Genomic DNA, 57671 nt, shown 5'->3' on the forward strand with positions numbered 1-57671 from the left:
TCTATCGGATTGCAGCCTGATATATTGATTTGCCGCTCTGATCACCACATCTCGCCAGACAACCGTCGCAAAATAGCGCTGTTCACTAATGTGGAAGAGCGTGCGGTTATTATGTGTGAGGACGCCCAAAGTATTTATCAAATACCACGTACGCTTCATGAACAGGATCTTGATGATTTGATCTGTGAGCGTTTTGGTTTAGATGTACCAGAAGCAGATTTAAGTGATTGGGATAAAGTGGTTGAAGCTCAGCTTAATCCTGAAATGACTCTCACGGTGGCGATGGTTGGTAAATACGTCGAGTTACCTGATGCTTATAAGTCGATCAACGAAGCACTGCTGCATGCTGGCATCACTCATAAAGCTGATGTCAAGATTGACTATGTTGATGCTGAGCGTCTAGAAGACGATGACAGCTTATTGGCGCAGTTACACAATGCTGATGCCATCCTAGTACCAGGTGGTTTTGGTGAGCGCGGTACGATGGGTAAAATAAAAGCCATCACTTATGCTCGTGAAAACAACGTTCCATATTTAGGTATTTGCCTTGGTATGCAGCTAGCAGTGATTGAATACGCGCGTAATGTACTCAAAATTGATGCCAACTCTTCTGAGTTTGATCGCAAAACGGCAGAGCCTATCATTGGTCTTATCACTGAGTGGTTAGATGAGCGCGGCGAATTACAGATTCGTAGTGATGACTCGGACCTTGGTGGTACCATGCGTTTGGGCGCGCAGCAAGCCGAATTGGTTGCTGGTAGTAAGCTGAGCCAAATCTATGGCGCCAAAAATATCACTGAGCGTCATCGCCATCGTTATGAGATGAACAATCGCTATATCGAGCCATTAGAGCAAGCAGGCATGACCATATCTGGTTATTCTGCCAAGCAGCACCTAGTAGAATCGGTCGAGATTGCTGATCATCCTTGGTTTGTCGCCGTACAGTTTCATCCTGAATTTACCAGCTCGCCACGCGGTGGTCATCCACTGTTCAACAGCTTTGTAAAAGCGGCTAAGAACTATAACGAAAACAAATAATCGTTAACGTATGAAAATTTGCATGTATAAAAAAGACTGATCTTCGGATTGGTCTTTTTTTTGAGTTTAATTTGATTACTTTGGTCATGAATGAAGTTGTTTTTCAGCAATACGCATGACAATTTTTCTAATGGTTGGTAAGCAATTACGCTTAACCCCTTTTTTTACTGAGCCTATCGGTTACAATATGGGACAGAAATATTGATAACAATAAAGAGGGCAACGACTTCATGGAACATTTATCAACGGCTCAATCACATATCAAACTTACTACGCCAAATGGCAATACTATTAATATCGGTAACGATCAGCCGTTTGTGTTGTTCGGTGGTATGAATGTTTTGGAATCAAAGGAATTGGCATTCGAGATTGCGGAGCAATATGTCGAAATATGTCAGCGTTTGGGTATTGGCTATGTCTTCAAAGCCAGTTTTGATAAAGCCAACCGTTCAAGCCTGCACTCGTATCGAGGTCCTGGGTTAGAGCAGGGTATCGATTGGCTGGGTCAAATCAAAGAAAAGTTCCAAGTGCCGATCATTACTGATGTGCATGAGCCGTATCAAGCTGCACCCGTCGCTGAAGTGGCAGATATCATTCAACTACCTGCATTCTTATCGCGTCAGACAGATTTGGTACATGCGATGGCGAAGACAGATGCAATTATCAACATCAAAAAAGCGCAGTTTTTAGCGCCGCATGAGATGCGTCACATCGTTAATAAATGCCTCGAAGGGGGTAACGATAAATTAATTTTATGCGAGCGTGGTAGTGCCTTTGGTTATAATAATCTGGTCGTTGATATGCTAGGTTTTGATACCATGAAGCAGATGAATATACCGGTGTTCTTTGATGTGACGCACAGCTTACAGCAGCCGGGCGCACGTAGCGATAGTGCGGGCGGTCGCCGTGAACAAATCACAACATTGGCACGAGCAGGGATAGCGACAGGACTGGCGGGGTTGTTTTTAGAGGCGCATCCAAGCCCAGAAACCGCAAAATGCGATGGTCCGTGTGCCCTACGTATGAGCCAGTTAGAGCCGTTTTTGCATCAGCTTAAGCAAATTGATGACTTGGTCAAAGGCTTTGAGGTGTTAGATACTCATTAATTTATTCACAGATAATAAGAGGCTGAGATCATGGCGATTCAAACAGCAAAAGTCAGTATCGAAAATATCGATGATGATGAAGGGTTAAAGAGTGTGATGATAGCATTGAAAAATATCACAGGAGTGACGGCCATCGAGCTTGATCCTGATAATAATGTTGCCACCATACGTTATGAAGACACAGATACCAGTATCCATGCCTTTACCGCAGCAATTAGTACTGTTGATTATGTGACCCAGCCGTTTCCTCTTGATGCACCGCAAAACCCACATCATGATGATTAGATTTTATTAAGAGCTCTGATTCTAAAATAAGACAGATGACCTGTCGCTTAGGCTTAAATGTACGGTTCTATTAATAAAGTGACAACTAAAGAGACTTGTTGTTAACCGTGATAGAGCTTATGCTAGTTGAATACTGTTTTTATAAAGCTTTGAAGTACAATGATAAAAGCAGCTTGTTTAAATATATAACTATTCACTGATAAAAACTCAATTACAAGAATAAGGAGCCTTTCATGGCAAACCAAACACGTATTATTAAAATTGATGGCATGACTTGCGGTGGCTGTGTGGCAAGTGTCCATAATGCTACTGCCGATATCGATGGGTTAGACGATATCAGTATTGAGCTTGCAGACAATCAAGCGACGGTTACTTTTGATGACAGCAAAACCAGTGTCGAGACAATTGCTGCTGCTATCGAAGATGCTGGCTTTGATGCTACTGTTGCCAATGCTTAAGCTCATTCGTTCGTATTAAAAAACCAGCTATCATGGCTGGTTTTTTAATGATTAGAAGTTATTGATAGTAGTGTTGACATACAGTGTTTTCTTTTTCAGTATCGCTAAAGAAGCTGAAAGATTTGAATTACTACTAATCATGACCATTTAAGGTTTAACACCTGTATTTAGCCTTAGTGCAATTATTTATTGAGAGTCGCCTACTAATTATTCAGTGCTACCATACCAATATTGAATTTTAGAGTGTGATATTTGTTTGACTTAGATGTCCCAACTCAGACGATTTTATAACGCCATAACGCCATAACGCCATACCGAGTTTTATTTATGAATGATTCTACCCAAACTGATACTCATCATGCCTACGATGTAAAAACTGACATTCAATCCAATACGCCGCACACGCCGCAGCGTGCACACTTGCAGTTGGCGATTGAGGGGATGACATGTCAAGCCTGTGCCTCACGAATTGAGAAGGTGCTCAATAAAAAGCCGTCGGTATACGAGGTGAGTGTAAACTTCGCTGGTGAGACTGCTAATGTCGATTATGATCCGATCCAGACAACGCCTGAACAGGTGACAGAGTGGGTAAATAAAACAGGCTTCGTTGCCAACTTGCAGGCGGCCGATAGTTTATTTGCCAAAACAGACGAAGATACCGCGACTCAGTACCCGTGGCGCTTGATAGGGTTATGGATTTGCTTGGTGCCGTTTTTAGTTGGTATGGCAGGTATGTTCGTTGGACAGGGTATAGCGTGGATGCCACCGGTTTGGCTTCAGTTTATATTAGCGACCATTGTACAGTTTGGATTTGCTTTACCATTTTACAAAAGCGCTTGGGCGTCTATCAAAGGTGGTCTTGCCAATATGGACGTATTGGTAGTCATCGGTACGGTAACCATTTGGGCGTATTCAACGTATCTGTGGCTGACACATGGCGATGGCACTTTAAATAGTCTGCTGCAAAGTGGTCATGCTGGTGGTCACGGTGTGGATGGCAGTCCTGCGGTGTATTTTGAAGCAGGCGTAATGGTCATTGCTTTTGTGCGTACGGGTAAGTATCTAGAAGAGCGCACCAAAAAACACAGCCTCAATAGTATCGATTTATTATTGTCCTTAACCCCCGATGAAGTCGAACAGCAGCAGCCGAATGGCGATTTTCACAATGTTGCTCTTAAAGACGTGCAAGTTGGTGATATTTTGCGTGCTAAGCAAGGCAGCCGTGTCGCAACGGATGGGGTAGTCATTGATGGCAGTGGCTGGTGTGTGGAGAGTCACTTAACGGGTGAGTCGGTACCGCTCAAAAAAGAAGTGAGAGATAAACTGTTGGCAGGGGCCTTGGTCGAAAATGGCAGCTTGTTATACCGCGTCAGTGCTAAAGGTAGTGATACAAAGCTTGGTGATATGGTACAAGCCCTCAGCGATGCCCAAGGCTCAAAAGCCAATTTAGCCCGTCTTGCCGATAGAGTGACGGCAGTATTCGTACCAGTCGTCGTTGCCATTGCGCTTATCACCTTTGGGGTGACGTGGTGGCTGACTGGCATGATGGATACTGCCTTAATGCATGCAGTCTCGGTGTTGGTCATTGCTTGTCCTTGTGCCCTAGGTTTGGCAACGCCAGCCGCTATTATGGCTGGTATGGGTGTTGCTGCTCGTCATGGTGTCTGGTTCAAAGATGCACAAAGCCTTGAAGCGGCAGGCAACATCGATACAGTAGTGCTCGATAAAACAGGTACTTTGACCATTGGTAAGCCGACTATCGTGGATCATGTGATGGTGGATAAATCGCTTGCAGTCGATGATGTTTTACAAATTGCAGCAAGCGTTGAGGCGCATGCCAGTCATCCGCTAGCAACAGCATTGATTAACGCGGCTAATGAGCGAAACTTGCCCTTGATGAATGTGACTGATATTAGTGTCATTAAAGGCGCTGGTATACAAGCAAATATTGAAGGTCTGGGTGTGGTAAAAGTCGGTACCGCAGAGTTTGCTAACTTAACGCTGCCTAAGCTGATGCCAAAGGTATGGCAAATTGCCAGTACCGTCGCCGTCAGTATTAATGATGAAGCTTTAGGTGCTTTTGCCCTAGCCGATGACTTAAAAGTAGATACTCCGAAAGCTATTACTGCGCTACAAGATGCAGGTATCAATGTCATTTTGATGAGTGGTGATAAGCAGTCCGTCGTCGATCATGTGGCAGGGCAGCTGGGTATTGAACAAGCTTATGGTAAAATGAGCCCACGTGATAAGGCCAGTCAAATTGCCTTGTTGCAAACGGCTGGTCATAAGGTTGCAATGGCAGGCGATGGTGTCAACGATGCGCCAGCGATGGCAACTGCCGATGCAAGCTTTGCCATGTTTGAAGGCACAGATGTCGCCCAGCATAGTGCGTCTGCACGTCTAATGGGTGAGTCGCTCATGCATATTGATGCCGCGCAAAAAATTGCTAATGCAACGGTGCGCAACATCAAGCAAAATTTATTCTTTGCCTTCATTTATAACTGTCTGGGTATTCCGCTTGCTGCTTTTGGCTTTTTAAATCCTATGATTGCTGCTGCTGCGATGGCGCTTAGCTCTATTTCTGTATTAATGAATGCGTTACGTTTGACCCAATTTAAAACAGAGGTTGAGCTGGATAACACAGTATCTGGCTCCGAGACTAAAGCAAAGCGTCTAACGAAAGCATAAGAGTCATATTACTTTTGATATTATGGGTGCTGAGACAAATCCATAATTGGTAATTTGTTCATCTAGGTGTGATTTTATGAGCGCCAGTCGGTGTAAGATAAGGGAAGTTTGGCAAAATTTATGCTATGATGCCAAGCACTATAGCTGACGGTTAAAGTATTAAAAACACCTTTAATCTTGCTCAAAACTTGCTGATTATAGAGATAAGCAAAGCTGGTTTGGGCATAGTACTATACGAGATTTTGCTTTATCTTTTTTGTATTCTAGTTGCCGTTATTTATCCCACAAACTTGGCATGACCAAAGGAATTAACAGACATTATGTACGCTGAAGAAACCACCAACGTCACCGCAATTAAAGACATTCGCGCCCGTGAGATTTTAGACTCGCGTGGTAACCCAACCATCGAAGCTGATGTAATCTTAGCTGATGGCACTATCGGCCGTGCTGCTGCGCCAAGTGGTGCATCAACTGGTTCACGCGAAGCGCTTGAGCTACGTGATGGTGACCAAAGTCGCTATATGGGTAAAGGCGTCAAAAAAGCCGTTGCTAACGTCAATAGCCAGATTCGCAGCGCGTTGATGGACAAAGACGTCACTGAACAGCAAGGCATTGATGATGCAATGATTGCGCTAGATGGCACAGAAAACAAAGACAGTCTTGGTGCTAATGCCATGCTAGCAGTCTCTCTTGCTACTGCAAAAGCAGCTGCCAAGTCACAAAGCTTGCCATTACATCAATACATTGCAAACTTGCGCAATCAGACGTCGCTGACGATGCCTGTACCGATGATGAATATCTTAAACGGTGGTGAGCACGCGGACAACACGGTTGATATCCAAGAATTTATGATTGAGCCTGTTGGTTTTACCAGCTTTTCAGAAGCATTGCGTGCTGGTACAGAAATTTTCCACAGCTTGAAATCTGTGTTGAAATCACAAGGTTTAAATACTGCGGTCGGTGATGAAGGCGGCTTTGCGCCAAACCTGCGTAGCAACGAAGAAGCCATCACCGTTATCATGCAAGCGATTGAGCAAGTCGGCTATAAAGCGGGCGAAGACATTCATTTGGCGTTAGATTGTGCGGCTAGTGAGTTTTATAAAGATGGTCAATATATCTTGGCAGGCGAGGGCAATAAAGCCTTTGATAGCCAAGGATTCTCAGACTATCTAGTCGGTTTGGCACGTCAATATCCTATTATCTCTATCGAAGATGGGCTTGATGAGTCTGATTGGGATGGTTGGAAATATTTGACTGAGCAGATTGGTGATAAAGTTCAGTTGGTTGGTGATGATTTATTTGTGACCAATCCTGCTATCTTGCAAGAAGGTATCGATAAGCATATTGCTAATGCGATTTTGATTAAATTTAACCAAATTGGTACCTTATCCGAAACACTAGATGCGATCTATCTAGCGAAGAAAAATGGCTATGCAACCATTATCTCACATCGTTCAGGTGAAACTGAAGACAGCACCATTGCAGATTTAGCTGTTGGTACTGCTGCTGGTCAGATTAAAACTGGCTCACTATGCCGTTCAGACCGTGTCGCAAAATACAATCAGCTGTTACGTATTGAGCAACAAGTCCGTGCAAGCTATCGTGGTCGTGAAGAGTTCATCGGTCTACGTGGTTAACAAGCCAGATTTCTTGCTACAGCTAGGCGATATGTCATCATTAATAGGGTCGTATATCGCTTAGTGAGCTTAGCTGGCTTTTTATTTTAATTATTGTCTCTATATTGTTTGGCGTTATTATCTTATGAAATACTTTAGCCAATTTATGCTACTTGCTCTAGCCGTTGCCGTCCTTTTAGGACTGCAATATCAGTATTGGCTGGGTGAAAATGGTCGCTTTGAGCATAATAAATTGCTGACTCAAATCGAAGATCAACAACGCCTAAACGAAAACCAAGTGGCAGCAAATAACTTATTGCGTACTGATGTGCATGACTTAAAAAATGGTCTTGAGGCAGTAGAAGAGCACGCACGTTTAGATTTGGGCTTGATTAAACCGAACGAGACCTTTGTACAAGTATCTACGGCACCTACGACGCATAGTCGTTATTAATTGCTCCTAACTGTCGAAAACTATGATCTTCTATTTTCTATAATAGAAACCTTATTCATCTGAAATTTATTACCTCTCTTATTCTTCATTTCTCCCTAGCCATACTGTCATGGGTTCGAACCATGAATAATACTTTATGAACATTGCCTTATGAATACCACACCTAATGTACATGCCATGATTGTCGCTGCGGGTCGCGGTAGTCGTTTTGGTGCCTCTGTCGCCAAACAATATACGATGTTGCAGGGGCAGACCTTGCTACAACATAGTGTGGCACGGCTTGCTGGTAGTGCTTATATTAATAAATGCTTATTGGTCGTCGCAGCAGATGACAGCACAGCTGAGCAATTAGAGTTTGAGCTTCCTATACGCTATGCAGTCGGCGGTACAGAGCGCTGGCAGTCTGTACAGGCAGGGGTAAAGGCGATTGTTGATGCGGGAGCGGACGACTCAGACTTGGTCGTTATTCATGATGCTGCACGTCCTGCGGTTCCCAATCATGATATTGAACAAGTCATCGAAGCGGCGATGCTAGAGCCTTATGGTGCTATCTTAGCGACACCGGTGGCTGACACCTTAAAGGAGTCTTATCTCCAGTCTACCGCTCAATCTGAGCTTGTAGAGGAGACTCCTATGGCTAACCCTACAATTAGCAGCAGCATACATCCTTATGCTAAACGCACTATCGATCGCCGTCATATGTGGCAAGCACAAACGCCGCAAGTGTTTCGCTTAGGTCAGCTGCAGAAAGTATTACATTATGTCACTGAACACGAGCTGACCATTACTGATGAAGCCAGTGCATTTGAATACTTGGCATTGCCCATTCGCCTCGTGACTGGTAGTCGCCAGAACATAAAGCTCACGTATCCTGATGATGCCATTTTGCTTGCAGCAATTATTAATGCCCAGTCCTAGGGTATGTCCTCAATTCGAACGATAGTCATCTGAATCGGCTAAAAATGGCTAAAGGTATGCCAAACAGCGTCAAATATCTGGTTAATATGTACATATTATCTGTACTGTTTTCCTTTTTTTCCTAACATTTATCTCATTTTTATCGCTATTCTAAAATTGAGGACACGGCCTCGTTATTCTGATAAATATCAAAAAATGCTCTACTCTTTATTTGCTTACGCTTACTACTAGTTATCTAGGATAGTACCTAGAGTATTTCTATATATTGATAAGTTTGGATAACGCAGTAATTGATATTGCAATAGGCACCAGTCTGTATCAATCATTACTAATGAGCCGATGGCTTTATCACTCACTCTTGAAGATTTTCTGTCATCAATTTCACACCATATTACCTACTTATTCTATCGCTGCCAAAAAACCACACTTCAAATTCTCAGCATAAATAATTCTAAAATATTGTTTGGTTTTATCAATTAGTGATATAAGGTAAACATATATTGCTTTGATGACTAAACTAGCCTATGATGTAACCAACTTAATACAATTAATATAAACATTTATAAAATCAATAATATACCAAGCCGATTTGATATTTTCAAAGATCTTGTCTCTATGTTTTTTCTAAAGTTAGTATGGTTGTCTTAGCTACATTTACCTGAAAATAGGGAGAAGCTGATTGTCAACAATCAATGATTCTACAAGTCCAGTAACGACAGATCTCTGTCAGCTTATATATATAAGCCAAATTACTTCGACTGGTCTTTCAAGCCCCAGCACGCTTAACGACATCTCAGAGGTCGCGATTGAGCGTAACCAAGCCGATAACATTACGGGTATTCTTTGCTATGGCAATGGCTACTTTTTTCAATGTGTAGAAGGGTCCGAACAGGATTTAACCAATCTAAAGAATCGCTTGTTGGTAGATGATCGACATAAAGAATTAAAAATATTAGACTTTTCAGAAATTACCGAGCGCCGTTTTTCGAACTGGTCTCTACGTTCTATTACGCTTGAACGTTGGATGACTAAAGAGCCTGAGCTGAAAAAACTCATGCCGTTTAAGCCCTATGATTGGGGCTCTAATGAATGGCGAAAATTCTTAGATATCTTACAAGGGTATTATGAGGAACAAGCAAGAACTGGCAATATTGACACGCCGCCTATTAAGTACAGCACATTAGGTGTGACGTTAAGTAAGGTCGTCGGTCAGCATCAAGCATTCTTTTTGATTCAAACGGTACTAGGCATCATGATTGTCATGACATTGTTATGGCTAATGCTATCAGATAAGATTTGGTAGTTTTTGTAAATACAGACTATTTGATCTAAAAATCCAGTATTAAATGCTGGTTTTTTTTTGCTTAAATTTATGATAAAAGCTTCAATTAATAAACAAAGTAGCAAGTTAAGCATCGAAACTATGGATAGCTATGCTTAGTTTCAATGCTTTATAACGCTAATAGGCATATTACAGTGGATTCAAAATAATTTAGAGTCAAGGGAGGCGGGGCAAGTGGACGCCCTATCACTAATATCTTGAGCGAACTTAATACCGAATCTTATATATAAAATTAACTATGCTTCATTTATCAAGTAAATTGGCGATCACGGGCTAAGTTTTGAGATATTAAGAGCGTCATGATATAAAAAACAGGCATAAAAAAAGCCCAATCACAATATTATGTGATTGGGCTTTTTGGTGGTACGCTTATTAGTCTTATAAGATGCTTTGCAGCAAAATTGCTAATAAGTGACGCCAAATAGTGGCGTCCCCAGGGGGATTCGAACCCCCGTTACCGCCGTGAAAGGGCGGTGTCCTAGGCCTCTAGACGATGGGGACTAGTAACAATACCTCAGCTGCTTTCACCATTTATGCTGAAGTGGTGCGTATTCTAATAGCGTCTGCGCTTGCTGTCAAGCCTTTTTCTTCTTCTTTTTAAAATTAAATATCTTTTTTTGATTGCACGGCGAGGATGTAAGTCATTACGCTTCAAATGATAGCGAATCCATAGAGAAGTACAAGCACTGATAGTCAATGCGAGTAGCATATAACCGAGGATGGTTCCCCATAACTTAAGCTGTGGATCCATAATAGTGTCCCTCCTATTACGCCTCGATAGCATGAATCATACTGGCTATCGAGACAATGCGGGCAACTTAAACCATCTATAGGATATAAAGAGACGTTCTAACGTGAGGGTTTACAATAACTTGTCTAGTTTTGAATTATTGTACACAATATAGTGTTCAATGGTTAGACAAGTCGCTGATTTATTGTGCCATCAATCATATCCCTATCGATTGTAAGATCAAGATGTTAAAGTCATCAAGTATTACAAATAGCACTATTATGGGTAGTTGGCAATATAGGATATGTGATAAATGGATTATTTATTACCGCTATCCTTCAAATCCGCTTTATTGTCTTCAGTATGCATCGCATTAGCCAGCATAGGGTAATGGTTTAGGATATGACAAAACAGCTCAGCGGTCTTTTGCGTATCATATAGTGCAGAATGAGCATCATTGCCATCAAAATCAAGCCCTGCTGCCTTACAAGCACGTGCTAACACTGTCTGACCAAATGCCAGCGCGGATAAGGTCACTGTGTCAAAAACTGAAAAGTTATGAAATGGGTTGTGACTTTTGTTATTGCTACGCAGCACGGCCGCATTCAAAAACGCCAAGTCAAAATGGGCGTTGTGTCCAATTAAGACGCACTGGCGGCAGTCTTCAGTACGGCGTACTTCTTTTAACCCTTTAAAGATACGGCGTAGTGCTGTTTTCTCATCCTCGGCAATGGCTTTACGCATCGGATTGTTGGGATCAATTCCAGTGAAGGCAAGGGCGCTCGGTTCGAGATTCGCGCCTTCAAAGGGTTCGATATGAGCATTGAATGCTTCCCCAGGATAAAACACACCTTGCTCATTCAGTAGCACAGGAATACAGGCAATTTCTAGCAAAGCATCGGTTTGCGCATTAAAGCCGGCAGTTTCCACATCAACGACGACAGGCAGAAACTTACGAAATCGGTCTTTTAGACGCATTGGTGCTAGCTCGTCTGCTGCGGTATCTTCTGTGTGACTATTTGACGTGATCTTAAGGCTGTCATCTACAACGTTTGATGAGTTTTCGTCAGGTAAGGCGGCATCGTTTGGAGTGGTCATATCTGGTTAAATCGCTTTTATCAGTCGTACTGTTATATTGAATTAAGTCATTAAATGAAAAACAAACACCCTATGATACAAATCACACCGCTGGTTAGTAGGTGTCATGCTTATCATAGGGTTGAAATTCTAAAGTTAAAATAGACTAAAGATGGTTTTACTTAGTGAGTTTTATGCCTTGATAGACCAAGGTAGCATCTCACCCGCCATTAACGGCGTTAATGATGAGCCATCAAAGTAAGGATAAGCTACTGGCACTTGCATAGTCGTATTGACGAGCGTAATAGTGCTTTCATTGACTGGTAATCCATAGAACTGAGCACCAAAACGGCTGGCAAAGCCCTCTAACTTGTCTATTTTACCCACGCTATCAAAAGCGGTGGCATACAATGGTAGCGCCGTTGCACCGCTATAGCAGCCAGCACAGCCACAAGCGGCTTCTTTTTTATCCGTCGCATGTGGGGCTGAGTCCGTGCCTAAAAAGAACTTGGGATTACCACTGGTAGCGACATCTAATAATACTCTTTGATGGCTTTCACGCTTGAGGATAGGCAAGCAATAAAAATGCGGTTTGATACCGCCAACCAACAGATGATTGCGGTTAAACATCAGATGCTGCGGGGTAATAGTGGCGGCAATGTGATTGCCTTGTGCTAAGACAAAATCAGCGGCATCACTGGTGGTAATATGCTCGACGACAATCTTTAATGTGGGGAATTTGACGATAATTTGCGCCAATACTTCGTCTAAAAAGCGTTTCTCACGGTCAAAGATATCCACATGATCTTGCGTCACTTCGCCATGTATCAGTAATGGTAGGTTGTACTTTTCTAATGCTTCAAAAACATCGACGCAGGCGTTAATATTGGTGACGCCATCAGCCGAATTGGTAGTCGCGCCAGCAGGGTAAAGCTTGACCGCTTGGACGATACCTGATTGTGCTGCCATCTCGATATCTTGGGCAGTGGTTTTGTCAGTGAGATATAAAGTCATACGTGGATCGAATGCAGTTTTGCGCTCAGCATCCAGCTCACTGGCTGCTAAGTGCGCCATGATACGGTCGCGATAGGCACGCGCATCGTCAGTGTTCTTAACAGGAGGCACTAAGTTTGGCATACACATGACACGGTTAAAACTGTTTGCTGCATGCGATACAGTAGTGCTCAATGCTTTACCATCACGCAAATGAATATGCCAATCGTCTGGCTGAAGGATGGTCAATTCTCTAATCGAATCAGTCATAATGTCGTCGCGCTCTATATCGTCATATACGGAAATAAAAGGAAGGGATACTGTACCGCTATCATAACAGATTTGCCTACTTGACTAAATATGCGGCTAAATATCTGTACATAATAGATTGGTTGTTTTTTTATTTGCTGCAATCAACTGTCACCTACATGTGAACAATTGAAATCTATCGACCCAAAATTTAAATCAAAAGCTTGTGCCATGGGGCAGTTGCACTTTTGCCTATAGTAAATATGATGTACACTGAGCAAGTAATTTATCTTTTGATTGAATCTTAGCGCTTTTCCTAAAACTAAATGCTCACAACAGGAGTTTTTCATGGCTCAACTTGATCCAAAAAATATTAATAAAATCGTCTTGGCCTATTCAGGTGGTCTTGATACCTCCATCATCGCTAAATGGTTGCAAGAAACCTATGATGCAGAAGTGATTACCTTTACCGCTGATATCGGTCAAGGCGAAGAAGTTGAGCCAGCACGTGCCAAAGCGGAAGCCATGGGCATCAAACATATTCATATTGAAGACTTACGTGAAGAGTTCGCCCGTGATTATGTATTCCCGATGTTCCGTGCCAATGCCATCTATGAAGGTGAGTATCTGCTCGGTACTTCTATCGCACGTCCATTAATAGCTAAGCGTTTGGTTGAGATTGCTAAAGAACATAACGCCGATGCCATCAGTCATGGTGCGACTGGTAAAGGGAATGACCAAGTACGTTTTGAGCTTGGTGCGGTTGCTTTATCGCCTGACGTGGTTACCATTGCACCATGGCGTGAGTGGGATTTGTCGAGCCGAGAGAGCTTGATGGAATATGCCAAAGAGCATGACATTGCTATTGATTATGCGGGCAATAAGAAGAAATCTCCGTACTCAATGGATGCCAACTTATTACACATCTCTTATGAAGGCGGTATCTTAGAAGACCCATACGCCGAAGCAGAAGATGATATGTGGCGCTGGTCAGTGAGTCCAGAAGAAGCACCTGATGAAGCACAATATCTAGAATTAGAATACAAAAAAGGCGACATCATTGCTATCGATGGTGAAGCGCTTAAGCCTTATGAAGTCATGATTAAGCTTAATGAGATTGGTGGTCAGCATGGTATTGGCCGTTTGGATATCGTCGAAAACCGTTATGTCGGTATGAAATCACGCGGTTGCTATGAGACGCCAGCGGGTACCATTATGTTAAAAGCGCATCGCGGTATTGAGTCATTGACGCTCGATCGTGAAGCCGCACATTTGAAAGATGAGCTGATGCCACGCTACGCTAAAACGATTTATAACGGCTATTGGTTCAGCCCTGAGCGTATGATGTTGCAAGCGTTGATTGACAAATCACAAGAATACGTTAACGGCACAGTACGCGTAAAACTATACAAAGGTGCTGTGAGCGTTGTTGGTCGTAAGTCAGATGATTCGTTATTTGACGAAAAAATCGCAACTTTCGAAGATGATGCTGGTGCTTACGATCAAAAAGATGCGGAAGGTTTCATTCGCTTAAATGGTCTACGTTTGGCGATTGAAGCCAGCCGTGGTCGTGATTTATCAAAGTAAGTATGCTTTGCTAGATAAAGCATGAATAAGATACATGAATCAAAAGGCGCTATGTTAATAGCGCCTTTTTTTTGTGGGTTTTTTAAAGGTTTGTTCGATAATTTTTTACTACTTAATAAATTATGTATTAATTGCTGCTGTTTATCATTGAGACGCTTTTGTTTCTTTGGCATCAGGCTCATCATCATCATCCATCCTGACAATGGCCACATCTTGCTGTTGACGTTCCTCGATAAGGTCTTGTTCTATGACCTCTTCTGTCGCCAGTAACACACCGTCAGACTTTTGGCTTTGATACTTGAGGGCTGCAAGCCCGCCAAGCACACCGATAACAGCAATAATAATCAAGATAACCGGATTTTTCCACAGCGGTATGGATGCCTCGTACTCAATGGGCTTTTCACTGGTGGTGGCTGGCGTATTGTCGTTATTACCACCGATTAAGCCCAGACTAACCAGAGGCGGTTTTGGTGCGCTGGCAGGTTCGGAAGTAATACGTAGGCGATTACGCTGTAAGTATATTTCTGAAATCTTAGCCAATTGCAGTAGCCAGCGTTGGTGCGGTAAGCTGATGGCGGTCATTTCTGCAAACATCAACAAGTCATTATGTTTGCCTTGTTGGGCATTTGCAGATGAGCGTCCGATGACTTTTAAATAATTACCCGTCGCCAGTTGCATATCTTGCACAGGCTCATGACGTTCAGGTTTGAAAGTCGTTAAATCATGCCAGTAAGGATTGAAAGCTGGCGGGGTGCCTGCGAGCTGCTCTGTGCTCAATAAGGCACGTTCTGTGTTGGAGTTATGTTCGGATTTGGCTGCTGATTTTATCTTTATTGCCGAGTCTAAAACGACCTCCGATGCTGCAATTAGACCTTTATCGTCATTAGCTTCATTTAATTCGACAGAGATAGACGTTGGCTCATTGGCGGCAAAGCGAGCAGCTGATAAAAACTGCGGTTGTAAAGCGAACCATTTATCCATCTCGTTGTTATCAAGTTGGCTATATTCGGCCAAAATAGCCAGTTCACGTAAGACAATCACGCATAGAGATGTGAGGAGTATCTGTACTTGCTGCGTTGTTGTATCAATCTGCTGAGCAATATAATCACTGGCTTTAATCACACGAGCATTATCATAAAATATCGCATCCGCCGCATCATGGCGATGATATAACGTCGCATTAATGGTCGAAAAGTTCATCGAATTATATTGGCGTAGCTCTTTGACAGCGCCGCGACTAAACAGCTTTTTGCTTACAGCTTGACCATCATTGTGCTGCTGGTAAGCGAGCAAGGCACTGACAATGGCCTGCAAACTAGCATCCATTGCCAATCGCGCTTGCGGTAATGAAAGCTTGGCGGCATCTGCCAATAATGACACCATTGGCTTGGTATCTTGATAGAGAAAATCATACATCGACACACGTGTCGGTGAAATAGTCGTCATAATCTGCTAGCATCAAAAAGTGTGCCCCTATATTACGGTGCCAAAAGCCTTGATACAATCCCTTAATAATAGAAAAAACCAGTCAACTTACTCATCACGCGGTCAATAATGCCCTCAACCTCATTAGTGACAGTTGGAAGCCCTTTATGAAAAACAACGAAAACTCTGATATACATTTAGTGATTAATATTGCTCAGCAAACATTGATTCTCTACCAGCACAATAAAAAAATGGCTCAATATGCGGTGTCTACCGCGAAAAATGGTATTGGCAGTCAGCAAGATAGTGGCTGCACACCTCTTGGCAAGCACTTTATTGCGAAAAAAATCGGTGCAAGCGAACCCATAAATACGGTTTTTATTGGACGTGTCCCTACCGGCGAGATATATGAAGCAAAGCTGGGTATGCTACATCCTGAGCGCGACTGGATCTTAAGTCGTATTCTTTGGTTAGGGGGTGTGGAAGAAGGGTTGAATAAAGGCAGTAATAGTGAAGGTGGCTGTGATACTTATCAGCGTTATATTTACATTCATGGTACGCCAGATAGTGAGCCGATGGGCGAGCCACTCTCGCACGGCTGTATACGTATGCGTAATGAGGATATTATTAAGTTGTTCGACCAAGTTGAAGCGGGTACATCGGTAGTGATTATCGCTCATTAACCACTATTTATTAAATGCTGCTGAGTAAATTATTTTTGCCGAAGAGCTTAAGTAAAACAGAATAACTGCATAGATTAATTGATAAAATAAACTTTATGGAGTATAGATATTATTTAGCATAATGATATAATAAATCCCTTGCTAAAAATCAACGTGTCATCCCAAACATGGCTCGTTTAACCTATATTTTATTATAATTACAAGGATAATATTGATGTCTAAAGAAAGCCTAGTCACTTTACAACAAGCCTTTGATGAACGCCGTTCGATCTATGCCTTGGGCAACGAGCTACCAGTAGAGCCACAAACGATTGTAAATATGGCAGAGCGGGTTTTATTACATACCCCTTCTTCTTTTAATTCGCAATCTTCGCGATTGGTCGTACTGTTTGGTGCAGAGCACCAGAAGTTGTGGGATATCGCTGAAAACAAACTGCGTGAAGCAGTCGGTGATGGCGATTTTTCTGGCACTAAGCAAAAGCTAGATGGCTTCCGTGCCGCTGCTGGTACCGTGCTATTTTATGAAGATAACAAAGTGATTAAATCATTGCAAGAGCAGTTTGCGCTATACGCAGACAAATTCCCAGTTTGGGCGCAGCAAACCTCAGCCATGCATCAGTATGCCATGTGGACAGAACTACGCACGCTGAATATTGGTGCAAATTTACAGCACTACAATCCGCTTGTGGATGAAGACGCAGCTAAGGCTTTTGCTATCCCAGATAGTTGGGAGTTGGTGGCACAAATGCCATTTGGTAACATTGTTGAGCCTGCTGGCGAAAAAACGTATCAGCCAGTCAGTGAGCGTATGAAAGTTCTGGGTTTATAAAATGCTCAAGCTTATAAAAGCGCTAGGCTTAGCAAATGAACGCTAATTTTTGATGTATGATTGACTGAGTCGAGTTGTTAAATTTCAACATAGCTGAGTTTAATCATTCAATCAAAAAAAAGTGCTCAAAAAAAGACAGCCCATATAAAGTGAGCTGTCTTTTTTATTCTGGATTTTGTTTATTCTAAGCGTTGTTCCTGTTGCTAAGAGTATTTTTAGCGAAATATTGAGCTGTCTGTTACTTTAGCCAAGCATTTTTCAGTAGGTTTATGGTCTATCGCTTGCATGGCTGCAAACCAACCGGCTCCATATAGTGCATTCCTCTCTGTCTCTGATTTTAACTGATAGTGCTGTTGATACACCATATGATTGCGATATTGATTCAAAGATTTTTGCACTTTTGCTAAATATTTTAGCCAGCGTTTGTTTGTCTTCTTCGTTTTTTTCTTTTTTGACTTTTTCTTATCTAATAATGGCGCAGCAAACTCACTGATATAAAGTAAGGTCGTTAACTGTTGATGTAGTTCATGCATGGCTTGCGTTTCATTAAAGCTCTCTACATCAATGTTTTCTATATCGTCACTTCCTACATCAACACTTTGTGTATTGACGCTTTCTGAGTCAATACCTTCTAAGTCCACACTTTGTAAATCGTCATTTTTTAAATCACCACTTTCTATATTCATGCTAGCAGAGTCAGCACCGTTTTTACTCTGAAGCTTTTGCACTGCTTTGCCAAGCTTTGCCTGCTGTTTAGATAGTGTTTTTGCCATTTTATCGATGGCGAGTTGGTCAGATTGCGGTTCAAGGCTTGGGTTACTCATGGTAAAGGCGATCAGCTCAAGTAAGATCAACTGAAAATCATTGGCGCTGACAGCATCCTTCGGAGTAATCTTCAGCGCGTCGATATCTGTTGTCCAATCGACTGTAGGTGAGCCTTGCTGTTGTAAATTAGGCTCTATATATGAGGCAAGATGGGCAAGCTCTCGATAATCATTAATTAAAGCCGTTGTTTGTTTTAGTATCGGCAGCCAGTCTGGATTGATTTCGTCAGAGTAGCTGGTGAATTCTTGTAGGGCAGCTTGCAAGCGGGTAATACCGATATACAGTTGTAATATATGGTCATCTTCTTCGCTGCCAGCGACGATAGCACTACTATTGGGCAGTATTTGCAACAGACAGTTATGCACGGCTGCGCGCACAAAGGCCGGCATGCTGATTTTTTTATCGATATTTAGCTGGCTAAGGTCAGCATGAACGGCTGAGCTATGCTGCTGCCCAGTAATGAGTAAGCCACCGCGTTCAGCTTTGGTCACCGTAGACAGACAAAGCTTATAGCGTTTACACCAAGTTTTGGCGGTTACAAATAAAAAATCGATATCTCCTGATACCAGCTCAAACTCAACCTCTTGAATAGCAGCGCGCTGAGTATCGTCATTGCCGTGAATGATTTCTCCATAATCGTACGCCATCTCGATATGGTTAATTGCTTCATCGTCACCCTCATCTACCAGCAATCGTGCGGTGCGCTCTACATCGGTAACATATAGCCGTGTGAGATTTTTAGCCAGTTTTTTTAGCTTAAATTTAGCCAGAGCAGGGGCGACAGAGGTGTTTTTATAAATGGTTAAATCAGGCATGAGCGCATTATTATCGAGCATCGCCTCTACCTGCTCACTATCCAGTACCGCATTATGCTCTAAACGTGCCGCAATGCCGTCGCCGCCCGCTTTGATGGTCTGTACCCAAGCGTCGCCTTCTTTACGAATACGTAAGCCAATGCCTGCCTCTGCAAGCTGTTGGTCAGGGGTATCGTAATAATGGGCAGCCAGTGGCGTCACCTCAGAAGATTTGACTCTTGCTTGACGCATCAAACCTTTTAGTCGCGACTCTGGTACCAAAAACTTTAGCTCTATCTCTTGCATGATGGCTCCCGATTATTTTAATAAATTTGAATCACTACCATCGTATGAAAGCTATCGCCGAATAACAAGCGAAATCTTTTCTATAAATAATCTGAGCGAATATTAGAGATATATTTTTAGTAAGTAATCATTATAATTAAGGATAATTATTGAACAAAAGTAGAATAAGGGTAATTAGCTTTATAATGAAAGCTAAAATATTGTTATCTAATATATCTCATAAAATGCCGGATTATAAAATAATGACGCAATGCAATCAAAAGAAGTATGACATTCAGCAATCTCATTCAATATTAATGCCTAAAGTCTTGTTTTCATCAGCTTTCTTTTACCAATAATGCTCGGGTCTGTTTTATTGATAGGCGTCTGCGACTGCTCTTCTGAATATGCAGAAAGTAGCGCAGATCTGACAGAAGTGGCAACTGAAGAAGTTGCAGAGGCTACAGCAGGTGAGATGGTCAGCATCATGTCAGATGCGGCAGTCGATAACGCACCCAATGGCTTAGAGGTTGCAAATCTATCGAGCACTAGTGAACAAGCGCTTGGTAGTCAGACAACAGACATTAAAATTGCTGGTAAAGCGTTATTGATAACTGCCAGTGCTGATTTTAAAGTTGAAGATGTCGTCAAAACTAGTGATGCTATTGAGAGTTTGACACGGCAACAGGCTGGTTATGTGGCACTTAGTAATATTAGTAATCATCCACGTGATAGTCGAACCTTTGTACAAGGCAATAAAAACATCACGATTACAACCTATACTCGTAAAGCTAACATGACAGTCCGTATCCCTCGCGGCAATGTCAGCAAATTCCTAGCGCAATTACAACAGCAAGTCGCATTTTTAAATGAGCAGCAGTTTAGTGCTCAAGATGTGACATTAGATATTTATCGTGAACAGCTAGCGAGCTAGCTAAATAGTGATATGGCAAGCGAGCTTAGCCAAGAACGCCTCAATAGTAAAAATGATAAAGACCAAGGCAGCAATGTTGATGCCATTACCGCGACTTATGCTGCGCGTCGTCAGCAAGAGCTTGCCAAGCTTGAGCAACTGGCTATCGCTGATAAAGTTCAATATAGCACCATTAACCTGACCTTTATGCAGCCAGATATCAGTTATAAAGAAACCACACAAAATCTAGATGTGCTATTGGATGCTGAGCAGCCAAGCTTTAGTACCCAAGTTAACCAAGCATTTAAAGATGGCTGGGAGATACTCAGGTCAGTAGCGCTTGGATTGATACAACTGTGGTGGCTGCTTGTACTTGGTGGTATTTTTTATCTAATTTACAGAATGATAAAGTCAATCTATCGTAAATTTTTTAAAAATGACCCCCGTATAAAAAATATAAAGCGTGAGCTGATGGGTGAAAACCCAGAAACTTACGATTCAGTCAGTATACAGATCAGTCAGGTAGATGATAATAGCAATAATATGAAAGAGACTGATAGTAAGGATAATAAGCACTCAAGTTGAAACTTAACAAGCTCACAGTGATAGAGTGCAAATAAGCAGACATAAAAAAGCCACCCTACAATGTAGGACGGCTTTCTTTATAACTAGCACTTACGAAATGTACTTATAAGTGGTCGGTGATTAGAACTGGTTCATGGTGTTCTTGCCGCCGCCAGCTTTAAGGGCATTTTCACCTGAGAAGATCTCTTTGTGATCATCACCAAGGTCAGAACCCGCCATTGCTTGGTGCTTAACACAAGCGATGCCTTCACGGATTTCTTTACGTTGTACGCCGGCTGCATAAGCAAGCATACCATCTTCACCGAAGTAGCCTTTAGCAAGCTCATGCACGCTAAGTGCAGTAGTGTGGTAAGTAGGTAGCGTGATTAAGTGATGGAATACACCAGCTTCACGTGATGCATCACGTTGGAAGTTTCTAGCCGCTTCGTCAGCTGCTGTATCAAGCTCAGTACCGTCGTAATCAGCGCTCATCAAGTCATCTTTATTGTAGGCAGAGATGTCTTTGCCTTCGTCTTCCCACTGAGCGATAATTTGCTTACGGAAGTTAAGCGTCCAGTTGAATGATGGGCTGTTGTTGTATACAAGCTTGGCTTTAGGCTGCTGCTCTTTAATACGGTCAACCATCATTTTGATGTGTTCTACATCTGGAGTCGGTGTTTCGATCCATAGTAGATCAGCGCCGTTTTCTAGAGCGGTTACACAGTCAAGTACCACACGGTCGATGTTCGTTTCTTCACGGAATTGATATAGACCGTTAGGTAGGCGAACTGGACGTACTAGTTTGCCGTTATGCTTAAGCAAGCTGTCGTTTTCTTTCGCATCTTCAAGCGTGACTTCTTCCATCTCGATAAAATCGATGTACTGAGAAGCAAGATCGCCTGGCTCATTTGATACTGGAATTTTTTGCGTCAGTGATGCGCCTTCAGAGTCAGTACGAGCAACGATAACGCCGTCTTCAACACCAAGCTCTAAGAATGCATAACGAATAGCGTTGATTTTTGCGATATAGTCTTCATGCGGTACAGTAACTTTACCCGCTTGGTGACCACATTGCTTCGCATCAGATACTTGGTTCTCAACTTGAATAGCACAAGCACCAGCTTCGATCATTTGCTTAGTTAGCAAGTAAGTTGCTTCTTCGTTACCGAAACCTGCATCGATATCAGCAATGATTGGCACCACATGTGAATCAAAGTTTTCGATTTTTTCTAGGATGGCTGAGGTATCTTGACCCGCTTCTTCAGCAGCGTTTAGCTCACGGAAATAGTCGTTCAATACTTTAGCGTCAGCTTGACGCAAGAAGGTATAGATTTCTTCGATTAGCTTAGGTACAGACGTTTTTTCGTGCATAGACTGGTCAGGTAGAGGACCAAACTCAGAACGAAGGGCAGCAACCATCCAACCTGATAGGTAGATGTAAGTTTTAGCTGTTGTACCAAAGTATTTTTTCTTAGCATACATCGTTTGTTGAGCAACAAAACCATGCCATGCACCTAAAGACTGCGTGTACTGAGACGTATCATTGTCATAGTCTTCCATGTCTTGACGCATGATTTTTGCAGTATATTTGGCGATATCCAAGCCCGTTTTAAAACGGTTTTGTGACATCATACGTGCCGCATCGGTTTCGCTAATATTCTGCCAGTTACCGTGCTTTTGCTTTAATTCACGTACTAAATCGATCGCTGATTTATATGCAGTTGACATCTATGTCTCCTTGGGGTGGTGAAAATTAGTAAACTAAAAGTAGTGAGATAATTTTGATATATAGAAAGATGCTGGCAGAAGTAAAAATTTAAAATATAGGCCTTGTGCCTTAGCAATCTCTACTAAACTATAAGAAAATTAGCATAAAAGCAAACAAAACCTGTCTAATTGGTCAGCTTTTATTATTTGGTCTTTTATTTCAGGATGAATGCGCTTTTTTATAAGCCTTTTTCGACTGTTAAAGTGCTTATTGCCCTAAAAGTGCAAAGTACTCATTCAAGCTTAAAAACAAATGAGAGCAAAAAATTAAGTTTGCGTAATAAATGTTATGTCCGTATTTCCGCATGAAAATGCGATAAAATACAGGTTGTAGTCAATCCATTGAAACGCATGGCGACTGCCTAATATTAAATAATGACTAACTAAGCGCTTGCTAGCCACTATAGCTAGGTTACCTTGATTTATCTAGTTTATGATTATTATCTTGGGTATTTAATTTTATGATAGTATATATAAAACAACAGCTTATGATGAATAATTTCAGTTATAATAAGCGTATATCAGAAAAATTAATATAAAGTTATGCTTATTTCATTCTGTTATAGATGATTTATACTAAATAACAGGGCAAAAAACGCCGCGTTTGGAGTGGTATTTATTCTAAGGTAAAGAGACATATATGAATTTGCAGCGGGTAGATTTAAATTTATTGGTACATTTAGATGTGTTGCTACGAGAAAAAAACGTCACTCGTGCAGCTGAGCAGCTTGGCATTACCCAACCTGCGATGAGTAATATTTTGCGCCGTCTGCGTAAGCTATTTAATGATCCATTACTGGTACGCTCATCCGAAGGTATGACGCCGACTGAACGCGCTTTGGAGTTGCAGCCTCGTATCCGTGAAATACTTGCGGATTTGACTCAAGTACTGGAGCCGCGTACAGAATTTCGTCCTTATAGTACCTCGCGCGTTTTTCGTATTATGACCTCAGATTATGCTGAAGCGACGTTGGTACCAAAACTGGTCAAAGCCCTGAGGTCAGAGGCGCCCAATGTTATTTTGGATTTCTTGACGCCGTCAGATGTCTCTTATCGTGATATGGAGCAAGGTCGCGTCGATTTGGCGATCAACCGTTTTAATGAGATACCCCAAAGTTTTCACCAAGTTCTGGTATGGCGTGATACTTTTAGTTGTTTATTGTCGTCAGAAAGTCCTTATGCCAACCGTTTCAATCTCAAAAACTATCTAAAAGCGCAGCACGTTTGGGTATCTAAAACGGGAATGGGTGTGGGGTTTGGGGTCAATCCAGAAAAATCTGGCGGACTTGGCTCTATTGATCAAGCTCTACAGCGCTTAGGTCAAAAACGTCAAATCAGCGTTTTTACCCGTCATTATCAAATGCCAGCTATGCTCGCAGCAAACAAAGATTTGATTGCTACTTTGCCCACACGTGTGGCAAAAATGCAGGCCAATAACGACAGCATAAAGATGGAAGAGCCACCGTTTTTTATCCCCGAATTTGAGCTAACTATGGCGTGGTCACCTTTGTTGCAGCATCATCCCGCGCATCGTTGGTTACGTCAGCTTATCATGCATGTAGCACGCCAAATCGTTGACGAAGAAGAGAATCCACCACAAGAAATCCCTGTGATGAATCATTTGTTTTAAGTCATTTATTTTTAGTTATCAATCACTTATTCACTAAACCAGCCAAAGCGCTGGTTTTTTATTGGTCTGATTTTGCTGAAAAGTCTCATCCAAGATCTCAGCATAATCAATCAGCCAGTCACATTCTTAACATCTTACGCACACTTCTTCATAACTTGTAAAACTACTCGTCGAACATTTTGCTATGATAAATCCACATTAAGAAAAAAGACAAATACATAACCTATTGTGAAGTTATACGACATTGTCGGGTTCAATAAAATCGTTGATGAAGTCGTCCAATTTAACTATATGCATTTATAAAAATGACTATTCTTAACCTATGTGTCTTTTAAAATTTCAAATGTTGAAGCGGTAAATTTTTAAACCAATAAATTAGTTTAATAAATAAGGATAATAATCATGGCAGATATTACTACTATAAACCCAGCAACGGGTGAAGCTATCAAAGAATACGATTACATGAGTAATGATGAGGTCAACAAGATTGTTGAATCCTCGCACCAAGCATTTCTGGAGTGGCGCAAAACTAGCCATGAAGCGCGTGCAAAAGTCATCAATTCTATCGGTGAGACATTGCTCAAGTACAAAGAAGAGTTGTCTAAGCTCATGACGGAGGAGCGTGGTAAGCTCTATAGCCAGAGTTTACAAGAAATAGATTTGTGTAAGGCAATTTGTGACTATACCGCAGAAAAAGGGGTGGTTGCACTTGCTGACGATGAGCGTGATATCGAAGGCTTGAAAAAAGGCATTGTGACTTACCAGCCTATCGGTGTCATCTATGGCATGCAGCCATGGAACTTTCCTTCTTATCAAGTGTTCCGTTATACCATCGCGAATCTGATGGCGGGTAATAGTATTTTACTCAAGCACGCATCAAACGTGACTGGCTCAGGGTTATTAATTGAAAAAATATTCCATGAATCTGATTTACCAAACGATTTGTTCCGTACGATCTTAATCGATCACGATCAATCAGAAGCGTTAATCGGTCATGACAAAGTGCGCGGTGTTACACTCACAGGTAGTGATGGCGCTGGTAGTATCGTTGGTCAGCAAGCAGCGAAAGCCATTAAAAAAGTAGTATTGGAATTAGGTTCTAACGATGCCTTTATTGTCTTAGAAGATGCTGATATAGAGTTAGCAGTAGAAACTTGTACCCAAGCGCGTCTCATTAATAATGGTGAAACTTGTGTCGCCGCTAAGCGCTTTATCGTTGTCGACAGTTTGTATGATGATTTCCGTAAACGTATTGTCGAAAAATTTGCAGATGCTAAATCTGGCGATCCGATGGATGATGGCTCTGATCTTGGTCCATTAGCCCGCAAAGATTTACAAGAAAAGTTGCATGAGCAAGTAGAAGACAGTGTGGCAAAAGGCGCAACGATTGCTGTTGGTGGTCAATTGCCAGAAGGAAAAGGCAGTTTTTATCCAGCAACTATCTTGGAGAATGTCGAAAAAGGCCAACCTGCCTATGACGACGAATTATTTGGCCCTGTCGCCTCATTAATACGAGCCAAAGACCAAGATGATGCACTACGCATTGCCAATGACAGTCGCTACGGTTTGGGCGGTGCTATCTTCTCTAAAGACGAAGATAAAGCCATTCGCCTAGCGCGCGAAGAGTTTGATACTGGCATGGTCTACATCAATGGTTATGGCCTTGCAAATCCAGCGTTGCCATTTGGTGGCGTAAAAAACTCAGGTCATGGCCGCGAGCATGGCGGATTTGGTATTAAAGAATTTGTAAATATTAAAGGGTTACATGTCCATAAGAGTCAATAATATCTGAAGTCTTCAGGATTTAGATGGACTTTAGAGGCTTTTAAAGGCCGCTATTAGAAAGCCCAGTCATTCATTGAGTGACTGGGCTTTTTTATGCTAAGAATTTGTGACTATCGCTATTTACTCAGTCGTTCAAATATAGCTTTAAAGGTAATGCTGGCAAAAAGGTGCTTTTCTGATGCGATGATGAATTATCTTTCAGCGAGAGTGCACCTTTAGCCAACAATAAAATCGTCCAAGGGAGCAATTGATGCTCAAGCTTTTGCACGCGTTCTTGTAGACTATCGGTAGTGTCTTTCTGATTTATCTCTAACATCGCTTGGGTCAAAACAGTACCCGCGTCGAGCTCGGCAGTGACGACATGAATACTACAGCCATGATGGCGCTCACCGGCTTGTATCGCACGCTGATGGGTATCAAGGCCTTTATAGACTGGCAATAAAGAGGGATGTAGATTAATCATCGGCGCTGGCGCGTTATCGATAAAATCTGCACTCAATACGCGCATAAAGCCAGCTAATACAATGAGATCTGGTTGCCATGACGCTAGTTGGCTGCTGGCATGGGTTTCAAACGTCTTGATACCCATACGTTTGCCACTAGCAACATGTGACAACACCGCAACTGGTATCTTAGCGTCTTTAGCACGTGTCAACGCATAAGCGTCTTCACGGTTACTAATAACACCAACGATTTCAATCGGTAGCGCGCCTGCTTGCATTGCATTGATTAATACTTGCAGGTTGCTACCACTTCCTGATACTAGAACAGCAATACGCAACGGTTTGATGAGCTGGCTTGCATTATCAATTGACATTAACGGTACACCACTGCATCCGCTTCACGTTTAACCATCTCACCCAATTGCCAAGCTGTCTCACCAGCATCTGTTAATGTCTGGATAGCAGCTTCTGCTTTGTCTTTAGGCACGACAATGACAAAACCAACGCCGCAGTTAAAGGTGCGGTACATCTCACTTTGCTCGATATTACCTTGGGTTTGTAGCCAAGTGAATAGCTCTGAGAACTGCCAGCTAGCCGTATCAATGCTAGCAGCTAAGTTATCCGGCAGTACACGTGGTAAGTTATCGGTTAAGCCGCCACCAGTAATATGTGACATCGCATGTAGGGCTGAGCTACCAAGGGTGTCTTGCAACGCTTTAATCGCTTTAACATAGATGCGAGTAGGGGCCATCAGTGCATCTTGGATAGGCTGACCGTCTAGTTGCTCATCGCTGCTAGTCACGTCAACGCCGCTGACTTCGATGACTTTACGCACTAATGAATAACCGTTTGAGTGTGCACCACTTGAGGCAAGGGCAATCAATACATCGCCTTCGGCGACATTTTCGCCAGTGATGACTTCCGCTTCTTCGACCACACCGACACAGAATCCAGCTAAGTCATAATCGTCGTCTTGGTACATACCTGGCATCTCAGCCGTTTCGCCGCCAATCAGGGCGCAGTTTGATAACTTACAGCCTTCGCCAATACCAGTAACCACAGTTGCTGCTACATCAATATCAAGCTTGCCAGTTGCATAGTAATCTAAGAAGAACAATGGCTCTGCACCGCAAACCAATAAATCGTTGACGCACATGGCGACCAAATCAATGCCGATAGTGTCATGACGATTCAGCTGTAATGCCAGCTTGAGCTTGGTGCCGACGCCGTCAGTGCCCGAGACTAGTAGAGGAGAGGTATAACCAGTTGGAATGCGACAAAGCGCTCCAAAGCCGCCAAGTCCGCCCACAACCTCAGGACGAGAGGTGGCTTTTGCCACTGACTTAATACGTTGAACCAACGCATCGCCAGCATCAATATCAACACCAGCATCTTTGTAGCTTAAAGAAGGCTTGTTACTCATGGTCATCTCACAAATTTTATAGGGAATGAAGGTCTGTCAGTAGAAAATCGAGTTGGTCGTGTTAATTCTGAATATAGTGGGCGCATTATACCCAAAAATGACCCTCACTCGCAAAGCAACTTGTGGATATTTGGCGGATATTTCACGAAGACTGACTTTAAGTGGTAAATAAAAAGTTAAGAAACAAAAAATGACGGATTTTTTGCTGTACTCTGCGATAATGGAACGCTAAATTTATTGTCGATAACAGTTCGCTATTACGGCATTATTGTACGATAAGACGTATCATTTCTTTCAGTTACACGCCCATTTTAAATCAGCCCAATCGTAGGATTCCTTGCCATGATGAACCAACCAATAGATCCCTTCTTTCGGCGCTTATTTATTGTCGTTGCTATGGTGGTGGGTGTCTTATTACTGTATTTGATGATGCCAGTTATTATACCGTTTATCTTTGCTTTCGTACTGGCTTACTTATTCAATCCGCTGGTCAAACGCTTGTCGAAATATATCAAACGCTGGGTGGCGATTATTATTGTCTACTCCACCATCACTTTAGGAATGGTGCTGCTGCTTTGGTGGTTGATACCGACTTTGTGGCATCAGTTGCAAGCGGCGTGGGATTATCTGCCAAAGATTTTAACTTGGTATAATGAAGTGGTACGTGCATGGTTCGCTGACAATAGCCGCATCCGGCTGCCAGAGCTAGAAGCGAAAGGCTTTTCTGATACGTTAGTCGATTATATGCAAACCAATTATAAGTTTGAAGATGCCAGTACCATGATGAACCAAATATTGGTTTCAAGCATGAACTTTATCAATAATGCTGGACTCATTGTGCTAGTACCAATTTTAACCTTTTATTTTTTGTTCAATTGGGATCAGCGTTTACAGACATGGAAGCTGGCAATTCCTAATGCCTATAGCAAAAAAGTTATTCAAATTGCCCAAGAGTGTGACCGTGCATTGATGGCATTTATCAAGGGTCAGCTATTGGTAATGGTATTATTGGGGGCTATTTATGCTGTGCAATTACAGCTTATTGGGCTTGAGCTAGGGCTTATTATTGGTATGGTTGCTGGTATTGCTAGCTTTGTTCCTTATCTGGGTTTTGGCATTGGTTTTGTCGCTGCCATTATCGCCTGCCTGTTCCAGTTTGGCTTAAATTGGACGTATCTATCGCTGATCGTCGGTGCTTTTTTGGTTGGACAAGCAGCAGAAGGTTATATTCTGCAGCCATTACTATTGGGTGATAAGATTGGTCTATCGCCGCTGTGGGTGATTTTTGCCGTATTGGCAGGCGCAAGCCTATTGGGTTTCGTTGGTATGCTAATTGCTCTGCCTGTCTCTGCCGTGCTGAATGTACTGTTCCGCCATTTATACGCCTACTATCGTACGACTGATTTTTATAAAGGTCGTAAGCAATTGGCTTTGTTTGAGAAGAGATAATAATTTTATCGTTAAATTGATAGAGTCATTGCTAATTAGTAGATGGTGTGAGAGATAAAACAGCGATTGATAAGGCTTAATAGGTAAAAGACTTGTCAGTCATTTTGCAAATATGTTATATATAGGCGCAGTATTGACAGTATCAGCCGTTATCTAGTTAGTCGTTCACAAGATGACTTTTGATTAAGTAATCCTCGAATATACTCCTAATTAAAACGATGAGATGCTAACGCAGCAAGTTTATATCAGGTAGTATAAGAGCACCTCAAAGACAATTATTAATAATTTATCCTTTTATTTATTGCATTACGCAAAACGAGTTGATGATTCATGGCAGAAGCACAGCTAAGTCTCAATCTGGACATTAAGCATGATGCAAGTCTAAGTGACTTCGGCGGTCCTGGTTGGATGTCGATTATTGATGCAGTGCGGCAGTTACATGTCGGCCTGATAGGTCAGCTGTACCTATTTGGGAGTCCTGCTACAGGCAAGTCGCACTTATTATCTGCTATTTGTGAGTCATTTATTGAGATGGACAAGTCAGCGATTTGTTTGTCGCTCAATGAGTTGATTCATACCGATGTGCACGTCCTCTCATCTCTAGAAAATTTCGATCTAATTGCGATCGATGATTTAGAGGTGCTGGAGCAAAGCAGTCAATGGCAAGAAGCGTTATTTCATTTGATCAACCGCAGTCGTGAAGGTCAGCGTCAATTGTTATTTGCAGCCAATAAGCCTGCTGGTGACTTGCCCTTTCAACTAAGGGATTTGCTGACTCGTTTGGCACAAGCACCTACGTTCAAAGTGCCTAATGGTCATGATCTAGCCGACCGTCAGGCGTTATTACAGTCTATCTTGCGTCGACGTGGTTGGCAGTTTGATGATCGAATTATTGATCACTTGCTTACTGAAGGGCCTCATCGTATCGGTGCAATGATGGAAGTGCTCAATTATATTCAGCCGATGTTTTCTAACCTTGGGCGTAGCAATATATCCAAAGCGGTCATCACTGATGCATTGCGTACCATCGATGAACAGACACTAGCAGCAGAGCTTGCGGATATTGCGCAAGAGACACAAGTAGATAACGATTCAGCGGAACAAGATCAACATACGATGCCACTCGATTTTTAGCATTAAAAACTAACGTCTTTTTATCCAAAGCGCTTTTACTATTGCCAAAACGTTTTTACTATTAATGGAATCACTTATGAAACCCAATGCTTCTTTGCTAAAAAAACTGACCATCAGCACGTTGCTTATTGGTGCGGGCTCTGTCTCTATGCTGTCGCATGCCGAAGTAACACTACTGGTTGATGACCATATTAAAGTCACTGCTATCAATGGGCAAGAAGTGCAGCAGAGCGCTTTTCAACCATTGACAAAAAAGTTCACGCTTCAGCCAGGTCAACATGCGATTACTGCAAAATACGATCGTTTATATGACTTGCGCCGTGATGAGCATGACTATTTGCGTTCGGGTAACGTTAGTGTGACGGCAGAGTTGGCGGACAATCAAACCTATCGTCTGACCATGCCAAATCAGCCAGAAGAATATACAGCAGCTAAAGAATATGCCAAACGTCCAACACTGGCAATAGAGAAAAACAATACCGTGGTTGCAAGTCAGCAAGGTCTCGCTGGTAATCAAAGTGGATTGCTGTCAGGTTTAGGCAAGGCGTTCGGCGGTGTATTTGGTGGGGCAGATGATGCTGAGCTACAGAATCAGCGTGCGATTGCAGCATTAGATCAACCAAATGTTAATACAAGTACGGTAGCTGCTATTCAGCAAACCACTAGCGTTAATTCATCTGCAAATACCTTGGATCAGTTTATGCAGATTTGGTTACAAGCGACACCTGCTGAGCGTGAAAAAATGCGTCAGTGGATGCAAAAATAAGGTGTGATTAGCAAAAGTAAACACAAAAAAAAGCACCTACTTTAGGTGCTTTTTTATGATCTGCATTTTAGCGACTCATTTGTTTTTTAGCAGTGATTAACCCAAAAATGCGTTATACATCCAGATAAGCTTCTCTTGCTCTTGTACATACGCATCTACGAGGTCAGCTGTCCCTTGATCTTCACTATCTGCTGCTAGAGCAGATACTTTACGCTGCTCTGTAATCAAGGCTTGTAAACCAGTTACCACACCTTTCACACAAGCATTGCCATCTTTCACGTTTTTATCTTCTTCAATACTAGTGTGTTGAACAAAGTCGCTATAAGCATGCAGTGGCGTACCGCCCAAGGTTAAGATACGTTCAGCAATTTCATCAATTTGTAGTTGTAGCGAAGTATACAGTTCTTCAAACTTTGGGTGCAAGGTGAAGAAATGCTCACCTTTTACATTCCAGTGATAGCCACGGACGTTTAAATAAAAGACGTGATACGTTGATAATAAATTGTTTAGTTGTGCAATGACTTCGCTCATGTCAGCTTTTTCTAAACCGATTTGATTAGTAGCGTTGTTACTCATAATATTATCCTTATAATTTGAGTGTTGATATAAAATATTAAATGAAGAAGGTGAGAAGTGTAGCAACTCGTGTGCTGCATTACTATGCTCGTTAATATATTAACGCTTTTCAGTCTTAAAAAGTAACAATCTTAGAAGATAAAACTGCCATCTAAGATAGCATCAACTTAAGCTAAAATCATAACCATACATTAATATAATTTAGAGCAATTATCACCTTTCTTCTGATAACCATTATAATAGCAGAGCACCATTGATAAGTTAATTTCAATAAATTTATGATTATGATTGGTTTTGTAAAAATATTTTTTATTGCTCATTTCTTTATCGCTTACATAGTAAGCGATAAAGAAGTCTTCTGCTATTTATGCTGGCGGCTGTAAGTTTTCAGGGTTTAAGCCTTTAACGGGGATAACCTCTTGCAAATGCTGACGTACCGTATCGATCGGAAACTTCTGTGATTCTAAGCGTTTTGGCACAATTTGGCTGCCTTGCTGACCTTTCATCTCAAACATCATAAAGATATAGTCGTCCGTCTCATCCCAGCTTTTGACAGCTGACCATGGAATGACGGCTTGCTGGGTCGTGCCTGCTCGCATTTGCATGCCGCGCATTTGGTTGTTATTAAATGTGTCAGGCTGGTTCACTGGCATCGCCATGACTAATCCATGCTTTTGCACGCCCAATTTCATTTGACGCATCTCGTCTGGCATCTCTTGGTCAGCCACTTGCTTTTCAAACTCTCTTTTGACATACCATTTAAATCCAAGGGTACGAACCAGTAAATAAATCACTACTGACACCAGCATCAGCCAAAAAATGATGGTTGAGTAGCCGGTGACAAAGACCAACCCTGCAATCGCTAGTACCACGGCTACCGCCATAATGATCCATTCTTTCATTTTGATGCTTTTTAAACCGAAAGAAGGGCTAGCACTGGCAAATAGCTCGTATTGTGCTTGGTGAAATTCTGCCTCGGTTAGGTTTAAGGCGACAGGTTGTAGCGTATAGGGGTACAAGGCCATAAAGGTTTCTCAGATACTTTTGTTAAAAGTGTTGGGTTTAAATCGCCAAAGCCAAGTCATGATGCTGTACTTGGCTGAAGGTAAATAAAGGTATGCGCTTATCTTACCGAAAACTATCCCTAAATGAAACATATAAGCAGGTCTGTTCACTGATAGAGGCGATATTAATAGCTTTAAGAAAGATGGGCGAGGCTTATTGAGGTGAGCTGAACTTTAAGACATGCCTTTCAGCCAAATGTAACTAGCTACGGACAATGAAAGTAATAGATCAAAACTTATTCAAAATCGGTCAAAACATGGTCAAATCTGCTGCGTCTTGGTATTATAGCGTCTACAATATATGTTGATGAAAACATAGCAGCACAGCCAGTTGTCACAAAGATGGTGATAACGATGCGCTGGGTAATGATTATATTAATAATATTTTTAACCCTTTTACTCACCTTTAGTGTTACAGGCAACTATTATGATTGATCCGAAACTCTTACGCGGCGATTTAAGCGATTTACAACAGCAACTGGCTACTCGTGGCTATGTGCTTGATATGGATTTTTGGCAAACCGTTGAGTCTGAGCGTAAATCTCTACAAGTCAAAACGGAAGAGTTGCAATCGCGCCGTAACGCTGGTGCTAAGCAAGTAGGCGCTTTGAAAAAATCAGGTGAAGATGCTAGTGAGCTATTGGCTGAGATGCAGAATGTCAGCGGTGAAATTAAAACAGCCGAAGATGAATTGCGCACTCTACAAGAGCGTATCAACAAAGCTGCTATGCAAATCCCTAATATTCCAGCAGCTGATGTGCCAGTGGGTACGTCAGAAGACGATAACGTAGAAGTGCGTAAGTGGGGCACGCCGCGTGAGTTTGATTTTGAGATTCAAGACCATACGCATATCGGTGAGACGCTTGGTATGCTGGACTTTGAAGCAGCGACCAAATTGACTGGTAGCCGCTTTAACGTGCTCAAAGGGAAGCTCGCGCAACTGCATCGCGCTCTGATTCAATTTATGCTGAATACGCATACCATGAAGTACGGCTATCTTGAGACCTATGTACCTTATATTGTGAATTCAGACAGTCTCAAAGGTACGGGGCAGTTGCCTAAGTTTGAAGATGATTTGTTTAAGCTCAAAAATCACACAAACAATGAAGACATGGACTTTTATCTCATTCCTACTGCCGAAGTGCCAATGACAAACTTGGTACGCGGCGAGCGTTTGGATATCAAAGAGCTACCGCTAAAATTCACCGCGCATACGCCATGTTTCCGTAGTGAAGCGGGTTCGCACGGGCGTGATACTCGTGGTCTGATCCGTCAGCATCAGTTTGAAAAAGTTGAGATGGTTAATATTGCCACGGCTGAGCAATCTGATGAGTTGCTAGAAGCAATGACAGGACAGGCTGAATATATCTTGCAGCAGTTGAACCTGCCATACCGCACTGTGCAGTTATGTACAGGTGATATGGGCTTTGCAGCACAAAAAACCTATGACATCGAAGTATGGTTACCGAGCCAAGATACGTATCGTGAAATCTCAAGCTGCTCTAACTGTGGTGACTTCCAAGCGCGCCGTATGGGTACTCGTGTTAAAGATGGCAAACAAACCAGCTTAGCCCATACTTTGAACGGTTCAGGCTTGGCCGTCGGTCGTACGCTACTAGCAGTGATGGAAAATCATCAAAACGCTGATGGTAGTATCACGATACCAGAAGTGCTGCGTCCATTTATGGGTGGTGCTGAGCGTATTGAAATCTGAGGGTAATGACGTCATGAATACTTTGTCTATAGTTGATGAGCTAAATTACTCACAATATCTCATCTATGGTCAAAGTACAGGCGACGATTTGTTAGGCTTTGAAATAGATGCCAATGTATATTTCTGTTGTATGGAAAATAATGTTGGCTGCGATTTTCTTGATCAAGAACGCCATGATGATGCAAATTGTATGCTGACGCTACGTTGCAAATTTGCAAATAATATAAGCTATCAGCGAATGGCAGATTATTTAGAGGAGAGATGGCTTCAATATGTGTGTTATCGAGAATTTGAGAAACATTATATTGAGGTCGTTAACGATCAATTGATTTTTTATTATGTGACTCGATCAAGTCGTGGACTAGGAGTAACAGGGAAAATTGTTGCTACTTAGTTTATAATGAGCCACCTATTTAGATATCTAAGCAAATTCAGTTCAATAACCTTTTTTAATCCAATAAACTTTCCTTCAATCTTAGGACACGCTATGCCCACCCCAATTAACGAACGTAAACTAGCCAATGCCATCCGTGTACTGTCGTTTGACGCGGTTCAAAAAGCCAACTCTGGACATCCGGGTGCGCCAATGGGTATGGCTGATATTGCCGAAGTTTTGTGGCGCAAATTTTTGAAGCACAATCCAGCTGATCCACAGTGGCATAACCGTGATCGCTTTGTACTGTCAAACGGTCATGGCTCGATGCTTATCTATTCATTGCTACATTTATCAGGGTATGATGTGAGCGTTGATGACCTAAAAGGTTTCCGTCAGCTGCATTCAAAAACTCCAGGCCATCCTGAACTTGGTTACACGCCTGGTGTTGAAACGACTACTGGTCCACTAGGACAAGGTATTGCTAATGCAGTTGGTTTTGCAATTGCAGAAAAAACCCTAGCCGCGCAGTTCAACCGTGACGGTCATAACATCGTCGATCATCATACTTATGCGTTCTTGGGCGATGGCTGCTTAATGGAAGGCATCAGTCATGAGGTTTGTTCACTGGCTGGCACGTTGGGTCTTGGCAAGCTGGTATTCTTCTATGATGACAATGGCATCTCAATTGATGGTAATGTCGAAGGTTGGTTCACTGATGATACCGAAGCTCGCTTTGAGTCGTACGGCTGGCAAGTTATCAAAGTTGACGGTCATGATACTGATGCGATCACGCAAGCAACTGAGCAAGCGATTGCAGAGACTACCAAGCCAAGCCTAATCATTTGCAAAACCACCATCGGTGCTGGTAGCCCGAACAAACAAGGTCTAGCGGCAAGCCATGGTGCACCATTGGGTGATGACGAAATCGCCTTGACTCGTGATGCGTTGTCTTGGAAACATGCTCCATTTGAATTAGATGACGAAATCTATGAAGCGTGGGATGCTAAAGCAAAAGGCGACGTACAACAGAAGAACTGGGAAGCTGACTTCGAAGCTTATAAAAAAGCATATCCTGAACTGGCAGCTGAGTTATTACGCCGTTTAAATGGTGACTTGCCTGCTGACTTTGATAGTCAAGCACAAGCCTACATTCAGCAAACTCAAGAAGCGGGCGGTGATGTTGCTAGTCGTAAAGCCAGTCAAAATGCTATCAATACCTTACAGCCATTATTACCAGAATTGCTAGGCGGTTCAGCGGATCTCGCTGGTTCAAACCTGACGCTATTCAAAGGCGCTAAAGGCATCGAAAAAGACGCTGACGGCAACTATATCTATTATGGTGTACGCGAATTCGGTATGACCGCGATTGCCAATGGTATCGCATTGCATGGCGGCTTTATCCCTTACGTAGCGACCTTCCTGATGTTTATGGAATATGCACGTAACGCGGTACGCATGGGCGCATTGATGAAGCAGCGCGTCATCCATGTCTATACGCATGACTCTATCGGTCTGGGTGAAGACGGCCCAACGCATCAGCCAGTTGAGCAGTTGACTAGCCTACGTACCACGCCAAATCTACGCACATGGCGTCCATGTGATGCGACTGAATCTGCCACTGCTTGGGTAGAGGCGATCAAGTCAGCACACAACCCATCTGCATTGATCTTTAGCCGTCAAAGCTTGCCACATCAAGCGCGCGATAGCGAGCAAGTAGCGAACATCACCAAAGGTGGTTATGTACTGGCAAAAGAGCAAGGCGAGCTACAGGCAATCATCATCGCCACTGGTTCAGAAGTTGGCCTTGCGATGGAAGCGTATGAAACGTTGAGCGCAAACGGTGTTGGCGTACGTGTAGTCTCTATGCCATGCGCAGAGATTTTCGTCGAGCAAGATGCTAGTTATCGCGAAGCCGTATTGCCTGCCAATATCCGTGCTCGCGTAGCAGTAGAAGCGGCGCATGTAGATTACTGGTATAAATTCGTTGGTCTAGATGGCAAAGTCATCGGTATGACGACTTATGGCGAATCTGCCCCTGCCAGTGATTTGTATAAAGAGTTTGGTATCACTACCGACGCTGTGGTTGAAGCGGTGAATAGTTTGGTGTAATCCGTTAAAAAAGTTATAAATAAAAAAGCTGCTAGAGAAATCTGGTGGCTTTTTTTATTGACTAAATAATCAGTGTATTCATAGTGGTATTTAGTCCATAATTAAAAAAAACAGAGTACGGAATAATTATGAACTGGGATTTGTTGAGTATTTTTATCACGGTCGGCTTGGCGCATTTTCTTGCACTATTGAGTCCTGGACCGGATTTTGTATTGATCGTAAAAAGTGCGATTAAGAACGACAGTAAAGACGCAATAGGGGTTGCGCTCGGTATCACCTTTGCTAATGCAGTGTACATTGGTCTATGTCTAATTGGTGTTGGCTCAATTTTAGCCGCCTCTGCACCTATTATGATTACGCTAAAAATCATTGGTGGGTTGTTTTTAATGTACCTTGGGATACAGGCGTTACGCGCACGAAAAGATGCGTATGACCAATTTCAGGTAGCCCAATCAGCCCATTCAAATATACCTAAGACAACTTTTTTAAAGGAATTTACTGCAGGGTTTTTGTCTGGAATATTTAATCCTAAAAATCTACTCTTTTATCTCAGTTTATTCACTGTAGTATTGACACCAGAAATAAGTTTTGTGTTCAAATTGGGCTTAGGTATTTGGATGACTGTTGTGGTATTCGCATGGGACACTGCCGTGATATTTCTATTGTCGACTCGCAAAGTACGCGCTAAATTTACCCAAGTTGCTTATTACATCGATAAAGTTACAGGGGCGTTGCTTGGCGTCATTGGTTTAACTATCGTCAGAACAGCAATTTTAGATCGGTAATTTTAACTAAAAGTAATTAGTATATTGATATTGAATGTTATTTATTTTTTCATAACCACTTTCAAGAAAAAAACCATGTCCCTCAAATCCACTTTCAAAGGCTTTCTAGGCGAGACCGTTATCAATGTCGCCATGTGGTTAAAACTAGACAAAAATGTCTATCACCGATTAAACGGTATTACCTTACCACGAGCCAACGGTGGTAGTACTCAAATCGATCATATCATCGTCTCTGTATACGGCATCTTTGTCATCGAAACCAAAAATTATAAAGGCTGGATATATGGTAGCGAAAAGCAAAAACAGTGGACGAAAGTTTTTCAAAATGGAAGTAAATTCAAATTTCAGAACCCATTACATCAAAATTATCTACATATTAAGACGCTCGCAGATTTATTAGGCTTGGAGTTGAGCTACTTTCATTCGATGATTGCTTTCATCGGTGAATGTGAACTAAAAACCCGTGATGAGCTACCCGAGCATGTATTGACGAGTGGTATGGTCTCGTATGTGAAGAAAAAGCAAGATAAGATACTAACTGAAGATGAGGTCAAATCCATTGTTGAGCAGATAGAAAGCAATAGGTTTAGCAAGTCGTGGCGCACCAATCGGCAGCATAAAGCCTACCTAAAAGACAAGCATAGCAACCCAAGCAAGAATACTGATAATCTTACACCTGAGCCGATAGTAAAAGAAAATGCTAAACGAGCCACTCTGAAAAGTAGAGAAGTGCACCGATGGTCTGGTCAGACTGAGATTGAATCTAGCGATTTACTAATGGATAGTCTGAATACTCAGCAGACCATCACACCGCATACCAGTATGTCGCATGATATTGCCGATAAAGTGTTTCTTACGCCGTTTGAGATTGTAGAATCTGACCCACAGGTAAAAGCGCCTGCGATATTTGAGGTAACAGACTATACCGCTAGTCTCGTCCAAACGCCAACCTGTCCCAGATGTAACGGTGAGATGCTCAAACGCATTGCAAAAAAAGGCGCACGCCAAGGACAATCCTTTTATGGGTGCGCGCAGTTTCCTAAGTGTCGAGGTGTGGTTAATATTGCTTAGTCGTTAGTCCTCTTAACCGTAGATTTCTTCTAAACGTAAACAAGCAACTAGTCGACCATCCCATTCGCGCAGTTTTGGTTCTACTTCGCTACATTGCTGTTTGGCATATGGGCAGCGTTTATGTAGGGCACAGCCACTTGGCGGATTAAGCGGGCTTGGTAGCTCACCTTGTAGCGTCAAATCATTTTTATGGCCATTTACCGTTGGTGCCGCCGCCAATAAAGCGATGGTATACGGATGTTTTGGTGCATTATAAATCGCTTCTTTAGGGCCGTGCTCGACGGCCTGACCCAAATACATGACCATCACGTCGTCAGCGACATGACGTACGACCGATAAGTTATGCGAGATAAAGACGTAAGCGGTACGATACTCATCCTGCAAGTCCATAAATAGATTTAGAACCTGCGCTTGAATCGATACATCAAGCGCGGAAGTTGGCTCATCAGCGACGACGATTTTAGGATTGAGCATCATGGCGCGGGCGAGGGCAATACGTTGGCGCTGACCACCCGAAAACATATGTGGAAAACGCCCAGCATGTTCAGGACGTAGGCCGACATTTCTCATCATCTCGTTGATTTTGTCACGTTTTTCCTCTTTAGACAGTTTGGTATGAATATCTAATGGTTCCGTCAACTGATACCCGATAGTATGGCGCGGATTTAAGCTACCATAAGGGTTTTGGAAGACCATTTGAATTTCGGTACGCAACTCTTTTAACGCTTTTCTGCTGTAGCCAGTCGTGCCTTCATCGTTGATAAATAGCTCGCCCTGCGTAGGCTCCTCGATGAGCGTCAGCTGGCGAGCAAGGGTTGATTTGCCGCAGCCTGACTCACCAACGATTGCCAGTGTCTTCCCAGCTTCAAGCTCGAATGAGATACCATTTAGGGCTTTAACGTATGCTTTTGCTTTACCCAATCCTTGTGATACTGGGTAATGCTTGTGTAAATTGTCTGCTTTTAAAACCACTTTATTACTCATACTTGTGACTCCAAAATAGCAGCGTGAGAGATAGGGGTGCGAGAAGAGGGATCAGCATGAATACAGCGCACCTTGCCATTTGGCGTATCTAAAATGGGCGGTGGCACGTCACAAGTTGGCTCTTTATAAGGGCAACGAGGAGACAATAAACAACCGCTTGGGCGATCATATTGGCTTGGTACAACACCGGGTAAGCTGTTCAATCGATCTTGACCGATGGCCAGTTCAGGAATGGCTTGTAGCAAGGCTTCGGTATAAGGGTGTGCAGGGTTTTGGAAAATCTCTGGCACGGTACTGGTTTCAACCACTTGTCCAGCATACATGACCGCAACATCACGTGAGTTTTGTGCGACAAGGCCTAGATCATGGGTGATCAGTACCATCGCCATTTGTTTTTCGCGTTGTAGACGACCGAGCAAATCCATTATCTGTGCTTGCACGGTGACATCAAGTGCGGTGGTCGGTTCATCGGCGATGAGCAGTTTTGGTTCACAAGCAAGCGCCATTGCAATCATAACGCGCTGGCTCATACCGCCTGAGAGTTGATGCGGATAGACTTTGAGTCGGTTTTTGGCGTCAGGCATTTCGACCAGTTCTAGCAGCTCTAATATACGTGCCTGTACTGCTGCACCGCGCAAACCAAGATGCTTGCGCAGAACTTCACCCAACTGCATCTCAACGGTAAAGCTTGGATTGAGGCAAGACATTGCGTTTTGAAAGATCATAGAGATATCTTTACCAATGATGCCGCGTTTTTCTTTGGCAGGCATACTGATCATGTCTTTATTATCAAACATCACTCGCTTGGCACGGACGGTCGCAGACGGCGGTAATAGTCCCATTAGCGCCATCATCGTGACCGACTTACCTGAGCCGGATTCACCCACGACAGCGATGACTTCACCTTGTGTGATTTTTAAAGACACGTCATCGACAGCGCGAAAGGCACGCTTTCCTTGACCAAAAGTGACCGAAAGATTTTCAATATCTAACAGCAACGGTGATTCTTTTGTTGATGCGCCATTCATAGAAGTGTGAGTAGTAGGCGTTTTAATTAAAGTATCAGTCATCTTAGGTCACCTGCTTCAATTTGGGATCGAGCGCATCACGTAAGCCATCACCAGTCAAGTTAATCGACAATGCAGCCAAGAAGATAGCGACACCTGGCCAAATAGCGAGCCAAACATTGCTTTGAATATACTGACGTGCCGTACCGAGCATCGCGCCCCATTCAGCATCAGGTGGCTGTACACCAAAGCCTAAGAAACCAATGGCACCCGCTTCTAAAATAGCAGAAGAGAAAATCATCGTTGCTTGTACGATAAGCGGCGCCATACAGTTGGGTAAAATGGTGATAAACAATAGGCGAAGTACGCCAGCACCCATCACTTGTGAAGCGACAAAGTACTCGCGCTGTAGCTCTACCATCGCGGTAGCACGAGTCAGCCGAATAAAAGGTGGCGTACAGACCAGTGCAATCGTAATAATCGTATTGGTCATAGAAGGACCTAAGATAGCGGCAATAATGATGGCCAATAGTAAGCTTGGATAAGACATTAAGATATCATTGACCAGCATGACGGCTTTGCCCCAGACTTTTGGCCAAAATGCGGCACTAAGCCCTAATGAAACACCGACTAACATGGCAAGAGTCGTCGCGCTCAGACCGATAAACAGGGAATAACGCGCGCCATACATCACCCGAGACAAGGTATCTCGTCCGGCATCATCAGTACCTAGCCAAAACATAGCATCGCCGCCACTTAAGAAGGCTGGAGGTAGTTGTTCTTGACCAGTAAATAGCTCATAAGGATCGTGAGGAGCAATGGCAGGCGCGAGTATGGCAATAATAACCATTAACGTTAGTACAATAAAACCCAGCACCGCGCCTTTATTTCGGCAGAACGTCGATAAAAACAGCTGCCAAGACGATGGTGGTGCGGCGGCCATCAGGTTGAGATCAGAGGGAAGAACAGAAGGCTTCATGAGCATTTCCTATAGTACCGAACGCGTTGAAAATGGCTAGAATCTTATTCCTAAAAAGGATTCAGATTTTGCTAATAAATTCTAAAGCCATGCAAACGCCAATCGTCACTATTTATAATATGAGTATTTATCAATGTTAGATTAAGCAGTATGTCGGATACGTGGATTGATCAGACCATACAAAATATCAATAAATAAACTAACCAAAATCAAGGCAGTCGCTACCAACAAGATACCGTTTTGCACAATAGGATAATCACGAGTGAAAAAGCCATCGAGGAGCCAATTACCAACGCCCGGCCAGCTAAAGATAGTCTCAGTGATAATCGCGCCCGCAAGCAATGTCGCCATCTGCAAGCCAACCACAGTGACCACGGTAATCAACGCATTACGCATCACGTGTATCATTATCACGCGGCGTGGCGATAAGCCTTTGGCCCTCGCGGTACGCACATAGTCTTCATCCAACACTTCCAACATCGCAGAGCGTGTCATCCGCGCGATCATGGCGAGTGGGATAGTCGATAAGGCAATCGAAGGCAAGATAAAGTGTTTGACCACATTCCAGAATGCGCCAGGTTCTCCTGACGTGAGAGAGCCAAGTAACCATGAACCGTACAGTGGTTGGACATCTAAGAACTGTGCGACAGAAATTACTCCAGCAACGGGTAAAAGGCCGAGATAATGAGCGAATATACCTGTTAGGATAGGTCCCAATAGATAGATCGGCATCGAGTATCCTGCCAGTGCTCCTGACATTAGGGTATAGTCAATCCAAGTACCACGGCGTAAGGCGGCAAAAATACCTAAGCTCACACCAATGACACTAGCAATGACAATCGCGCACAACGCCAACTCTAAGGTTGGTACGAAGTGAGCAAAAAAGTCTTGTAATACGGGAGAACGAGTCCGGAAAGACTGACCAAAGTCACCGGTCAATATACCTGTCAAATAGTCCCAATATTGGACAACGAGTGGTTTATCTAATCCAAGTCTTTCTAAGGCGCGAGCATGTAGCTCTGGATCGACCATACGCTCGCCCATCATGATCTCGACAGCATCGCCCGGTACGAGACGAATCAACGTAAAGGTCGATAGCGTTAAGCCAAGATAGACAGGAATGAGAATGGCAATACGGCGCAGAATATAAAGTAGCATGGGCTGCTCAATAGTTGTGATTCAATGAGTGGAGTGATAGCAATGAATGAAGTCGTCCGTGACCATGCATTTAAGTAACAAAATACTTAAATGACAAGCACTTAAATGAAAATTATTTAACGCATATAAATACGGCTGGAACAGAGACTCTGAGCCAGCCGAATACAAATTAAATAATAGTGCATGTCGTACCGGACTTAATTAGCTAAGGCTATTCAACCTTCACGCCATCGAAGCGTACGGCACCAAGCGGACTAATTTTGAAATCCACAACGTTTGGTGCAGTGAATACGGTTACTACCGAATGCGCCATTGTTGTCCAAGGAAGTTGCTCTTTGAATATCTGCTGAGCTTGTACATAGTCATCCACACGTTCATCTTGATTGGTCACCTGACGCGCTTTCATGACTAAATTATCAAAGTCTTTGTTACACCAGCGTGAGTAGTTGTTACCACCGACGGCGTCACAAGACAGTAATGAACCTAGCCAGTTATCTGGATCGCCATTGTCGCCCGTCCAACCTGCCAAGATCACATCAGGCTCACCTTTAGCAGCGCGTTTTAGATACTCGCCCCACTCATAGGTTACCAGTTTGGTATTAACGCCAATCTTCGCCCAATCTGCTTGCAACATTTCAGCCATTAGCTTGGCATTGGGGTTGTACGGACGTTGGACTGGCATGTACCACAAGTTGATGCTCATATTATCAGCACCTGCTTCTTTAATTAACGCTTTTGCTTTTTCAACATCATAAGGTGCATCTTTAAGCGATTTGTCGTAACCCCACTGCGTTGGTGGCATCGGGTTGGTCGCTTTGAGACCTTCGCTTTGATAGACCGCATTGATAATCGCGTCTTTATTAATCGCCATATCTAATGCTTGACGAACTTTAAGATCACTAAGCTTCGGTTTTTCGACGTTGTAGCCCACATAGCCGACGTTGAAGCCTGGTTGATCAAGAACGGTGACTTTACCGGATTTTTTGACCGATTCAATTTCGGCAGGCTTTGGATAAGCGGATACATGACATTCGCCCGCTTGAACTTTTTGCGCGCGAACGGCTGAATCTTTGGTAATGACAAACACAAGGTTGTCGATGTAGATGTTATCTTTGTCCCAATAGTCTGGGTTTTTGGTATAACGAATTTGCGCGTCTTTCTGATAAGAAGTAAAGACGAAAGGACCAGTACCAACCGGTTTGGTATTAAGATCAGCGGCATTACCAGAAGCCATCAACTTGTCTGCATATTCAGCAGAATTGATATAAGCAAACGGCATTGCTAAGTTCTGTAAAAATGGCGCGTTAGTCTCGCTTAGGGTGACTTTTACCGTGTAATCGTCAACTTTTTCAATGTTAGCAATAATATCAGGCAGTCCCATGCCAACTGAATATGGGAACTCAGCAGGATAGGCTTTATTAAATTCGAAGTCTGGGTCGGTGAGACGTTCTAGCGTAAAAATAAGGTCGTCTGCGTTAAAATCGCGGGTTGGTGTGAAATAGTCTGTTTTACCGAACTTGACGCCTTTACGTAGATTAAAGGTGTAAGTCTTGCCATCTTCGCTAATATCCCAACTTTCAGCCAGTCCTGGCTGAATCTCAGTACCATCTCTTTTGAATTGCACCAAACCGTTATAAATAGGGTAGGCGCTTGCATCAAAATCTGTACCTGCGGTGTACTGTGCTGGATCGAAACCAGCAGGGCTACCTTCTGAACAGTAAAGCAAGGTTTTGGCTGCTTTAGCATCTGAGCTAGCAGCAGATTCATCAGTGGTTTTGTTGTCTCCACTACAAGCGCTCACACCCAAGATAAGCGTGGCCAACATCGTAAGTTTAAAAAATGATTTTTGCATTATTACGTTCCATGTAATGATAGGTAATCGCTCATGTATTTACCTAGTTCGTATTCGACCATGAATACAATTTGCAAGAAATACAATGAGCAAGCACTAAACTGACTTTTAGTATTTATTCTAACAATATATTTTTTACAAAAAAATACATAAATTAAGTTGATATAACTTTAATTGATGTATTTAAAAACATAAAGATATGAATAGTTGTTTGAATATACTCTCATAAATAGCCGTAATGCAAGAAATATTTGAACTAATTTTTATAAAAAACATGGGTTTCTGCTCATTTTGATATTATTTTGACCAATATTATCAATCATTGTTTCTTTCTATCCCTGTGATACCAACAGGAATGAGACGCAATAATGTATTGCTCCTTAATTATAATTTACTCAATAAAAACAATTAGAAATAAATTGGTTACATTTTGTGTATGCCAATTCATGAGATATTGAGGTTATGAGAGATTGAAGCAATTCTGATCTACCTAGTGACTAATTCAACATCAATATGTTTTGCCTTAATAAGGTCTGCTATTTTTTCAGCAATCATAATGGTTGGCGCATTGGTATTGGCACTAATGAGTGTCGGCATGACTGAAGCATCGATTACCCTTAGTCCATTTACGCCACGTACTTTCAGCTCTAAATCAACCACGGACTTGCCATCTGAACCCATACGGCAAGTGCCCACAGGATGATAAATGGTATCTGATTTATTACGGATATAACCGAGTATGCCGTCTTTTTCGATATAAGGGGCAGGGTAGTCTTCAGTAATATATTTGGCGATGGGTGGTTCTTGCATGATGGCGCGCGTACGCTCCGCGCCTGCAATCATATATTCTACATCTTTTGGGTGCGAGAGATAGTTTGGATCAATCAATACAGTGTCTGAAGGGTCGGCGGAGTCCAACCTGACGGTACCGCGGCTTTCGGGGCGTAGGTAGCAACTGTGACAAGAAATGGCATAGCCACGTCTCAAATCGCGACCATGCTCAATCACGCGCGATATAACAAAGTGTAATTGGGTATTTGGCCACTCTTTTGGCGCATCACCCACACTAAAGAAGGCACCTGCTTCTGCATAATTGGTAGATAGTATCCCTGTACCGTCCTTTCTCCACTGCCGAATGCTCTTAGGCAATGTCGCCATTGCTGCCATACCGATGCCGATGACGTCAGTGGTATTGACCTCGTAATCAAAGACGACGTCTAAGTGATCTTGTAGATTACCACCAACATCGGGCGCATCTACCACGACGTCGATGCCATGCGATTGTAGATGCTCAGCAGGTCCAATACCTGACAACATCAGGACTTTGGGTGAGCCAAAAGTGCCCCCAGATAATATGACTTCATGACGCGCCATGACCGTGTGCTCGACGCCATCTTTTTCATAAGCGACGCCAACGGCTTGTTTGTCTTCAAAGATGACTCGGTTGGCTTGGGCATGGGTGATGACGGTTAGATTTGGTCGGCTTTGTACCGGATGTAGATAAGCGGCTGCAGCAGAGCAGCGCTGACCTTGTTTTTCGCCATGGAAATGAGTGACTTGATATAAGCCCGTACCATCTTGTTTTTTACTATTAAAGTCTTGGTTATGATCTAAACCATTGGTGATGGCCGCTTCTACGAATGCTTTGGAGATATCACGTGGGCTTAGTAAGTCGCTGACATGCAGCGGACCACTATCGCCATGCAGCTCATCGCTGCCGTGAATATTGTTTTCTGCTTTGATAAAGTAGGGCAGCACATCGTCAAATCCCCAGCCAGTGCAGCCTTGTTCTACCCAACGTTCATAATCGAGCGCACTACCGCGCGTATAAATCATTGCATTGATTGCGGATGAGCCGCCCAAGCACTGTCCACGTGGCTGGAAACCACGTCGGTTATTGAGATGAGTCTGAGGCGTAGTATGAAAGCACCAATTGTTCAATTTGAGCGGCTTACCAGGGACTAACAGAATCAATCCAGCAGGGACACGCACCGCAAGATCTTTGCCATCACCGCCATATTCTAATAGGCAAACGCTGATATCTGGGTTTTCTGTGAGACGGCTGGCAATTACGCAGCCTGCAGAGCCACCACCCACGATGACGTAATCAAACTTTTTATCAAATTCCATGTCATATTCCTTATAGCATCCATGCCTATTAAAACGCATTTGTTAAAATGCATTTACTGAAATCGGGTAAGCATTACAGTATCTATTATTTTGCTGGAATAATAAAATAAAAATGACTAAGTAGTGTCTGCTTGTTGAGAGGTAACATGACAGAAGCGTGCTGTGAAGTTAGGCTTATGGATTGTTTGTGCTCTACTGTACACAAACTTATACCGAACACACTTCTGAGCGTACGATAAAGCGCTTACCTTCAGGTATCTCAAGCGAAAAACTGGCCCCGCGTCCATCGACCACATCTATCATCAGATCGGTATGTTGCCAGAGCTTGTGCTGTGCCTTACCCATATAAAAGGGGCAGCCGACTAACTCGCCGACGAGTACATCTTGTCCGCCTACTTTAAATTCGCCCAATGGATAACACATGGGTGAACTGCCATCGCAGCAGCCGCCTGATTGATGAAACATCAGCTCACCGTGCTTAGATTTTAGTAAGTCGATTAATGCTTTGCAGGATGGGGTCGCTGTCACTTTCATAATGATTTCCTTATCGTTAAACCCGAATGGATGTCTTTCATAATCATACTGAGTAAAATATAAAGGGTCGCATCATATTCACTCACATCATTTATCATATGTGGTTGAAAACGATACGACCCATTAATTACTGATGATTAATCTAGCCAGTCATTGAGACAGTGTTACGAATCTCAAAATATCATAAGGCCTATGGCTACAGACTATAGTCAATGACAATGCGACCTTCGATTTTGCCATCACGCATACGATCAAAGATATCATTGATATTTTCTAATGGCTCAGCGGTAACGGTGGCTTTTACTTTGCCTGCTGCTGCCATATCTAGCGACTCTTGCAAGTCGAGACGTGTACCAACGATTGAGCCACGAATGGTAATACCGTTTAAAACAGTATCAAAAATGGATACTGGGAATTCACCCGTTGGTAGACCATTACATACCAAAGTACCACCGCGTCGTAACATGCCTAATGCTTGATCAAAGGCTTTTGACGATACCGCTGTCACGAGCGCACCATGAGCACCGCCGATTTCTGTTTGTAGATATTCAGCAGGGTCGGTCTTTTTCGCATTAACAGTGACTTTTGCACCCAGTTTTTTGGCGAATGTAAGCTTGTCATCATCAATATCGACAGCAGCAACGTTCAATCCCATCGCAATGGCATACTGAACCGCCATGTGTCCCAGACCGCCAATACCTGAAATGACGACCCAATCACCTGGTTTGGTATCGGTCATTTTTAGCCCTTTGTAGACAGTAACTCCGGCACACAAAACGGGGGCAATCTCAATAGAGTCAACACCTTCAGGAATAATACCAACATAATTGGCATCCGCTAGGACATATTCAGCAAAACTGCCGTTGACTGAGTAGCCAGAGTTCTCTTGACTTAGGCATAAGGTTTCCCAACCACCTAAGCAATGGGTACAATGCCCACAAGCAGAGTAAAGCCAAGGTACACCAACTCTATCACCTTCTTTGACGTGATGGACATTATCACCAACCGCAGTGATAAGACCAACGCCTTCGTGGCCTGGGATAAACGGCGGGCTAGGCTTGACTGGCCAATCGCCTTCAACGGCGTGCAAATCGGTATGACAGACGCCTGATGCCTGCATTTTTACGACGATTTGACCTGCACCTGGAGTCGGAATATCTACTTCTTCAATCTGTAAGGGTTGTCCGAATTCATGCAGTACGGCCGCTTTCATTTTATTACTCACGTTGTAACTCCTTGTCATCGCTCTTTACATTAAGATGCTCGGCGAGCATCGAGGTCGCACTTTACCGGTTTTGCCATAAAGTGCTTTTAAAGACAGGCTTAAAAGAAGCCCATCGCTTTAGGACTGTACGATACCAGCATGTTTTTGGTTTGTTGATAATGATCGAGCATCATTAGATGGTTTTCACGACCAATACCAGACTGCTTATAACCACCAAACGCGGAATGCGCAGGATAGAGGTGATAGCAATTTGTCCAAACGCGACCAGCTTTAATGCCACGACCGAAACGATAAGCGCGAGTGCCATTACGCGTCCATACCCCAGCACCAAGGCCGTACAAGGTATCATTGGCGAGAGCCATTGCTTCTTCATCGTCTTTAAAAGTAGTGACAGCGAGTACAGGGCCAAAGATTTCTTCTTGGAACACACGCATATCATTGGTGCCTTCAAAGATGGTGGGCTGCACATAATAACCGTTTGCCATGTCGCCATCATGTTTAGCGACTTCACCACCGACAAGCACTTTTGCACCTTCTTTTTTACCGATATCGAGATAAGATAGGATTTTTTCTAGCTGATCTGAGCTGGCTTGGGCTCCAATCATGGTATCAGTATCGAGCGGGTTGCCCATTTTGATGGCTTTAACGCGAGCGATACAGCGTTTCATAAATTCATCATAGATGCTTTCGTGGACGAGGGCGCGTGATGGGCAAGTACAGACTTCGCCTTGGTTCAGCGCAAACATCACCAAGCCCTCAACTGCCTTATCTAAGAAGTCATCGTCTTCATCCATGATATCGGCAAAGAAGATATTTGGACTTTTGCCGCCCAGCTCTAGCGTGACCGGAATGATATTTTCACTGGCATATTGCATAATGAGGCGACCAGTGGTGGTCTCACCAGTAAAGGACACTTTATCGATACGCGGGTTGGAAGCGATTGGCTTACCGGCTTCAACGCCGAAGCCATTAACAACGTTTAATACGCCTTTAGGTAAAATGTCCGCCGCGCCTATTAAGTCAAGCATGTACAAAATAGAAGCAGGGGTTTGCTCGGCAGGCTTGAGGACGATACAGTTACCAGCTGCAAGTGCTGGGGCAATTTTCCAAATTGCCATTAGGATAGGGAAGTTCCAAGGAATGATTTGACCGACGACGCCTAGAGGCTCATGGAAATGATAGGCGACTGTGTCTTCATCAATTTGGCTAATGCCGCCTTCTTGTGCGCGAATAACGCCAGCGAAGTAACGCAAATGGTCGATGGCGATTGGAATATCAGCAGCGAGGGTTTCACGTACGGGTTTACCGTTTTCATAGCTTTCGGCGATAGCGATTGCCTCTAAATTGGCTTCGATACCGTCGGCAAGTTTGAGCAACATATTAGAGCGATCAGTGACACTCGTTTTGCCCCAAGCATCTTTTGCCGCATGAGCGGCATCTAGTGCAGCTTCAACATCGGCTTCTTTTGAACGCGCGATCTGACAGAAGGCTTTACCATCGATTGGACTTGAGTTGTCAAAGTATTCACCATCGATTGGTGCGACCCACTCACCATTGATGAAATTGTCATATTTTTTACGGAATTGGACAGGACTATCTTCAGTATTGGGATAAGCGTATAACATTAACCACTCCTTGTTGTGTATTATGACTATTTAAGAACAAACGACTTAAGCATAAATATTTGGCCATCCTGACCAAGCTATGACTCTATCGTACTGAGCTTTAGCGATGAGCGATAATGACTTTTTATAATGATATATTCCGTATCGTATAACTTTAAGTTATGTGGCTTATCAGGGTTAAAGTCGTCCGCAAAACGGATGTAGCTGCTATAATTGTTGGCAGCTTTCTCTCTCATAACTTGCTCTTATTCTATTTTTCTTATTACTATTAACTTAATTGGTTTGGATATATGCGTCAATCTTCTGCTCTTGATATCTTAAAAACGGGTCAAAATGTCTTTTTGACTGGCTCAGCAGGTTCAGGTAAGACTTATACTCTCAATCAATACATCGACTATTTACGCGCACGCCGTGTGCCTGTCGCCGTCACCGCGAGTACTGGTATTGCTGCTACGCACATGAACGGCACGACGATTCATAGCTGGTCAGGCATCGGTATCAAAGATGAGCTGTCTGATCGTGATTTGAGTAATTTATCACGCAAGCAATTCCTAGCAGACCGACTAAAAGACACCGCGGTATTGGTCATTGATGAGATATCGATGTTGCATGCCAAGCAGCTCAATTTGGTCAGCCAAGTACTCAAGCATATCCGCAAAAATGACAAAGCGTTTGGTGGTATTCAGGTCGTCGTCGCAGGGGACTTTTTCCAGTTACCGCCCATTGGTAGTAAGGGTGAAACCAACCGTGAAAAATTCGCGTTTATGTCTGAGGCATGGCTCGATGCCAAGTTCCATATTTGCTATTTATCTGAGCAACACAGACAGGTCAGTGAAGCGGCAAATGGCGGGCTTGATTTGGACGATATTCTCAACCAAATCCGTCGTCAGAAAGTCACTTTTGAATCGATTGCCGCGCTGGAGGCGACCTTTGATCAAAATGTCGATATCAAACGTACCCGTCTTTATACCCACAATCTCAACGTTAATAGCATCAATGATAAAGAGCTTGCCGCGTTAGAGGGCGAGATGATGCGCTTTACCGCTACGTCTACGGGCGACAGTAAATTGGTTGAGACGCTTAAAAAAACGGTACGTACCCAAGACGATTTGGTACTAAAAGTCGGTGCTAAGGTGATGTTTATCAAAAACAATACCGAACTTGGCGTGTCCAACGGTACGATGGGTGAATTGATTGGTTTTGCCGCAGTAAAAATTAATGATGATAGCAAAGACAGTAGTGATGATTTAATCGAAGACGATGACGACAGTGCTGAAATTGAGACTGATAAGAATGTAAAAGGCAAAAGTAAAAAAGCCATAAAAGAGAAAGAGAAACCAAAATCTAAAAAGCCAACGACGCAAAAAATGCCCGTGGTTCGGCTCAATTCAGGGCGTGAAGTTGTCGCTGAGCCTGAAGAATGGATCATCGAAGATGAGACGGGCGATGTGCTGGCAAGCTATGAGCAAGTACCGCTGTGTCTAGCGTGGGCGATTACCATTCATAAATCACAAGGCATGACGCTTGATGCTGCTGAGATTGACTTATCACGTACTTTTGAGCTTGGGCAGGGCTATGTGGCATTGTCACGGCTAAAGTCGCTGGCAGGTTTGCAGTTGCTGGGTATGAACGACATGAGCTTGCAACTCGATCCGTTGGCACGCGGTGCAGACAAACGGTTTTTGGTACTGTCAGAAGAAGCCGATGCCAATTATGCGATGCTTGATGAAGAGAGCATGACGCAGGCACATGAGAAGTTTATTTTAAAATCGGGCGGTACGCTCAGTAAGTCAGTCATTGATGCTTATGCCACTCTGCAAAAAAAGCGCCGTGAGCAGCAGCAAGCGCAAATAGACAAAAAACAAAAACTGGGCAATCAAGTTTCTGATAAGTCCGAAAGCACCTTATTAGCGACACGGGTGCTATTAGAAGAGAGCTTGTCGATTGCAGAAATCTCACAAGCACGTCAGTTGTCACAATCGACCATTATGCGTCATATTGGCGAATTAAAATCTCAAGACCCTAGCCTCGCTTGTGACCATTTGCGCCCAGCCGATGAGGTTATGACGGCAGTGGGCAACGCCTATGTCGCGATTAAAGTCGCCAATAATCCAAATGATTTCAATGATGATGGTAGTATCAAACTGCGTCCAATATTCGATCATCTTAAGCAAAGTATTGATTACAATGCCATTCGATTAGCACTTATTTTTATCACGCCTTAATCCTGAATGGCGCCTTGATACTGAGTATGACAATTCAGGACTCAAGTATTCACCAAAGCCATTTAGCTTTTATATAACAATCTTTAGAGCCGATTAATAACTTATTGGTTTTGGTTCATGGTAGCGCTGACTTTGCAGTGCTCAATTTTTTATCCCTTTATAGCGATATCTTTTTATGCCTGATTTTTCGAGCGCCACTTATCAATTAACGTCTGACCCGGTAGCAGCAGCGGCGTTTCATGCATCTAGTGAGCACACACAGCCACTGAGGATTGCTATCAATGGTTTTGGACGTATAGGGCGCAATGTATTACGGGCATTGCTAGAGCGCTTTGAGGTATTAGGCCGTGCGATCCATGTGGTGGCAATTAATGATTTAGCCCCTGCTGATATTCTGTTGCATTTATTAAAATTCGATAGTACACATGGCCGTCTAAGTCGCCTTGGGGTCAGTGCTGATATTGTAGCGAGTAGCAATGATGATGCTAGCGGTGACGGTAACAGCGCTACGCAGCTTTGTCTGACAAAAAACAATTATACCTACTGTATCAACTTATTCTCAGAACCTAACCCTGCGCAGTTACCTTGGCAGGCGATGGGTGTCGATGTGGTGCTAGAGTGTACCGGACATTTCCGCTCTTACGAGCAAGCACAACTGCACATAGAGGCTGGCGCGCAGCAAGTGATTATCGGTGCGGCACCATTCGATGATGTCGATGCTTGTATCGTTATGGGCGTTAATACCGATGAGCTAACGCGTGAGCTGCCGATTATATCGAGCGTTTCTTGTACCACGCAGGCATTGGTTCCCTTGATTGCGACGCTTGATACAGCATTTGGGGTAAAGTCGGCGATGATGACGGAGATTCATGCTGTCACCGCTGATCAGACCGTGCTCGATCAAGCACACCGTGACCCGAGGCGCGCGCGAGCTTCTGGCTACAACATTATTCCGACGACGTCCAGTAGCATCGCTGCGACAGAGCGTGTACTGCCAGCGATGATCGGCAAAATCAATGGTCATTCAATTAGAGTGCCCACCATTGATGTTGCCGCCATTGATGTGACTTTTGTTTTTGATACGCCTGATGTGTCTGTCGAGGCAGTCCGTGAGGCACTCAAATCTGCCAGTCAGGCACATTTGAGTGACATCATGGCCTATACTGATGAGCCACTGGTCTCTAGTGATTTTATTCATCAGACAGAGTCTCTGATCATTGATGGTCAGCAGCTCATGCAAGTGGGTAGCCAGTACAAGGTTTTTGCATGGTATGACAACGAATGGGGCTATGCGAATAGACTACTAGATATGTGTCTACATCTGGCATCTCATAAAAAGCCTAGCATCAAAATAATTTAAATTCGTTCAATTAATTGCTTGCATTCTCATGTTATATCGCTATAATAACGCACAAATGGAGACGTGGCAGAGTGGTTGAATGCACCGGTCTTGAAAACCGACAAGGGTTTGTAGCCCTTCGAGAGTTCGAATCTCTCCGTCTCCTCCAAATTCGAAAGCCGCAATCATTATTAATGATTGCGGCTTTTTTTGTTGCATTTTTATTTTATATCGTTATAATGATGCACAAATGGAGACGTGGCAGAGTGGTTGAATGCACCGGTCTTGAAAACCGACAAGGGTTTGTAGCCCTTCGAGAGTTCGAATCTCTCCGTCTCCTCCAAATTCGAAAAAAGCCCCAATCAGTGATGATTGGGGCTTTTTTTATGCTGGATATTTATCCTATAGTCTTATAAATGCTCACAAGCGCTTTTTTTATTTCATTAGCGACTCATCAAACTCAATTTCCTGCCCATTCTCCAATATCAATATGCCTTTACTGATCATGATGTTCATGTCTTTGGTATTTTTAATGGCACGCATAACGTTGATGTCTTCAATACTGCTCTCGATGATGATCTTACCAGATTGCTCTGGTTTTATAGGCGGATCAAACTGTGTTAGTGGTACGTTAAAGCTTTTGCCCTGCGCCAAGTTAGCGTCTTGCATGGTCAGTGTGCCCTGAAAGCTTTGAATGGCGACCTTGCCATGATTGGATAGCATAAACTGCAGTTTTACTTGATTTAAGCTGTCACTGTCGCTGGTTTTGACTGGTAGGAGGGCGACAGGGTAGTTCTGTGCATTGGCACTATAAGCTGGCTGACTGCTGACAATGGGGCTTTTTTTACCCGTCGGATTGTTTGGATGTAGTCGTTCGTATTCACGCTGTTGCACAAGGGCTTGCTTGATAGTGGTACGCGGCATGGCACCTGACTCATAGGCATCGCTCAGTTTCATTCGCAACATGTAGCGGCTGAGCAACTGTTGCTCAGACTCAGGCAACTGCTCAAAAGTGGTGCCGAGTTTTTTCTGCCACTGGTCCGAGTTAGTCGGTATGGTTTTTTTGCTTGGATCAGCTGTCGGCTGTGAGCAACCAGAAACGATTGGTAGCATCGCTAAGGCAATCGTCAATAACAAAGCTTTATGTAAGCGTTGATGTAAACCCGCCATCGTACACCTCCTTGGAAATCTTTATGGATAATAAAGAATGACAAATAATGACCGTTTTCTTAATATACCTCGTTTAATGATGGGTTGTGTTTAATTATCGCTAAATGCTGTATCGCAAGCAAAATCGACCTATTTTAGTTATATGACAGCAGAAAGGGGTAGAAGGTATATTTTTTACAATAAGGTTTGAGAAGTAATCGTAACCGATGTGTTTATTATGCCCACAAAAAAAGACTGAGTGCGATTAGGCAGACTCAGTCTTTTTTTTATTAAAATCAGTAACACTTAACGACTATTTAATTAACGACTAACTAATAGTATAGTCGTTTTGAATTGCTGTTTTTACTCAGCACATGGCTTTTAACGCAGATAGTTAGTCATGAGCTTGGTCATTTTCTTGAAGCTCAGATAGTGAGTGAGTAATATTGTTATTATGGGTCACGACAATAGCCTCATCAATAATATGCTGACTAACACCGCGTTTGCGCAGACTTTCGATGAACACCTCATCATGGGCTAGGGTATAGTCCTGATGATCGCGGTCAAGCCCTTGGCGGATATATAAACGAATAAGCCCTTGGATGCGTTTAAACCCCAATTCCTTTGAAGTGGCTTCTAATAACGAAATCATCTCTTCAGACAAACGAATACTGATCGGGCGCATGATTTTTTGCGGATGATCAGAAAACTTATTTTTTACACGTACAGGTATCATAATAAACCATTATTTTTAGTGAGTAGGAGTAAAGCACTCAGACAAAAATTAACCCAATCAAAACTATCCTTACCATACAACAAAAACGCCTAAAAGAACACCGTAGCCATGCTAATCGTACTAGGGCGTGTCCTCAATTCAATCGATTAACCTCTAAATAGGCAAAAAATGGCTAAATTTTGCCAAACATCGTCAAATAGCTTATCAATATCTCGATATTATCTGTGCTAGTTTCCTTGTTTGACGGTAATTTATCTCATTTTTATTACCATTTTTAAAATGAGGACACGCCCTAATATTGTGGTTATCCTTTTAATTGAAAACGGCAGCCATAAAAAAACCTTCATCAAATAATGATGAAGGTTTTTAGTATATGGCTCTCCAACCTGGGCTCGAACCAGGGACACACGGATTAACAGTCCGTTGCTCTACCAACTGAGCTATTGGAGAATAAGTTGGTATAACGACAAGTTAGGTAAGCGCTATCGCTTGTCTTGTTTGCGTTATGTGGGGCACATTTTAGCCAAGTTGTTATAGGCTGTCAACCTTATTATGCCATTATTTATAAATATTATTGTCATCTGTCAAAAATAACCGTTAATCCCTTATAAAACGGAGTGTTGTGGCAAATTTGACCTCGAATATTTTCATTCATTGACTAGGCCATCTCCTCAATTCAATCGAATATCTTTTAAATGAGCTAAAAATGGTAAAACCCTTATTTATGCAGGGTAGATTATAAAATCTACCTGTAATTTGATTAGACAAGTCGCCTATCTTTTTGAATAGTAAAGCAATCTCTGTATCCCTTGAAACAAAAAAGTCGTAAACAGCCCTTCACATTGCTAGAATATGTCTATAGAATACCGACCGTATGGTTTCTTTAATATGTATTTAAAAATATGTATTTAAACCATTTATGCCTACTAACTGATGCTTAATCGAGAAAATATGCTTGATTTGAAACAGGTAACCTAACTATGAGTCCTACCACTATTGCTTACGGTTATCTAGCCATCGCCATCATTTGCGAAGTGGTTGGCACGACTTTTTTAGTCAAGTCAGAGCAGTTTACGCGTTTGGTGCCGACCCTGATTATGGGTGTGCTTTATGCCATCTCGTTTTACTTGTTGACACAAACCATCAAAACCATACCGCTTGGTATTGCTTATGCACTGTGGGGCGGATTGGGGATTGTATTGACATCGCTCGTTGGCTTGGTGTTTTTTAAGCAAAGTCTTGATGCAGCAGCTGTGGTTGGTATCGCTATGATTGTGGGCGGTGTCGTGGTGATGAACTTATTCTCTAATTCTGTGGTGCACTGATATGGAAATGGAAAACGCTTACAAACGTAAAAAACAACCGGAAGTTGTCCGTCGTGCGCTGTTAGATCAGGCAGCGCGAATTACGTTAGAGCAGGGCTTATCAAAAGTGACCTTTCAAGCGGTCGCTGATGCGGTCGGTGTGACCAAAGGCGGGGTGATGCATCACTTCACTACTAAAAATGCACTCATTCTTGAAGTGTTTCATGATGCGATGGCGAGGTTTGAGGCAGAAGTCGATCAAGCCATGGTAAAAGACCCTGTGCGTTATGGCTCTTTTACCCGCGCCTATATCAATGCCACGATTAGCTTAGGCGAAAAAGGGCAGGAAGAATATGATAATCAAGCAACTTTATATGTATTGATGCTAGGCGATAGTGAGTTACGTGAGTTGTGGGCTCAGTGGGCAAATGCACAATTAAAGAAACATCAAGCAACCGACAATACCGAAACAT

General features: G+C 42.9%; 50 protein-coding genes and 4 tRNA genes (2 of these 54 running past the window's edge). 30 read left to right on the plus strand and 24 right to left on the minus strand.

Features of this window, described 5'->3' with window-relative positions; genetic code table 11:
- From pyrG to JMX93_RS04170, 9 genes are all read left to right on the plus strand, one after another.
- On the plus strand, positions 1 to 1038 hold the 3' portion of the coding sequence (gene pyrG / locus JMX93_RS04130) for a CTP synthase (protein ID WP_198331731.1). It extends 597 nt beyond the left edge of the window; 1038 of the gene's 1635 nt are visible here — the last part of the coding sequence; the start codon falls outside the window, past its left edge; it ends in the stop codon at positions 1036 to 1038.
- Positions 1039 to 1268: 230 nt separating this feature from the next.
- Positions 1269 to 2144: a 3-deoxy-8-phosphooctulonate synthase gene (gene kdsA, locus JMX93_RS04135; protein WP_193011697.1), complete on the plus strand. Its 876-nt coding sequence runs from the start codon at positions 1269 to 1271 to the stop codon at positions 2142 to 2144.
- A 30-nt stretch (positions 2145 to 2174) separates the two neighbouring features.
- Positions 2175 to 2429, plus strand: a complete 255-nt coding sequence (locus JMX93_RS04140) for a cation transporter (RefSeq protein WP_193011696.1) — start codon at positions 2175 to 2177, stop codon at positions 2427 to 2429.
- A gap of 233 nt (positions 2430 to 2662) precedes the next feature.
- Positions 2663 to 2887 (plus strand): heavy-metal-associated domain-containing protein, encoded by a 225-nt coding sequence (locus JMX93_RS04145; RefSeq protein WP_193011695.1) that lies wholly within the window; start codon positions 2663 to 2665, stop codon positions 2885 to 2887.
- Positions 2888 to 3214: 327 nt separating this feature from the next.
- Entirely contained in the window at positions 3215 to 5575 is a 2361-nt protein-coding gene (locus JMX93_RS04150) for a heavy metal translocating P-type ATPase (RefSeq protein ID WP_499203941.1), read from the plus strand.
- A 320-nt stretch (positions 5576 to 5895) separates the two neighbouring features.
- Positions 5896 to 7212, plus strand: a complete 1317-nt coding sequence (gene eno / locus JMX93_RS04155) for a phosphopyruvate hydratase (protein WP_045444505.1) — start codon at positions 5896 to 5898, stop codon at positions 7210 to 7212.
- Between the two features lie 124 nt (positions 7213 to 7336).
- Positions 7337 to 7645 (plus strand): FtsB family cell division protein, encoded by a 309-nt coding sequence (locus JMX93_RS04160; protein ID WP_193011693.1) that lies wholly within the window; start codon positions 7337 to 7339, stop codon positions 7643 to 7645.
- A 150-nt stretch (positions 7646 to 7795) separates the two neighbouring features.
- The gene (gene ispD, locus JMX93_RS04165) at positions 7796 to 8563 is read left to right on the plus strand and encodes a 2-C-methyl-D-erythritol 4-phosphate cytidylyltransferase (protein ID WP_499203942.1); all 768 of its coding nucleotides are present in this window, start codon (positions 7796 to 7798) and stop codon (positions 8561 to 8563) included.
- Positions 8564 to 9242: 679 nt separating this feature from the next.
- Positions 9243 to 9866 carry a BLUF domain-containing protein gene (locus JMX93_RS04170; RefSeq protein ID WP_443215738.1) on the plus strand — a complete coding sequence of 208 codons (624 nt, stop codon included), beginning with the start codon at positions 9243 to 9245 and terminating at the stop codon, positions 9864 to 9866.
- Between the two features lie 464 nt (positions 9867 to 10330).
- On the opposite strand, the gene JMX93_RS04175 is transcribed toward JMX93_RS04170, so the two are convergent.
- The 4 genes from JMX93_RS04175 to pyrC form a co-directional block, all read right to left on the minus strand.
- Positions 10331 to 10406 (minus strand) — tRNA-Glu (locus JMX93_RS04175).
- Between the two features lie 52 nt (positions 10407 to 10458).
- Entirely contained in the window at positions 10459 to 10656 is a 198-nt protein-coding gene (locus JMX93_RS04180) for a hypothetical protein (RefSeq protein ID WP_140412980.1), read from the minus strand.
- A 297-nt stretch (positions 10657 to 10953) separates the two neighbouring features.
- Entirely contained in the window at positions 10954 to 11613 is a 660-nt protein-coding gene (gene rnt, locus JMX93_RS04185; RefSeq protein WP_443518065.1) for a ribonuclease T, read from the minus strand.
- A 291-nt stretch (positions 11614 to 11904) separates the two neighbouring features.
- Positions 11905 to 12975, minus strand: coding sequence for a dihydroorotase (pyrC, locus tag JMX93_RS04190; protein WP_499203943.1), 1071 nt, complete (start codon positions 12973 to 12975; stop codon positions 11905 to 11907).
- Between the two features lie 327 nt (positions 12976 to 13302).
- Between pyrC and JMX93_RS04195 the strand changes: the two genes are divergently transcribed.
- Positions 13303 to 14541 (plus strand): argininosuccinate synthase, encoded by a 1239-nt coding sequence (locus JMX93_RS04195; protein ID WP_499203944.1) that lies wholly within the window; start codon positions 13303 to 13305, stop codon positions 14539 to 14541.
- Between the two features lie 144 nt (positions 14542 to 14685).
- On the opposite strand, the gene JMX93_RS04200 is transcribed toward JMX93_RS04195, so the two are convergent.
- Positions 14686 to 15987, minus strand: a complete 1302-nt coding sequence (locus JMX93_RS04200; protein WP_499203945.1) for a hypothetical protein — start codon at positions 15985 to 15987, stop codon at positions 14686 to 14688.
- A 146-nt stretch (positions 15988 to 16133) separates the two neighbouring features.
- On the opposite strand from JMX93_RS04200, the gene JMX93_RS04205 reads away from it, so the two are divergent.
- Entirely contained in the window at positions 16134 to 16649 is a 516-nt protein-coding gene (locus tag JMX93_RS04205) for a L,D-transpeptidase (RefSeq protein ID WP_198331724.1), read from the plus strand.
- 214 nt (positions 16650 to 16863) lie between these two features.
- Positions 16864 to 17478, plus strand: coding sequence for a nitroreductase family protein (locus JMX93_RS04210; RefSeq protein ID WP_443215393.1), 615 nt, complete (start codon positions 16864 to 16866; stop codon positions 17476 to 17478).
- A gap of 215 nt (positions 17479 to 17693) precedes the next feature.
- Here the strand turns inward: JMX93_RS04210 and JMX93_RS04215 are convergent, their stop codons facing one another.
- A complete protein-coding gene (locus JMX93_RS04215; RefSeq protein WP_499203946.1) occupies positions 17694 to 19403 on the minus strand; it encodes a CYTH and CHAD domain-containing protein in 1710 nt (569 codons plus the stop codon).
- 337 nt (positions 19404 to 19740) lie between these two features.
- Between JMX93_RS04215 and JMX93_RS04220 the strand changes: the two genes are divergently transcribed.
- Positions 19741 to 20316 carry a DUF4349 domain-containing protein gene (locus tag JMX93_RS04220; RefSeq protein ID WP_499203947.1) on the plus strand — a complete coding sequence of 192 codons (576 nt, stop codon included), beginning with the start codon at positions 19741 to 19743 and terminating at the stop codon, positions 20314 to 20316.
- A gap of 12 nt (positions 20317 to 20328) precedes the next feature.
- A complete protein-coding gene (locus JMX93_RS04225) occupies positions 20329 to 20880 on the plus strand; it encodes a hypothetical protein (RefSeq protein WP_499203948.1) in 552 nt (183 codons plus the stop codon).
- 120 nt (positions 20881 to 21000) lie between these two features.
- On the opposite strand, the gene JMX93_RS04230 is transcribed toward JMX93_RS04225, so the two are convergent.
- Positions 21001 to 22587 (minus strand): isocitrate lyase, encoded by a 1587-nt coding sequence (locus JMX93_RS04230; protein ID WP_193011683.1) that lies wholly within the window; start codon positions 22585 to 22587, stop codon positions 21001 to 21003.
- A 679-nt stretch (positions 22588 to 23266) separates the two neighbouring features.
- On the opposite strand from JMX93_RS04230, the gene JMX93_RS04235 reads away from it, so the two are divergent.
- Both JMX93_RS04235 and JMX93_RS04240 read left to right on the plus strand, forming a co-directional pair.
- Positions 23267 to 24256, plus strand: coding sequence for a LysR family transcriptional regulator (locus JMX93_RS04235; protein WP_193011682.1), 990 nt, complete (start codon positions 23267 to 23269; stop codon positions 24254 to 24256).
- A 402-nt stretch (positions 24257 to 24658) separates the two neighbouring features.
- Entirely contained in the window at positions 24659 to 26041 is a 1383-nt protein-coding gene (locus JMX93_RS04240; protein WP_499203949.1) for an NAD-dependent succinate-semialdehyde dehydrogenase, read from the plus strand.
- Between the two features lie 124 nt (positions 26042 to 26165).
- Here JMX93_RS04240 and purN read toward each other — a convergent pair whose 3' ends face one another.
- Together purN and purM are read right to left on the minus strand one after the other, a co-directional pair.
- On the minus strand, positions 26166 to 26858 hold the full coding sequence (gene purN / locus JMX93_RS04245; RefSeq protein WP_499203950.1) for a phosphoribosylglycinamide formyltransferase: 693 nt from the start codon (positions 26856 to 26858) through the stop codon (positions 26166 to 26168).
- A complete protein-coding gene (gene purM / locus JMX93_RS04250) occupies positions 26858 to 27907 on the minus strand; it encodes a phosphoribosylformylglycinamidine cyclo-ligase (RefSeq protein WP_499203951.1) in 1050 nt (349 codons plus the stop codon). Before purM ends, purN begins: the two co-directional genes overlap by 1 nt.
- Before the next feature lie 342 nt (positions 27908 to 28249).
- On the opposite strand from purM, the gene JMX93_RS04255 reads away from it, so the two are divergent.
- The 3 genes from JMX93_RS04255 (at position 28250) to JMX93_RS04265 (ending at position 31256) form a co-directional block, all read left to right on the plus strand.
- On the plus strand, positions 28250 to 29356 hold the full coding sequence (locus JMX93_RS04255; protein ID WP_198331717.1) for an AI-2E family transporter: 1107 nt from the start codon (positions 28250 to 28252) through the stop codon (positions 29354 to 29356).
- Positions 29357 to 29686: 330 nt separating this feature from the next.
- Positions 29687 to 30490 carry a DnaA regulatory inactivator Hda gene (hda, locus tag JMX93_RS04260; protein WP_193011677.1) on the plus strand — a complete coding sequence of 268 codons (804 nt, stop codon included), beginning with the start codon at positions 29687 to 29689 and terminating at the stop codon, positions 30488 to 30490.
- 76 nt (positions 30491 to 30566) lie between these two features.
- Positions 30567 to 31256, plus strand: coding sequence for a DUF2057 family protein (locus tag JMX93_RS04265; RefSeq protein WP_499203952.1), 690 nt, complete (start codon positions 30567 to 30569; stop codon positions 31254 to 31256).
- Positions 31257 to 31352: 96 nt separating this feature from the next.
- On the opposite strand, the gene JMX93_RS04270 is transcribed toward JMX93_RS04265, so the two are convergent.
- On the minus strand, positions 31353 to 31832 hold the full coding sequence (locus JMX93_RS04270) for a Dps family protein (RefSeq protein ID WP_193011675.1): 480 nt from the start codon (positions 31830 to 31832) through the stop codon (positions 31353 to 31355).
- A 365-nt stretch (positions 31833 to 32197) separates the two neighbouring features.
- Positions 32198 to 32857 carry a YcxB family protein gene (locus JMX93_RS04275; protein ID WP_193011674.1) on the minus strand — a complete coding sequence of 220 codons (660 nt, stop codon included), beginning with the start codon at positions 32855 to 32857 and terminating at the stop codon, positions 32198 to 32200.
- Between the two features lie 466 nt (positions 32858 to 33323).
- On the opposite strand from JMX93_RS04275, the gene serS reads away from it, so the two are divergent.
- From serS to JMX93_RS04300, 5 genes are all read left to right on the plus strand, one after another.
- On the plus strand, positions 33324 to 34610 hold the full coding sequence (gene serS, locus JMX93_RS04280) for a serine--tRNA ligase (protein WP_499203953.1): 1287 nt from the start codon (positions 33324 to 33326) through the stop codon (positions 34608 to 34610).
- 13 nt (positions 34611 to 34623) lie between these two features.
- Positions 34624 to 35004, plus strand: coding sequence for a hypothetical protein (locus tag JMX93_RS04285; RefSeq protein WP_499203954.1), 381 nt, complete (start codon positions 34624 to 34626; stop codon positions 35002 to 35004).
- Between the two features lie 93 nt (positions 35005 to 35097).
- Positions 35098 to 37095: a transketolase gene (tkt, locus tag JMX93_RS04290; RefSeq protein ID WP_499203955.1), complete on the plus strand. Its 1998-nt coding sequence runs from the start codon at positions 35098 to 35100 to the stop codon at positions 37093 to 37095.
- 128 nt (positions 37096 to 37223) lie between these two features.
- Positions 37224 to 37880: a LysE family translocator gene (locus JMX93_RS04295; protein WP_499203956.1), complete on the plus strand. Its 657-nt coding sequence runs from the start codon at positions 37224 to 37226 to the stop codon at positions 37878 to 37880.
- Between the two features lie 75 nt (positions 37881 to 37955).
- Entirely contained in the window at positions 37956 to 38951 is a 996-nt protein-coding gene (locus tag JMX93_RS04300; protein WP_499203957.1) for an NERD domain-containing protein, read from the plus strand.
- A 12-nt stretch (positions 38952 to 38963) separates the two neighbouring features.
- On the opposite strand, the gene JMX93_RS04305 is transcribed toward JMX93_RS04300, so the two are convergent.
- From JMX93_RS04305 to JMX93_RS04350, 10 genes are all read right to left on the minus strand, one after another.
- Positions 38964 to 39935: a peptide ABC transporter ATP-binding protein gene (locus tag JMX93_RS04305; RefSeq protein ID WP_499203958.1), complete on the minus strand. Its 972-nt coding sequence runs from the start codon at positions 39933 to 39935 to the stop codon at positions 38964 to 38966.
- Positions 39932 to 41005, minus strand: coding sequence for an ABC transporter ATP-binding protein (locus JMX93_RS04310; protein ID WP_499203959.1), 1074 nt, complete (start codon positions 41003 to 41005; stop codon positions 39932 to 39934). The genes JMX93_RS04305 and JMX93_RS04310 overlap by 4 nt, the downstream gene beginning before the upstream one ends.
- Before the next feature lies 1 nt (position 41006).
- The gene (locus tag JMX93_RS04315) at positions 41007 to 41921 is read right to left on the minus strand and encodes an ABC transporter permease (RefSeq protein ID WP_499203960.1); all 915 of its coding nucleotides are present in this window, start codon (positions 41919 to 41921) and stop codon (positions 41007 to 41009) included.
- A gap of 141 nt (positions 41922 to 42062) precedes the next feature.
- The gene (locus JMX93_RS04320) at positions 42063 to 43079 is read right to left on the minus strand and encodes an ABC transporter permease (protein WP_499203961.1); all 1017 of its coding nucleotides are present in this window, start codon (positions 43077 to 43079) and stop codon (positions 42063 to 42065) included.
- Positions 43080 to 43290: 211 nt separating this feature from the next.
- Entirely contained in the window at positions 43291 to 44931 is a 1641-nt protein-coding gene (locus JMX93_RS04325; protein ID WP_499203962.1) for an ABC transporter substrate-binding protein, read from the minus strand.
- Between the two features lie 486 nt (positions 44932 to 45417).
- Positions 45418 to 47061 (minus strand): GMC family oxidoreductase, encoded by a 1644-nt coding sequence (locus JMX93_RS04330; RefSeq protein ID WP_499203963.1) that lies wholly within the window; start codon positions 47059 to 47061, stop codon positions 45418 to 45420.
- Positions 47062 to 47268: 207 nt separating this feature from the next.
- Positions 47269 to 47595 carry a DUF779 domain-containing protein gene (locus JMX93_RS04335; protein ID WP_443510050.1) on the minus strand — a complete coding sequence of 109 codons (327 nt, stop codon included), beginning with the start codon at positions 47593 to 47595 and terminating at the stop codon, positions 47269 to 47271.
- Between the two features lie 196 nt (positions 47596 to 47791).
- Positions 47792 to 48820 (minus strand): alcohol dehydrogenase AdhP, encoded by a 1029-nt coding sequence (adhP, locus tag JMX93_RS04340; protein WP_193011664.1) that lies wholly within the window; start codon positions 48818 to 48820, stop codon positions 47792 to 47794.
- A gap of 98 nt (positions 48821 to 48918) precedes the next feature.
- Positions 48919 to 50445 carry an acetaldehyde dehydrogenase ExaC gene (gene exaC, locus JMX93_RS04345; RefSeq protein ID WP_499203964.1) on the minus strand — a complete coding sequence of 509 codons (1527 nt, stop codon included), beginning with the start codon at positions 50443 to 50445 and terminating at the stop codon, positions 48919 to 48921.
- Positions 50446 to 50522: 77 nt separating this feature from the next.
- Positions 50523 to 50681 (minus strand): hypothetical protein, encoded by a 159-nt coding sequence (locus tag JMX93_RS04350; protein WP_198331704.1) that lies wholly within the window; start codon positions 50679 to 50681, stop codon positions 50523 to 50525.
- Between the two features lie 54 nt (positions 50682 to 50735).
- On the opposite strand from JMX93_RS04350, the gene JMX93_RS04355 reads away from it, so the two are divergent.
- The 4 genes from JMX93_RS04355 to JMX93_RS04370 all read left to right on the plus strand — a co-directional run bounded on the left by JMX93_RS04355 (position 50736) and on the right by JMX93_RS04370 (position 54352).
- Positions 50736 to 52670: an AAA family ATPase gene (locus JMX93_RS04355; RefSeq protein ID WP_499203965.1), complete on the plus strand. Its 1935-nt coding sequence runs from the start codon at positions 50736 to 50738 to the stop codon at positions 52668 to 52670.
- A 175-nt stretch (positions 52671 to 52845) separates the two neighbouring features.
- The gene (locus JMX93_RS04360) at positions 52846 to 54030 is read left to right on the plus strand and encodes a type I glyceraldehyde-3-phosphate dehydrogenase (protein ID WP_499203966.1); all 1185 of its coding nucleotides are present in this window, start codon (positions 52846 to 52848) and stop codon (positions 54028 to 54030) included.
- A 57-nt stretch (positions 54031 to 54087) separates the two neighbouring features.
- A tRNA-Ser gene (locus tag JMX93_RS04365) sits at positions 54088 to 54178 on the plus strand.
- 83 nt (positions 54179 to 54261) lie between these two features.
- Positions 54262 to 54352: transfer RNA gene (locus JMX93_RS04370), tRNA-Ser, on the plus strand.
- A 92-nt stretch (positions 54353 to 54444) separates the two neighbouring features.
- Here the strand turns inward: JMX93_RS04370 and JMX93_RS04375 are convergent.
- From JMX93_RS04375 to JMX93_RS04385, 3 genes are all read right to left on the minus strand, one after another.
- Positions 54445 to 55179 (minus strand): hypothetical protein, encoded by a 735-nt coding sequence (locus tag JMX93_RS04375; RefSeq protein ID WP_499203967.1) that lies wholly within the window; start codon positions 55177 to 55179, stop codon positions 54445 to 54447.
- 373 nt (positions 55180 to 55552) lie between these two features.
- The gene (locus JMX93_RS04380; protein ID WP_109589375.1) at positions 55553 to 55894 is read right to left on the minus strand and encodes a CopG family transcriptional regulator; all 342 of its coding nucleotides are present in this window, start codon (positions 55892 to 55894) and stop codon (positions 55553 to 55555) included.
- Between the two features lie 374 nt (positions 55895 to 56268).
- A tRNA-Asn gene (locus JMX93_RS04385) sits at positions 56269 to 56344 on the minus strand.
- A gap of 530 nt (positions 56345 to 56874) precedes the next feature.
- On the opposite strand from JMX93_RS04385, the gene JMX93_RS04390 reads away from it, so the two are divergent.
- On the plus strand, positions 56875 to 57219 hold the full coding sequence (locus JMX93_RS04390; protein WP_193012177.1) for a DMT family transporter: 345 nt from the start codon (positions 56875 to 56877) through the stop codon (positions 57217 to 57219).
- A gap of 1 nt (position 57220) precedes the next feature.
- Positions 57221 to 57671, plus strand: the 5' portion of a protein-coding gene (locus JMX93_RS04395) for a TetR/AcrR family transcriptional regulator (protein WP_443518008.1). It continues 122 nt past the right edge of the window; the window shows 451 of its 573 coding nt (coding positions 1–451); the start codon lies at positions 57221 to 57223; its stop codon lies off the right edge, out of view.

The sequence above is a fragment of the Psychrobacter muriicola 2pS genome (assembly GCF_904846535.1).
In the GTDB taxonomy this organism is placed as follows: domain Bacteria; phylum Pseudomonadota; class Gammaproteobacteria; order Pseudomonadales; family Moraxellaceae; genus Psychrobacter; species Psychrobacter aquimaris.

Coding starts and splice junctions, on each gene's coding strand:
- kdsA (WP_193011697.1), top strand. CDS start 1,269: ATGGAACATTTATCAACGGCTCAATCACATATCAAACTTACTACGCCA.
- JMX93_RS04140 (WP_193011696.1), top strand. CDS start 2,175: ATGGCGATTCAAACAGCAAAAGTCAGTATCGAAAATATCGATGATGAT.
- JMX93_RS04145 (WP_193011695.1), top strand. CDS start 2,663: ATGGCAAACCAAACACGTATTATTAAAATTGATGGCATGACTTGCGGT.
- JMX93_RS04150 (WP_499203941.1), top strand. CDS start 3,215: ATGAATGATTCTACCCAAACTGATACTCATCATGCCTACGATGTAAAA.
- eno (WP_045444505.1), top strand. CDS start 5,896: ATGTACGCTGAAGAAACCACCAACGTCACCGCAATTAAAGACATTCGC.
- JMX93_RS04160 (WP_193011693.1), top strand. CDS start 7,337: ATGAAATACTTTAGCCAATTTATGCTACTTGCTCTAGCCGTTGCCGTC.
- ispD (WP_499203942.1), top strand. CDS start 7,796: ATGAATACCACACCTAATGTACATGCCATGATTGTCGCTGCGGGTCGC.
- JMX93_RS04180 (WP_140412980.1), bottom strand. CDS start 10,656: ATGGATCCACAGCTTAAGTTATGGGGAACCATCCTCGGTTATATGCTA.
- rnt (WP_443518065.1), bottom strand. CDS start 11,613: ATGCGTCTAAAAGACCGATTTCGTAAGTTTCTGCCTGTCGTCGTTGAT.
- pyrC (WP_499203943.1), bottom strand. CDS start 12,975: ATGACTGATTCGATTAGAGAATTGACCATCCTTCAGCCAGACGATTGG.
- JMX93_RS04195 (WP_499203944.1), top strand. CDS start 13,303: ATGGCTCAACTTGATCCAAAAAATATTAATAAAATCGTCTTGGCCTAT.
- JMX93_RS04200 (WP_499203945.1), bottom strand. CDS start 15,987: ATGACGACTATTTCACCGACACGTGTGTCGATGTATGATTTTCTCTAT.
- JMX93_RS04205 (WP_198331724.1), top strand. CDS start 16,134: ATGAAAAACAACGAAAACTCTGATATACATTTAGTGATTAATATTGCT.
- JMX93_RS04210 (WP_443215393.1), top strand. CDS start 16,864: ATGTCTAAAGAAAGCCTAGTCACTTTACAACAAGCCTTTGATGAACGC.
- JMX93_RS04215 (WP_499203946.1), bottom strand. CDS start 19,403: ATGCAAGAGATAGAGCTAAAGTTTTTGGTACCAGAGTCGCGACTAAAA.
- JMX93_RS04220 (WP_499203947.1), top strand. CDS start 19,741: ATGCTCGGGTCTGTTTTATTGATAGGCGTCTGCGACTGCTCTTCTGAA.
- JMX93_RS04225 (WP_499203948.1), top strand. CDS start 20,329: ATGGCAAGCGAGCTTAGCCAAGAACGCCTCAATAGTAAAAATGATAAA.
- JMX93_RS04230 (WP_193011683.1), bottom strand. CDS start 22,587: ATGTCAACTGCATATAAATCAGCGATCGATTTAGTACGTGAATTAAAG.
- JMX93_RS04235 (WP_193011682.1), top strand. CDS start 23,267: ATGAATTTGCAGCGGGTAGATTTAAATTTATTGGTACATTTAGATGTG.
- JMX93_RS04240 (WP_499203949.1), top strand. CDS start 24,659: ATGGCAGATATTACTACTATAAACCCAGCAACGGGTGAAGCTATCAAA.
- purN (WP_499203950.1), bottom strand. CDS start 26,858: ATGTCAATTGATAATGCAAGCCAGCTCATCAAACCGTTGCGTATTGCT.
- purM (WP_499203951.1), bottom strand. CDS start 27,907: ATGAGTAACAAGCCTTCTTTAAGCTACAAAGATGCTGGTGTTGATATT.
- JMX93_RS04255 (WP_198331717.1), top strand. CDS start 28,250: ATGATGAACCAACCAATAGATCCCTTCTTTCGGCGCTTATTTATTGTC.
- hda (WP_193011677.1), top strand. CDS start 29,687: ATGGCAGAAGCACAGCTAAGTCTCAATCTGGACATTAAGCATGATGCA.
- JMX93_RS04265 (WP_499203952.1), top strand. CDS start 30,567: ATGAAACCCAATGCTTCTTTGCTAAAAAAACTGACCATCAGCACGTTG.
- JMX93_RS04270 (WP_193011675.1), bottom strand. CDS start 31,832: ATGAGTAACAACGCTACTAATCAAATCGGTTTAGAAAAAGCTGACATG.
- JMX93_RS04275 (WP_193011674.1), bottom strand. CDS start 32,857: ATGGCCTTGTACCCCTATACGCTACAACCTGTCGCCTTAAACCTAACC.
- serS (WP_499203953.1), top strand. CDS start 33,324: ATGATTGATCCGAAACTCTTACGCGGCGATTTAAGCGATTTACAACAG.
- JMX93_RS04285 (WP_499203954.1), top strand. CDS start 34,624: ATGAATACTTTGTCTATAGTTGATGAGCTAAATTACTCACAATATCTC.
- tkt (WP_499203955.1), top strand. CDS start 35,098: ATGCCCACCCCAATTAACGAACGTAAACTAGCCAATGCCATCCGTGTA.
- JMX93_RS04295 (WP_499203956.1), top strand. CDS start 37,224: ATGAACTGGGATTTGTTGAGTATTTTTATCACGGTCGGCTTGGCGCAT.
- JMX93_RS04300 (WP_499203957.1), top strand. CDS start 37,956: ATGTCCCTCAAATCCACTTTCAAAGGCTTTCTAGGCGAGACCGTTATC.
- JMX93_RS04305 (WP_499203958.1), bottom strand. CDS start 39,935: ATGAGTAATAAAGTGGTTTTAAAAGCAGACAATTTACACAAGCATTAC.
- JMX93_RS04310 (WP_499203959.1), bottom strand. CDS start 41,005: ATGACTGATACTTTAATTAAAACGCCTACTACTCACACTTCTATGAAT.
- JMX93_RS04315 (WP_499203960.1), bottom strand. CDS start 41,921: ATGAAGCCTTCTGTTCTTCCCTCTGATCTCAACCTGATGGCCGCCGCA.
- JMX93_RS04320 (WP_499203961.1), bottom strand. CDS start 43,079: ATGCTACTTTATATTCTGCGCCGTATTGCCATTCTCATTCCTGTCTAT.
- JMX93_RS04325 (WP_499203962.1), bottom strand. CDS start 44,931: ATGCAAAAATCATTTTTTAAACTTACGATGTTGGCCACGCTTATCTTG.
- JMX93_RS04330 (WP_499203963.1), bottom strand. CDS start 47,061: ATGGAATTTGATAAAAAGTTTGATTACGTCATCGTGGGTGGTGGCTCT.
- JMX93_RS04335 (WP_443510050.1), bottom strand. CDS start 47,595: ATGAAAGTGACAGCGACCCCATCCTGCAAAGCATTAATCGACTTACTA.
- exaC (WP_499203964.1), bottom strand. CDS start 50,445: ATGTTATACGCTTATCCCAATACTGAAGATAGTCCTGTCCAATTCCGT.
- JMX93_RS04350 (WP_198331704.1), bottom strand. CDS start 50,681: ATGAGAGAGAAAGCTGCCAACAATTATAGCAGCTACATCCGTTTTGCG.
- JMX93_RS04355 (WP_499203965.1), top strand. CDS start 50,736: ATGCGTCAATCTTCTGCTCTTGATATCTTAAAAACGGGTCAAAATGTC.
- JMX93_RS04360 (WP_499203966.1), top strand. CDS start 52,846: ATGCCTGATTTTTCGAGCGCCACTTATCAATTAACGTCTGACCCGGTA.
- JMX93_RS04375 (WP_499203967.1), bottom strand. CDS start 55,179: ATGGCGGGTTTACATCAACGCTTACATAAAGCTTTGTTATTGACGATT.
- JMX93_RS04380 (WP_109589375.1), bottom strand. CDS start 55,894: ATGATACCTGTACGTGTAAAAAATAAGTTTTCTGATCATCCGCAAAAA.
- JMX93_RS04390 (WP_193012177.1), top strand. CDS start 56,875: ATGAGTCCTACCACTATTGCTTACGGTTATCTAGCCATCGCCATCATT.